Below are 57,671 nucleotides of genomic sequence, written 5' to 3' on the forward strand. Positions count from 1 at the left end.
TTTTCGCCACTCATTCGGCACGCCTCAATTCGATGGTGAAGGAAGTACCCCTCTCGTCGCTGGCATCGAGTCGCAACGAGCCGCCGAGCTCGCGGGCRATTTCCTCTGAAATAAGCAGGCCCAGGCCGAGCCCCTTTTCCTTGCTTGTGGTAAATGGCATGAAGAGGCTCTTGCGAATTTCAGGGGCGAGGCCGGCACCGTTGTCTCGAACCGAAATGGTGACTGTTTCCTTGTTCTGAGCAAGTGCTATCTCGATCCGCGGCTCCGGCAGGCCCTTCAGGGCATCGAGCGAATTCTGCAAGAGATTGACCAGGATTTGCTCCAGCCGAACGCAACTTGCCACCACCGTCGGAGACGGATCTGTCCGTTGCCGTTCGATCGTCACTCCAGATTCGCGGATTCGGCCCGAAAGCAACGAAAGCGCCCCGTCGATCGCGTCCTCCGCAGATATTGGCCCCACGGAACCGGTTGCGCGGCGAGAGAACGACCGCAGCGTTTCGGTGATCGCCCCGATACGTCCCGTTATAGCGATGATCGATTTCAAATTCCTGGCGGTTTCTTGCGGCCTGTCGCCCCGCAGAAGACGCGATGCATTTTCGGCATAGGTGCGAATTGCTGTGACCGGCTGGTTAATCTCGTGAGCAACTCCGGCTGCGATCTGTCCAAGAATTGACAGGCGATTTGCCTGAGAGAGTTCTTCACATAACCGGCGCACCCTTGCCTCGGCATTCTCGCGCTCGGCTATCTGAGCTGCGAGCGCTTCGTTCGAGCGGCGGAGCTCTGCCGTACGCAAGTTGACGCGATGTTCCAGTTCCGCGTTCATGTGCGCAAGCGCCTGCTGTCGTTGTCGGATCGCCCGGCGCCGTCGAACAATAACGGCAACCRCAAATGCCACGAGCACGAGGGCAAGCAGTGCTGTCGCGCGGGCTGTCATCATCGCTGCGGAAATCTCTGCATCGGCAGGAATGAGCAGTGACAGCCGCCAACCTGGGACCACTTTGCCGAGATCCTGCGAAACCGTGACAAAGCCGGCTTCCTTGTCGACGGTACTTGCGGTGACCAGGTTGCCGCCGCGGTGCGAAAGCGGAACTGGCTCGAACGCCGCGCCAGGCAGCTGCAGATGATCGCGCGCGATTTTTGCCTCTTTTTTGGAAAGCGGCGAGAGAGCGCCAAAACGCCATTGAGGCACGCTCGTTGAAAGGACGACGCCCCGCTCGTCGCTCGTGAAGACCACGAACCCGCTCTTGCGCCAGCTCGACTCCACACGGTCGAGCTCGACCTTCACGACGACGACGCCGAGTGGCCCCTCCGGTCCATCGATCCGGCTCGACAAGAAGAGGCCTGGGCGCTTGCTAACGGTACCAAGTGCGTATTGCGTGGCCATGCCGGTCGCCATGGCTTCAACGAAGTAATGACGGAAACGGTAATCGCGGCCGACAAAACTGGTGGGCTCGCCGGCATTGCTCGCAGCAACCGCCGTCCCCTCACTGTTGATGACGTAGATGACCGAAGAGGCGGCCTCGTGCGCGATGGCTCGAAGCTTTTCATCCAGGGCAGCTTCCCCACCAGTGCCCGGACTGCGAAGTATCTCCTGGACCGCACCGTCACGAGCCAAGACGCGCGGAATCAATCGCTGCTTCTCGACATCTCCTTTCAAAGTGTCGGCTGCAAGTGGGCGCGCGGCAAGAGCACGATCGCGTAGGTCTGACGCAGCTTTGGTGCCGGCAATACGGCCGGCTRCAAGAACAAAAAAGCCGAGCCCGGCACCAAKAAGTGCAAACAAAACCGCAAGCCAGAGAAATCTGCCGGTGCCCAGTCTGCCAGGGAAGTTGAACGGGGCCTTATGCAAGCCACCCTCGCTGATGCCGTCGTTTACTACCGCGTTCGCCACCTTAGTGCTGGATTTCGCCAAATGGAACCGCCCAGTGCGGAAATTCACACAAGTGGATGGGGCTCAACCTCCCTGAAAACATCCGAAATTGCGCGATCCGCTCGGCCTATCCGTTTGGCATATGTCTTGCGACGAACAGCGCAGCAGCGTTCGACCGGAGCGCAGCGGCCGGGAATAACCCGGGGAGGAGAGGCAGTGCCGAGATCCGGTCTGGGAGAGAGATTTATGTTGACCCCAAAAGGCCCCAACGCAAATGTCGCGCCTCGCAAGCCTTTCTATGCACGGCTTTATGTACAGGTGATTGCCGCCATCGGCCTGGGCGTCGTGCTCGGCCATTTCAACCCCGAAATCGGCGAAAACATGAAGCCGCTTGGTGACGCCTTCATCAAGCTCGTCAAGATGATCATCGCACCGGTGATCTTTCTGACCRTCGCGACCGGCATCGCGGAGATGCACAGCCTTCAAAAGGTCGGCCGGGTAGCCAGCAAGGCGATGGTCTATTTCCTCACCTTCTCGACGCTGGCACTGATCGTCGGCCTCATCGTGTCCAATGTCGTTCAACCAGGCGCCGGCCTCAACATTGATCCGGCCTCGCTCGATATCCAAGCCGTCAATCCCTATGCCGCAAAGGCCCACGAGCAGTCCGTGACGGGCTTTCTGATGAACATCATTCCGACCACGATTGTGGCGGCCTTTRCAGATGGCGACATCCTTCAGGTCCTTTTCTTCTCGGTCCTGTTTGGCATTGCGCTCGCGATGGTTGGAGAGATGGGCAAGCCGATCACTTCCTTGCTCCAGGCTCTCACCGTGCCGATCTTTGCACTCGTTGGGATCCTGATGAAGGCTGCCCCGATCGGCGCGTTCGGCGCCATGGCATTCACAATCGGCAAGTACGGCATCGGCTCCGTCGTCAATCTCGCGATGCTTGTCGGGACGTTCTACCTCACGGCCTTTCTCTTTGTGTTTGTCGTTCTCGGCGCAGTCTGCCGTTTCAATGGCTTCTCGATCGTTTCTCTCATCCGGTACATCAAGGAAGAGCTCCTATTGGTTCTTGGAACGTCCTCCTCGGAGGCCGCGCTGCCCACTCTCATGGAGAAGATGGAGAAGGCTGGCGCCAAGCGTTCAGTCGTGGGTCTGGTCATTCCGACGGGATATTCCTTCAATCTGGACGGCACCAACATCTATATGACGCTCGCGGCCCTGTTTATCGCCCAGGCGACGAATACGGATCTCTCGATCGGCGATCAGATCCTATTGCTGCTCGTTGCTATGCTTTCCTCTAAGGGGGCGGCGGGGGTTACCGGCGCCGGATTCGTCACACTGGCCGCTACTCTTTCTGCGGTGTCGTCCGTTCCGGTGGCTGGCATGGCATTGATCCTCGGCATCGACCGCTTCATGTCCGAGTGCCGGGCCCTTACGAACATCATCGGCAATGCCGTGGCAACGCTCGTAGTCGCCCGTTGGGAAGGCGAATTGGATCAGGCGCAGTTGGAAGCCGCGTTTGCAGGRCATCATCTTGCCGAGACATTGGCCGGCCAGCCACCCGTCCCGCAGCCGCCAAGTGAGGCCGCCTCGTTGCGACTCGTCTCGTCGCCGGATCGCTCACCACCACAGCACGGGCGAGCCGCAGACACCAAGCGAGGACTCACGGATTGATGAAAACAAACGCGCTGACGGCAGACCAATCGCGCTTGAGCAAACAACGTTCATCAATGTGCGCCGAGTTTTTTGCGTGGAACACCCTTCACCGGCACCGTGTCGATCATAGAGATTCAAACGAGTCGACCCCGGAAATCCAGTACGAGGATCGGGAGGTCCTGGCCGGCTATTGGCGCGAGCGGTAGAAATACTGTGGCGCCGCATTAGCCGTCGTTGAAAAGCAATCTGGCGCAGTTAAACGCCGGTTCGCAACCAGCCTCCAATTTGTCGATGAACAAATGGCGAGGCATGCGTAAGCGAAGCATGGCCTTAGAAACAGACGGTATCATCGTGCCACCTTTAAAACAATCGCGCGGATCAAGATGAAGTCGATGGCACAATTTTGCTAACAATAGAAGAAAAAGAATTTTTCTTATACGAGGTAATCGGGTTTTGAATTACCTCAGATAAAATGTGACATTTCAACTTATAAATTGGAGGTAGCGAAATTGGCGGGGAGCAAAACACTAGAAAGTTGAGGGCGGATGATTGAGCCCTCATGTCAACTGGAGAGGATATGTCGGGAACAAAACTAAAAAGCGTGCTTTCGTCGTTTTCGCAGGTGCCAGGGGAACTAAAGCCTTTGCCCTCCGATCGCCATTCATTGGACGATAGCTGCGTCCGGTTGCATACGACCGAGAATCCATTTCCGATGCCGGAAGTCGTAATGCAAAGTGCAATTGCCGCCCTCGAGCAGCAGTATCTATATCCAGAACACGACAACATCGGCTTGAGAGAAGCGGCGGCTGATGCCTACGACCTCACCAAGGATCAAGTGATTGCCGGAAACGGATCATCCGAACTGCTGGGACTCATCTACAGAGCCTTCCTCGCCCCTGGCGACAGCGTGGCGATGCTATCGCCAGGCTTTTCGTTCAACCGCAAACTCGCCATGTTGCAGGGGGYTCAAATTCTTGAATTCGGATGCGGTCAATCTGATGTCCTGCCGGTAGAAGAATTGCTCTCTGGTCCCGCAGAAGGCGCCAAGTTCATTCTTCTAGCTAACCCGAACAATCCAACTGGAACATTCGTTTCGGTGGCCGATATCGAACGCCTCGCGGCGCARTCGGATCGCCTGATTGTTCTGGATGAGGCCTATGTCGACTTCGCTCCGGATAATGGCCTGCGCCTTATCGATCATTATCCCAATATTCTGCTCCTGCGGACATTTTCAAAAAGCTACGCCGCCGCCGGTATCCGTATCGGCTTTGGATTTGGTCATCCCGAAATCATTGGACGGTTGCGCAACATCCAAAATGTTTTCAACATGAACGTGATCGGCCATGCGGTTGGCGTCAGCATCCTTGCGCATCGCGACGCCTATGAAGAGAACCACAGACACATCAAGCAGGAACGGGAGCGCGTATCCGTCGCGCTCTCGCAACTGGGATTTTCCGTAACGCCTTCGCATGCAAATTTCTTGCTGGCCCGCGTGCCGGCAGGACAAGACGGTARGTGGTGGCAAAAAGCGTTGAAGCGGCGGAAAGTACTAGTCGCCGCGTTTCCAGAGTCATTTTTGAAAAAACATATAAGAGTAAGCATAGGCACAAGAGAACAAATGGACATACTGTTGTCTGAGGCTTCCGAAATTCTGGGAAGACCGAAGCAGTAACGAGAATTCAGTCGCCTGTAAAAAACATTTTTATATCGCGCGGAAAGCGGTTGCTTCGCAGAAATATGTCGTTGCTCTGATCGCTTCGAGCCCGGTCCGAAGCAAGGACATTCTGCGTCAAAACGCCGGAGACAATAGAGTGAACAACGTCTTGCCTTGGAAGCCGACCTTCGGAATCTTCGATCACTTGGATGAGGACGGTCGCGACATCGGCCTACAATACGCCGATCGCCTCAAGCTGGCGGAGGCCTGCGATCACCTCGGCTTTTATGCATATCATCTTGCAGAGCACCACTRCACCGCCCATGGGAGAGGTGCGTCACCAAATCTCTTCTTATCGAGCGTCGCACAGCGCACCCGCCAACTGYGAGTGGGTCCGCTGGTGATGCTCCTTACCCTTTACCATCCGCTTCGGGCGTTCGAAGAGATCTGTATGCTCRACCAATTGAGTGGTGGCAGGGTGGAGCTCGGCATAGGGCGAGRCTCACTCGCGGCCGAATTAGGTTATTTTGGGATTGGCGCGGACGCAGTGCCGGGCCGTTATTTGGAAGCCAGCGAAATCGTAATCGCCGCCATGAAAGGCGGGAAGTTATCCTATCGAGGCCGTCACTTTGAGCTGAATAGCGTTCCCTTGACGCTGAGACCCCGTCAGCGCCCGCGTCCTCCGACATGGGTCGCCACCAATCGACCCGAGTCGGCAGGTTGGGCCGCCGCGAACGGCGCAAACCTCGCGTGCGTGGGACATAGCTCCTCCGTTCGCAAAGTTACCGACGCCTTCCGCGCCAAGCGGGAGGAAACCACTGACAAAGGTAATCCGTCGCCATTGCTAGGATTGGTGCRCATGATCGTGATTGGGCGTTCTGACACACATGCCTATTCGATCGCGGCACCTGCTTATGAAACATGGCTCAAGAGCGTCAAGTTTCTTTACGACCTCAATGGCATTCCGACTCCACCAAACCTGCCGCTGACCTTCGAAGCAGCGATTGAAAGTGAACTGTGCATAGCGGGAAYGGCAGCTTTTGTGCGGGACGCTCTTCTTGGTCAGTTGGAAGTTGCTGGGGCCAACTATCTTCTTTGCCAGCTCGCGTTTGGGGATTTGCCATTGGAAGCGTCTCTATACACTGCAGTGACGATTCATTCTGAAATCATGACCCGATTTGACTGACCATGAACCCGTGGCGTAGGGCGGCTCGAAGGAGTCGCCMGCGGCGTCTTACCAGCAACTAGCGCGCTGCCGACCATAGGCTTRCAGCGCGTGGCCGACGTGGRATTCTATCGCTATGTCTGCCTAGGTCGGACGCCGTTTCCGGACGATGATTAGAACTGGTTTCTGGGGACGCGATACTCCACGGGACCACATTGCCCCACGTTACAGCCCCTCGCTCAACATCGCTGTTCACACAGACCGTTTGCCACTGCCCGTCTTGCAGGCGGCAATCCACTGCATCGCCGAGGTTGGATCTTCCAATATGGCGGCCCGTTTCGCAAAGCCGTAAAAGGCAGCGCGGGCTGCGCTTAAGGGCTTGTTCCCATCGTAAGCGTCACAACATGCTTTAAGGGCAGTCTCGTGGATCAGGTCCCTGYGATCTTCGGGCCACTCATCGAGAAAATCGATGGCGTCCTCGAGGTTCGCAATCTCTTGCACGACATAGGCGGCACGCTTCACGAAAATAGGACTGCCGAAGACCTGCGCCTTCATTTCGTTTCCTCCCAACCCTGCTGAACGGCCACTTGCGAGGCGGACCTCATCGACAACCCGCCGACCATTGCAGAATGTGTTGTCAGCCCGATGACGCTTCAAGAGGAAAAGGCGGCAATTCATCCTCGGGAGGAACTGGATCGATCACCGGTCTATGCCGCAGAATTGGCCGCGTCGACAAATTTCGATCGTTCTGGCGGCCGCCGATGAACGGCGAACCCAGTCGCCCAAACCGGTCTTTCACCGCAACGAAGCAAAAGACAGCACGGCATCGCCTGGCAGCGCGCCGATATAGAAAGCCGCAAGCTCGGGGCTGGATTAATCCAGCCCAAGCCTTTTCTTCAGTTCCGCATTTTCCTTGCGCAGACGATCCGCAAGYAGACTCTTCAGCCGCTTGTTTTCTTCCTCGAGCGCGACAAGATCCTTCAGCTCGTCGCTGTCCCTTGCAGGCATCGCCGCTTTCTTCCAAAGATAATATGTCTGTTCCGAGATGCCGGCCTGCTTTACCGCGCTCTTGAGAGTGGTGCCGCCGCCGATCGACGTCCCGATCTGAGCGAGCTTCTGGCCGCGCTCCCTTACGGAGTAGACCTTGCGGCCTGTCCGTGCCGATGGCGGAGCTTCAGTGGTCGCGGAGGTCGGCTTGGCGCCGTTCTTGCGGCCAGGCGCGCTCGGCTCAGCGTTTGGCTTTCTCGACCGCGGTGTTCTTGCCCTCGATTTTGACGTCTCCGCTCCGGCTGCCGGTTCGGTAGGAATTACTGCTGTTTCGGTTTCCATGCGATTTGCCATGAAATTCTCCATTTGCGGTTTGTGCAAAGGTTCAGCATCAATGGCCACGACAGTAGAGTCAACAAGCTGACGATTTGACGGTTGAATCTTCTGGAGTCCCTCTGAAGTTTCGGCCATCGCCGCGGCGATGTCAAAATCACCCCAGATGGATCGGGTGGTTTTTTGATAACGGCGCTTCTGTTTGACTTCCACGGTGAATGGTCGCGTTTGCCGCCTCATAGTTCCTTCCTGATGAGAAACGAATAAAAGAATGAAGTCGCCGCTCGAGACTCCTGGCGCTTCCTGGTTCGCGCGGAGCTTTATCGTAAAAGTCCCTCGACGAGCAAGTGACACCGGTCGAGCCAGTGTTCGCAAGCGGGCCGAGCGCAGGCCTCGGCGCCAGAAGAATGGCTGCAAGCTACGGGAGTGGGTGCATTCGGCTCGGAAATGCTTGAGCGTCCGAAGCTGCAGGGCGGTGCAGTATCGGATCAAATGTCGCATCTTGCCGTCGGGGAACTCGGGAACTCTTCTTGAAATTGAAAAACGGCTGCATCTCGATCGAGTTCAGTGCGCATGAAGAACTCGCCAGCAGATGATTACGCTGGACCTCGCCAGCGGTTTAGCTTCTGCCCACAACTATCTGCCTGGGTTAGCAGCGCACTCACCGTGGCAGCTTGGCTTGAGCCGCGAGGCCGTGATTGAATGAGCTGCAGAGATCCAGCCTCGCGGCCGATTCCGAAGCTTTCCACAATGGCGAAGAGAACATCTCCACTCGTACCCTTTCAGCACAAGACATTCCGTTCTCTGTGGTCGGCAGCCCTTATTTMGAATCTTGGGACGCTAGTTGAAKGTGTGGCGGCTGYGTGGCTGATGACGGGTATTGCCAGCTCCCATGGAATGGTGGCGCTCGTACAGGCATCGACCACCTTGCCCTACATGATCTTCTCGCTTGCAGCCGGAGCACTCGCGGATAACTTTGACCGTCGCCGGATCATGCTAATGGCGCAACTGCTGATGGTTTGCGTATCAGCGTCCCTGGCGCTCTTGACCTACGCCGGGGAAATCACACCCTGCACCCTTCTGGGTCTCACGTTCCTGATCGGCTGTGGTTGGGCATTGCACGATCCGTCGTRGCAAGCCTCAATGGGAGATATCCTGCCTCGCGAAGACCTTCCAAGCGCAGTTGCACTCAACGGCATGAGCTACAACCTCATGCGCAGCATCGGGCCGGCTATTGGCGGCATAATCGTGGCGACCGCCGGGGCAGCCTTCGCGTTTCTCTTCAATGTATTTTGCTATGTCGCGCTGATCGCCGCCCTCTTAGGCTGGAAAACTATACCGGCGCGACGAGYGCTGCCGCGGGAGGCTTTCGGAAGCGCGATGGCGGCAGGATTCCGCTATGTGCTTATGTCGCCAAACCTTCTCAAWCTGATGTGCCGGAGTTTCATTTTCGGACTCACCGCAGTCGTCATTCTGGCTCTCCTGCCGTTGGTTGTTCGCGAACAGGTTAAGGGCACTGCGGTCACCTACGGAGTCATGCTTGGCTTTTTCGGTCTGGGAGCGATCTTTGGCGCGCTCCTCATCGGACGAGCCCGCGAAGTTCTCTCCAACGAATGGGTCGTTCGCGGTGCGTTCTTTACACTGGCGATCAGCTGCTTGCTTCTGTCGTGGAGCGAGCACGTTTGGCTGAGCTGCCTCCTCGTCATGCCAGCCGGTGCGGCATGGATCCAGTCATTCTCGCTGTTTAACGTCACCGTTCAGCTTTCGGCGCCTCGGTGGGTGGTGGGACGAGCCCTCTCTCTCTATCAGACGGCCGCATATGGCGGCATGGCAGCGGGAAGCTGGGTCTGGGGCCAGTTAGCGGATCTGCAAGGCGTTTCGGGAGCCTTGGTCGTCGCAAGCCTGGTTCTTGTATTTGGCGGACTGCTCGGCGTTATTTTGCGTCTCCCGGATCTTGAAACGCTCAAACTCGATCCGACCAACACCTTCTGCGAACCAACCCTGCAGCTTGACCTGCGACCACGAAGCGGTCCGATCATGATAATGGTCGATTATCGCATTCACCAGAAAGACGTTCCAGAATTTCTCAATGTGATGGCATCATGGCGAAAAGCCCGACTGCGAGATGGCGCCAGGCAATGGGCGCTGCTGCGTGACCTAGAAAAGCCCGAACTGTGGACCGAATGTTATCATGTGCCAACTTGGGTCGAGTATGTTCGCCACAACAACAGGCAGACCCAAGATGACGCCGAAATCGTTGCGCGCCTTGAAGCCCTGCACTGTGGCGACTGCCCGCCTAGAATTCACCACAAGATCGAACGGCAAACCGTGAGCGTACATGACGATATGCCGCTCCGGCCCCATTTCGACAGGACTTGAGCAAACCGCAAACCAATAACTTGCCTCAAGATAAGGCGGCGCCGGAAGCCCCGTTTGCTCAAAACGATGGAGCAGATCTTGGGCCAGCTATGCGCCAAGCGCGCAGCGTTTCTCGTCTTCGTCTATGAGGCTAACGCCACGTCAGATTTCGGCGATCTATGCTACACCAATGGATAAGCGATCCTCGTCGGGCTTCAGCAAGTCCATGACGCGTGCTTTTCTGAGACGCCGCGAGGCTTGGACAAAAGTCACGGGATCTATCGCGAGCCTTTTTCGTGAAAATCAAACGCCCGTCATGTGTGGTGGGCGATCTCGACATCGCACAGGCGCTCGATCTGCTTGTGCAAGGCCGGCAATGCGTCGGGTATCACCGTTCGRCAAAGCGCTTGCACCAATGCGCTGGCTCCTCAGAACTTCGCGCCTCAGATCTGTAGTCCGCTGCTTCGCAGGTGTCGAGTTGCTCATCGGGCGTGTCGTCGAACGAGACGTGGTTGAGCCTGTAGAGTTTGGAATAGAGACCCCCCATTTCGATCAACTGGTCGTGCTTTCCGGATTCGGCGACTTTGCCATTCTGAAGAACAATAAGGCGGTCAGCGCCTCGGACTGTGGCAAGGCGATGGGCGATGACGAGGCCAGTGCGGCCTTCGAGGAGCCTGACCATAGCCTCCTGAATCAGCATTTCCGTATAGCTATCGATATTGGCGGTTGCTTCGTCGAGTACCAGAATCTTGGTGTTTGCGACAAGCGCACGGGCAAAGCTGATAAGCTGGCGCTGGCCCAGCGAGAGATTGCCGCYGCCTTCACACAGATCGGCATCGTAGCCACCAGGAAGGCGCACAATGAAGCTGTGCGCACCGACCGCCATAGCGGCCTCGATAACCTCTTCCCGCGTGGCTTCAGCCTTGTGGTAGCGGATGTTCTCGAAAACCGTGCCGGTAAAAAGGAACGGCTCCYGGAGCACCATGGCGATCTGACCGCCAAGTGATTTCTGGGTGAGATCGCGCACATCATACCCGCCGACCAGCACCTGGCCCTCCTGAACATCATAAAAGCGGTGGACCAGGGCCATCGCACTGGATTTACCTGAACCGGTCGGCCCCACCAGGGCGACGGTTTCGCCGGGATTGACCCGAAACGACACGTTCTTCAATACCGGATGCTTGGGATCATATCCGAAAGTAACGTTCTTGAACTCGATCGAGCCGTCCATCTCGGGCGAAAGCACCGTGGCATTCGGTTTGTCCTGGACCTCAATCTTGACGTCAAGAACGTCGGTCAGTCGCTTTCCCGACGCCATCGCCCTTTGCATGATCGAATATTGCAAGGTGAGGGAGCGGATCGGATCGAAGAAGCGCTGGATGTAGAAGAGGAACGCGACCATCACACCCACATCGATGCGATCGCTCATCACCATTGAGCCGCCGATAACGATGACGACAGCCATGGCGACGCCCGTCAGGCTATCGACGATCGGCACCATGATCTGGCCGTATTTGGCGACGGCCAGGTTTGTCTTGAGATTGGCGCGGGCTTTGTCGTCATAGAGCGTTAGATTGACCTGCTGGCGGTCCAGGGACTGCACTGCCCTTACGCCATGAATGGCCTCGGCCAGCGCGCCGTTGGAAACCGAATTGGCCTCGTTGGCAGCCATGAAGGCGCCGCGGGCGCGCGGCAGCCAGAAGATGCGCACAATGAGGAGAACAGGCACCAGCGAAAACGTAAGGATCCCCAAGCGAACATCGAGCCACAGCATGACGAAGACGATGCCAAAGACAAGAATGATGTCGCCCAKGCAAAACACCGAGGTTTCGAGGAATTCCTGCATGGAATTGACGTCGCCCTGCAGACGCGACATCAGCCGTCCCACCTCCGTCTTGTCCATAAAGGAAAGCGCCACGTCTTGCAGATGGCCGAACGTGGCGCGCCGAATATCGAACAGAACTTTCTCCGCCATTTTGTAGACCATGATCTCTTGCGTGCAGCTGGCGCCGAAATTGACCGAAATGGTGAAAAGGAAGGCGCAGGCGGCTCCGAGCAGGGTCGAACGATCGCCGCTTCCCGGCTRCATGCCGTGGTCGATAGCAAAGCGGATGATCAGCGGGACGAGAAGCTGCGTGCCGGTGAGGATCAACATCGCGGCAACCGAGACTATCAAGTTGGTGCGGTAGGGCCGCACGAACGCCCAAATGCGTCGGACAATATTCTTGTCAAACGCCTGCCCGAACATCTCCTCTTCGATGCGATGGGAACCGACGGCCGCATGGGGCGGACGCCGGTCGTCGCGGGTATCGTCGCGCTCCGTCTCGACTTCGCTACCCTGGAGCATCAGCTCACCCCCTCTTGGTTGGGGAAAATGTCATCAGAAGCGCGCGCTTGGAGATCGTAGAGGGCCTTGTAGCGTCCGCCCTTCGCCAGAAGGTCCCCATGAGTGCCACGCTCGATAATTTCGCCGTTCTCGATAAACAGGATTGTGTCGGCGTGCATGACCGAACTCAGCCGGTGGCCGATGATGATGGTCACGCGGTCCTTGGCAAAGTGCCGCATCGCGGAGCGAATGCGCTTTTCTGTGGCGGCGTCGATCGCGGCAGTCGAGTCGTCGAATATGATGACCGACGGGCGCAGCATCATCGTGCGAGCGATCGCTAGGCGCTGACGCTGGCCGCCCGACAGGGATATGYCGCGCTCACGCACCACCGTTTTGTAACCGGCCGGCAACCGGAGAATATAATCGTGAAGCTGAGCCGACTCGCTCGCGCGCTCGATCCGCTGCGCGTTGGCCCAGGGATCACCATAGGCGATGTTGTTTTCGATCGTCGTGGTGAAAATGAATGCATCCTGCTGCACGACCGCGACGGCTCTGCGAAGCGTCGCCAGGGTGACCTCGCGGATATCCTGACCGTCAAGCGTGATGACGCCGCTGGCGACGTCGTAAAAACGAGGGATCAGATGAGCAATCGTCGACTTGCCCGCGCCGGGCGGGCCTACAATTGCAATGGTTTCGCTCTTGCGGGCTTCAAAACTGATATTCTTCAGAATTGGGCGGTTCTCTTCGTCCGGGTAGGCGAATGAAACATCGTCGAACCGCAAGGTGCCCTCGCTGATTTCGAGCGGTTTGGCGTCTGCTGCGTCCTTGAGCGGGATATCCAGGTCAAGTAACCCGAACAGGCGCGAACCACATGTCGAGGCTCGGGCAAAGCCATCGACAATCAAGCCTATCTGGCGAACCGGCATCTGGAGGATCGTCATAAAGGTAAGGAACGTGGCAAGTTTTCCGACGCTGATTTCGCCTGSGATGACTTTGTTGCCGCCGATCCACAGAACCAACCCCATGGCGAAAAAGAACGAGAAATTCATCGCGGAAATATTGCGCACGTAAATCTCGGCCCGTTCGTGCATGAGGCCAAGCGCACTCTTCGATGCGCGGTCGAACTTCAGCATCTCGTAGGCCTGCGCTGAAAACGCGCGGACAACCCGGACGCCGGTGAGATTTTCTTCCATTACACGGCTGAGGTCGCAAAGCCTCTCCTGCAGGTCAAGCCAGGTGGCGCGCAGCTTGATCTGTGTGATTGATGAGCGCCATCCGACGAAGGGCACAAAGCTCAGCGCGAGGAGACCAAGAACCAGGTTGATGGAGATCAGCATGTGGGCGCCGACCCCGATCAACATGACGAGCAGCACGGCGCGAACCAGAGCGGCAGAGAAGTACACACGCACGCCTTCCAGATCGAGCATGCCGATCGTGATCAGATCGGCTGAATGCGCCTGGTCGTGAAAAGAAAAGCTGAGCCGCTGGATCTTCTCATAAAAAGCGACCCGCAGTTCATACGCGACGTGATGTCCGACCGCCTCGGCAAAATAGTTTTGAGCCAGYGTGAAGAGGCCGCGCAGCACGCAAATGGCAAGCAGCAGCAGCGCCGAGGTCCGCAGCCCCTCTTGCGCTGCCGCTCCGCTGACACCCCCGCCGATGGCTGTCTGGGTCTGGTCTATGGCCTGGCCGAGGAGCTCGGGGATGAGCAATTGGAGCGATGCCGCAACGAGTGTCGAACCAATAGCCACGGTGACCTGCCAGGAGTGCCRCAAATTCATCCDGGTAATGCGGGCGATCGTRCTCAAGCCCTGGACCGGACCGGCCGCTTCTCCATTGGCGAGCGAATTCCCGGGCTTCGTCACGCCGCCGATAGCCTTACTGTTCGGGGGTGCATTCCAGTGATATTGGGCGGTTTGGAGGGCCTTGAGGCGCACGATTCCCACGTCAAATGCCCAGGACATGCAAAGCTGGTTGTCATCTGCTAGACGCCTGTCCCAACCAGTTGAGCCGCGGCTTCGGCTGCCGGCATGTCTATGACCATGATTGCGTTTGCTGCAAGGAAGCGGCGTTCGTTTTTGGTCAGCGTTGCCGACTCAATAGCCGCGAAGTGCGGGCCGCTTGAGCGCTTGATGACCTGTCTGGCGTAGGTGCGCAGCATTTGGTCGTCGAACCGGCAGCCGAAGAAGAAGAAGCCGCGCTTGGTGCRCCGCTCCTTCACGGCGCGCGGGATCGGAGTCTGGATATCGATTTCGGTTAGCGCTTCGACGTAATCCGAATCTGCGATAAGGAAGTTTGCCGCCGGCTTGATGCTGCCGTGCGGGGTATAGAGGACTGTCGTTGCCGCCGATTCTGGTTGGAGTTCCGTTCCAGACAAATCGTACGTTTTCGTCCAAACGTCGCCAACTGCGTGCGCCCGCGTGACGCCTTGAATTTCGACGACATCAGTGCGGCCGGTGTCTATGAAGGCCGCGCGCATGGCGCCATCGTACCAGCTATCGACGATCAGCGAGAGGGGAAGTGTCGCGAGCCAGGCATGGAAAACGGTCGGCGCCACTGGGCCTGCGAATATCTCAGCCATCCAGGCTTGGAGCGTCCGCCGATGCCGGCGCTGCTCGATGAATTGGGCGACCGACCACATATTGGTTCGAATCTTGGAAGGAGCGGGCGCCCGCGCGTTGAATGCTGCGGCAACGGCTTGCGGCGTGTGCGGTACCGGTGGTTCCTCGTACCTAAGCCGAAGCAGGTCGGGACCCAGATACGGGATGATCTCATCGGCGCAGAGAGCCTTCTTCAGCAGTTTAAGCTGCTTGGCGGCATGACTGTCCCGGTTGATCATGAGATGGCCCAAGGCGAGGATCTTATTCWTGCTCGGTTCCCGTTGACGCTCTCAGGTGCCGACCTGCGGCATCAATCCTCGTCGGAGATCTTTCTTGCCTCGACRGTGATCGGCAAAGGTGTATCTCGCGGAAGGTCGGGCAGAACGAGCCGCCAGCCGTTCCTGAGCGTTATAGACCCTCCCCATAGCTCTTCATTCTCGACGCCGATGATCGGCTCTTCGAGATCCTTCTTGGGCACATACGCCGATAGGCCGGCGTCGGTCTTGCGGATCATAACCTTCATCGGCCTGTTCCCTTTCTAGTGACCACAAGTGATTTCGGCACAAGGATCCCCGGATTTGTCGAGGCTGATCAGTTCGTAGGCGCGCATGCCAACGACGGTGCCGCGATCGAACCATTCGACCGCATAGATGTAGAACTGCTGGAGAAAGGTGCCGATGTCGCGCACATAGCCTTCATCGCCCTTCCGCACGAGGTTTGCGCCTATCTCCCTACCGGGATAGGTGCCGTCATTCCTTATGTGGCGTGTGGCACGGACCCGCTCGCCCGGCATAAATCGCGGAGGCTTGCGGATCTCGACCTCCTGTTCGCGTCCGAGGCCCATCCCCTTTCTTCCTTCCTTGCGGCTTCAGTTCGTTAATAAAGGAGGTCATGGCGTGGTCCGGAAGCGACCCCGACCGTTCCGCTAACCCGAGTGGGTTAGGCGGGAATGCAGGTCCCCGGCACCGGGCATACCGAGGCRCATTGCTGGGTGTCGAAGGCCTCCTTGCACTCGGTGCACTTCTTCGGATCGATCACATAGATCTCGCCCTTGAATTTGATCGCGCTCGATGGACATYCGAACTCGCAGGCACCGCATTGCGTGCATTGCGAGGCGATGATCTTGAAGGCCATTTCTCAACTCCTGATTCGGTTGGGACGAGACGCTCAAGCCGTCGCCGCCAGTGGTTCGCTCCCAAACTCGGCGGCGTAAAGCGCGCTGATAGCGGTCTCGATGTAGTCGTAGCCATAAACATCCATTGCCCGGATTCCAGCTTCCGCGAGCTGATCCTTGGGGCAATCTCCGATCTTGGCGCACAGCACGATATCGATGCCTTTGAGCGCAGCTATGACGCCTTCGAGGGTGGCGTCCGCGCCCCGGCCGCCGAGGCAATACTGCTCGACCTTGCGATGCCCGATGAAGCTGATCCCCCTGTGAGAGACCTCATAAACCTGGAATTCCTTCGAATGGCCGAAATGTTCGTTGATCCGGCCGCCGCCCTTGGTCGCCACAGCGATGTGGAGCGATTTGCCCGAACCCGTTGCCTTGACCGTCTCGACCGCTTGGCTTTTGGCTGCCACGTGATCGCCGCGCTCGCGCGCGACCACCTCCCGATAGGCGTTGCGTTTGCTGGCGTCGTAGGTGATGTCGTCCGAAATCTGGTCGATCGTGAACTCCTGGCCAYGATCCTCRCCAAGCAGRCCGACAGCGTCGGCCCGGCACTGCCGGCAATGGCGCATCAGCTTGACGCCACCTTCAAGGCGATCCTGAAGCGTCTTCAGTTCCAACGCAGTTGGGCCGCGCTGCCCGGTCAGGCCGAAATGCGTACCGTGCGCTGGGTCGGAAATCAGTGGCATGACATTGTGCAGGAACGCGCCGCGCTCCTTTACCCATTTATTGACCTCGATCAGGTGTTCGCCGTTGACGCCGGGGATCATCACCGAATTGATCTTGGTGAGGATGCCGCGCGCGGTCAGCATCTCCAGGCCCAACATCTGCYGCTCGTGCAGGATCCTGGCAGCGTCGATGCCGGTGTGGCGGCGATGGTTGTAAAAGATCCAAGGATAGATCTTTGCGCCGATTTCGGGGTCGACCATGTTGATGGTGATTGTCACATGATCGACATTCATGTCAGCAAGCTCCGCAACATGATCCGGCAACGCGAGACCGTTGGTGGAGATGCACAGCTTGATGTCGCGGACTTCCGTGGCGACGCGTTCGAAAGTTGCCTTTGTCTTCTTCCAGTCGTAACAGGCGTCGCCCGGCCCGGCGATCCCGAGCACCGAGAACTGGGGCACTTCGTTGGCCACCGCGATCACCTTGCGTCGCGCCTGGTCTGGAGTCAGCTTTTCCGAGACGACCCCGGGTCGGCTCTCATTGGCACAGTCATATTTGCGATTGCAGTAGTTGCACTGGATGTTGCAGGCTGGCGCGACCGCCACATGCATGCGCGCGAAATAATGGTGCGCCTCTTCGGAATAGCATGGATGGTCCTTGATCTTCTCCCAGACAGCGGAGTCCATCTCGTCCGGCTTTGCGGACGAGCCGCAGGATGAAGATGCGCAACCGGCGGATTTCGCGGTGGCCAGCAACTGGTCGAAGGATTTAGTGCTGACCAAACTCTCAAGCGAAATCGTCGGTAGAGACATGAACGGCTCCGTTCCTGAGTGGACGTCGCAGTTCAAACCGCAAAAGTTGTGCCAGCTCAAAAACGCGGTTTTCAGTTCAATATGTTGGCTTTCATGCACGATTCCGCCTGTTCGTTACGTCACATTTTTGTCGGGCTTGCGACTTGAACAGGCCGGCTCGCTCCACAGCGGCACCGGGTTCCAGCGATACTGGCCGAGCGCAGGCTTATGGTCGCCGAGATTGGGCGCGGTCTTCCAAAGCGGATAGTGCRCGGCCGATTGGACTGCCAGCATAAAAGCTGCATAAAACATGGTTGGCCATTGGAGGCCTTCTCTAAGGTCTAYCTAGAGGCGGATCGCCAGCGCGATGCCGATCGGGAGCTGCAGCGAGTTCTCCGGGACGATCGGCTGCCCTGAGCCTGCAGGATCGATCAACAACCTGGCCAAGGGGGATTTTTGTGACTGAACAAGAGCAGATGGGCCMGGGCGCTATCGACAGGGCTCAACTTACTCGGATTGAAGCTGTCCACGAGGGGTTCCTGTGCACCACCTGTATCACCGCCGCGCTGCTTCGAGCGAAGCGCCGACAAGCATATTGCCGAGGCGCTGACCATTGACAACGATGACGTTAATCCTCTGCGTCCATTTGATCTCCGGTGYGGAGTGCGAGTTTATCAGGAAGGCGGGGTTGGACCCTTCGTCGAACGCTAAACGAGCATCACTATCCGACAGTATTCAATCCCAAACGAACGTCTGACGGTGTGGCGCTGGCAGTACCAAGGCTTGACGGGGGCATAACGCCTACCAATCCATCACCACCTTGCCCGAGCTGCCGCTCCGCATCGCATCGAACCCTACCTGAAAATCGTCGATCCCAATGCGGTGCGTGATCAGCCCCGACACGTCCAGCGGCCCCTGAACGAGCGCGATCATCTTGTACCAGGTCTCGAACATCTCGCGGCCATAGATGCCTTTYAGATGCAGCATCTTGAAGATGACCTTGTTCCAGTCGATCTCGAAGCCGGTGGGCGCGATGCCCAAAATGGCGATCTTGCCGCCATTGTTCATGGTGTCGATCATGTCGCGGAAGGCGGGTGCGGCGCCCGACATCTCCAGCCCGACATCGAACCCTTCGCTCATGCCGATCGAAGGCATGACGTCGCGCAGCTTTTCCTTCGAGGCGTCGACGACATGCTGCACGCCGAGCTTGCGCGCCAGTTCCAGCCGGACCRGATTGATATCGGTGATGACGACTTTTCGCGCGCCGACGCACTGCGCCACCAGCGCGCCCATGATGCCGATCGGACCGGCGCCGGTGACCAGCACGTCTTCACCGACCAGGTCGAAGGACAGTGCGGTGTGCACCGCATTGCCCAGTGGATCGAAGATTGCCGCGATCTCGTCCGGCACGTCATCGGGGATCGGCACGACGTTGTGCTGCGGGATCGCCATGTATTCRCCGAAGGCGCCGGGCCGATTGACGCCGACGCCCAGCGTGTTGCGGCATAGATGCCCTCGTCCGGCGCGGCAGTTGCGGCAGTGACCGCAGACGATATGCCCTTCGCCCGAGACGCGCTGGCCGACCTTGTACTCGGTGACCGCCGCGCCGAAATCGGCGACGGTGCCGACGAATTCATGACCAGTCACCATCGGCACCGGCACCGTCTTCTGCGCCCACTGGTCCCAGTTATAAATGTGGACGTCGGTGCCGCAGATCGCGGTCTTCCTGACCTTGATCAGCACGTCGTTGGGGCCGATCTCCGGCACCGGCACCTCTTCCATCCAGATGCCCGGCTCAGCCTTGGCCTTCACCAGCGCCTTCATCATGTTTGACATTCTTTTCTTCCTTGGATCCGCCGACATCTGAGTGCGGATGCCCCTGGGCAGCCCCGGGAAAGAGAAACCGATGACGTAGCTCCCGCGCTTCAACATGCGTCGCGTCGAGTGGCGTCTCAAAGGCACCACTCGCACACGGCGCGAGGAGGCCTGACCGTTCGACGTCGCAGGCTTCTAGAACTTCTTCACCTCGATACCATGCCGACGCAGGGCATAGCCGACTTGCCGTGGCGTGAGGCCGAGGATACGCCCAGCCTTGGCCTGAACCCAGCCGGCCTTCTGCATCGCGTCGATCAGCCGGTCGTAATCGGTCACACGCATGCCTGGTGCACCTGAGGCAGGATCGTTCGGACCGCGGCCGTTGACGGGCACCGCTGCGCCCTCGGGGGCGCCGAAGCGCCTATCTCCCAGCGGCATTTCAACCGGCATCCTGTTGCGGCCGAATTCATCGCTGGYATAGCCGTTGTTTGCACGGTCGGCTCCTTTCCAGAGGAGGGAAGACAGGCATTGGCTATTCTGGCAGGCAAAATCTGAAGTGGYGATCGTACTTGAACGCGCAAGAGTGGCCGTCCTTCGAACGCAGTTTTCCAGCTCACGGACGTTGCCAGGGAAGTAGCATTGCGAGATCAGGTCAAGCGCCGGCGGCGCGAAGGCGAGCTCGCAATGGTTCTCGCTATTGAATCGATCGAGGAAGGCCTTCGCAAGGCGTGGAATATCGCCAGGTCGCTCTCTGAGCGGTGGCAGCATGATTGGCACCACATTGATGCGATAGTAAAGATCGGCCCTGAACTCTCCGTTCACGACAGCCGTCTCGAGGTCCTTGTTGGTGGCGCATATGAGCCGGACGTCGACTGTTAGCGTCCTGGTGCCGCCGACGCGCTCCAACTCGCCTTCCTGCAAGACGCGCAACAGCTTTGCCTGGAAGGCAGGCGAAATCTCGCCGATTTCGTCGAGCAACAGGGTTCCGCCATTCGCTAATTCGAAACGGCCGGCGCGCTGCGCGACAGCCCCGGTGAAGGCGCCCTTTTCATGCCCGAACAACTCCGATTCCAGAACGCTTTCAGGCAGTGCGGCGCAGTTCAATTTGACGAAAGCCTTCTTGCTGCGAGGCGAAAGCTTATGGATGGCCTGCGCAAAAAATTCCTTGCCGGTGCCGCTTTCACCCCGCAACAGCACGGTAGAATTGGTCCTTGCCACGACCGCGACGGTTTCAAGCACCTGCTTGAGTGCGGGACTTTCCCCGATGATCCCGTCGATTTTGACATGCGAATGCCGGGCAGGGCGGGTCTCTTTCTCGTCGACCGATTTCTCCGGTCTCCGTTGCTCCTCGACAAGCCGCTGACCATCTGTGCTCAGGCTGCGATGGAGGCGGATGGTGCGGCCGACAAGGTTGGCGACCATCGTCAGGAAGCGTACGTCTTCGTCGCAACGCACGCTGGCGGCGCCGTCCCGGACACGGTCGATCGACAGTGTACCGAGGATTTCATCCTCGGCCTCTATTGGCACTCCGATAAAGGTAACCGCCATGGTGGCGCGACTCGAAGCCGTTGGAAGATCAGCCTGAAACAGTTCGGACTTGCTGACATCGTGTACGACGAGCGGCGTCCCCGTAGCGACGATCCGGTCTACCACGGCCTGCGGTATGACGCTGCGCCACTCTGATTGACGTTCGTGGTTGTTGCCGGCGGTTGCGGCAATCTCCAGCTCTCCTTCCGCGTCCAGGACGACCATTGCTCCATGACGCATTTGYACAAACGAGGAGAGTGCGTTGACGACATTGRCAAGCGTGATCTCCAGCTGCGTGGGAGCGGTCAGGATCTCGGATATCTCGTAGATTCCCCTGATCGGGATGTTCGGCTCGTGCATGGCTTTGATAGGTGCCCGTGCGTCGCGAAGCCCTACCTTGTGCTCCCGATCCCGCATTACTTGACCCATGGAAACACCTCAGGGGTTGTAAGGTGYCCCTCCCAAAGCGCCTTTCTTTCGACTCGCGATATCCTAGTATTCACGAGCCCCTGTTCAATTGCAAATTGTCATGTTGCTGTCGCGTCCAGGTATCGGCTCTGGCAATGGCGCCGGCGTGCATGGGTCATCCGAACTTGAAAAGGACACCGAAGCCGCCCCGCGGATAATTCCACTCGATCTCACCACTGGCCTCGCACAGTATCCGACAGGTGCCGCACTCCATGCAACCGTCGGCGGTGATCTCCACTTGGCCCTCGTCGGTCAATTCATAGCATTGGGCCGGGCAGACGCGGGTCAACGCGAGCAGGTTGGCGCTGGGCTTCTGGTGTCGTCGCACTTTGATATGCGGACGCCCCGAATCGACCAAGTAGCGATTCTGGTAGAGCTTCTCCTCGATGCGTGACGCTGCGATTGTCATCTCGTCTCTCCTAGCGCCAGGCAAATGTCAGGCGGACCATATCGCTCAGCAGCCCCCAGCGCGAACGCGCCTTGATGAAGGCAGTAGTGGTCGCTTTTTCCTTGTCGAGTTTCGGGGTGCCGTCGACCCGCATGAAGTTCTGGGCCGCCTGCGACATCAGCTGCGGGTAGGTGGTAAAGAAATTTCGTGAATTTGTGTGGAGCAGGTCCGGCATGTCTTTGTATTTCTTCAGGTCTTTGATCACGAAAGACTTGTTTAACATGGTCTTGTAGAGAGCAAGGTTCTGTTTGGTCATGGGACGCTTGCGGCTCTTGACCTGCACGATTGCCTCAGCCGCGATGCGGCCAGAGGTCATGGCGAGGTTCGAACCCTCGCGATGGACGGCGTTATTCAATTGCGCGGCATCGCCGACCACCACCCAACCGTCGCCAAAAAGCTGCGGAATCGCCTTGTAGCCACCTTCGGGAATGAGATGCGCGGCATATTCTTTCACCTCTGAGCCCGCGATTAGCGGCCGGATCGAAGGATGATTTTTTAACGTGTCGAGTACGACGTATGGGCTCTCCATGCTCGCAGCGAAATCGGAAACAAGGCAGCCGATGCCCAGTGAGATCGACTCTCTGTTGGTGTAAAGGAAGCCGAGCCCGGCCATGCTGCGGGAGATCGTACCCACGGCCTCGATCACGCACCCTTCACCGGCCTTGAGGCCGAACCGCTGCTCGATGACCTCTTCAGGCAGGAAATGCATTTCCTTGACGGCGAGCGCCACGGATTTCGGCCTCGGCATCTCGCGAAGCCCGGCGCGCGTGCCGAGCAGTCCGCAGACACCTTCTGCGAGAACGACAACGTCCGCGAAAATCTCTCCGCCGATCCGGTCGGTGCGGACGCCGACCACCTTGTCCTTGGCATCGCGCACGAGTTCCGTCACGGTCGTCTCGCACAGAACCGTCGCACCGGCCTCGCGCACCTTACRCGAAAACCATTTGTCGAACTGGGCCCGAATGATCGTATAGCGGTTGGGCTTGGCCTCATTGAAGTCGTCCGACCGATAGTGAATCCCGGTGTGGGATGTATCGTCCATCACCCAAAGCCGCTGTTCGACCAAATGCCGCTCGAGAGGCGCATCATCCCGGAAATCCGGGATGATCTCCTCCAGCATGTTCGCGTACATGATTGCACCCTGAACATTCTTGGAGCCCGGATATTCACCTCGCTCCAACTGCAACACGTTCAGGCCGTGGCTTGCCATGGTGTAAGCAGCAGYGTTTCCGGACATGYCGGCCCCAACAACGATGGCGTCGAATTTTTCCTTGATCATGTCCAGCTCCCTAGTTCGCAAGCTTATCGCGACTGTGGGGCGACAGCCGCCGCGTGAAGGCCTCCGTCAGTGYGGGAAGGAAGCGGATCGCGTCGGTGATGATCCCAAGGTGGGCGAAATCGAAAATCGGMGCGTTCGGGTCGGTGTTGATAGCCACGATGAGATCCGCCCCTTCGACGCCAACCCGGTGCTGGATGGCGCCGGAAATTCCAGCCGCTATGTAAAGCTTCGGCCGGATGGTCTTGCCTGTTTGGCCGATCTGCCGATCAGCCGACAGCCAGCCCTTTTGGACCAACGGGCGCGAACAGCCATGCTCGGCGCCGATTGCTCGCGCGAGATCCTTCACAAGCTGCAAGTTCTCCGCCGCGCCTAGACCGAGGCCTCCTGCAACCACAACGTCGGCATAGGCAAGATTGGCCTWTCCAGACTGGCTATCCGGCAGGAAACCGAGGATTTTGGTGACGATGTCATCCTCGGCTACCGATAGCTTGTGCCGGATGACACGGCCGACCGGCTTATCCATCCGCTGCGGCATGGGCATGACCCTCGGTCGCACTGTTGCCATCTGCGGCCGGTAATTGAGCGTGTAGATCGTGCACAATAAGGAACCGCCGAACGTTGGACGGGTCGCAGCGAGCGAACCGTCCGTATCGACGTCGAGTTCGGTGCAGTCGGCCGTGAGCCCTGTCTTCAAGGTTGTTGCGACCGAACCAGCAAGGTCCCTGCCGAGTGTGGTCGCCCCGAGAAGCAGGATCTCGGGTTTATGGGCATCGACCAGATCCGTCATCGCCTTGGTGAAAGGCTCGTTGCGATAGTCGGCAAGCAGCGGCGCCTCGACGTTGTAGACAAGATCGGCGCCATAAGCGAAGGCCTCGGCTACCGCAGACTGGGTGGTCTCTCCTGGCGGTCCGAGCACGATCCCCGCAAGCTCGACGCCAAGCTTGTCGGCGAGCTTGCGGCCTTCACCGAGCAGTTCGAACGATACCGGGTGGACCTGACCGCGCTCGAGCTCGATAAAGACCCAAACGTGGCGATAGTCTTTGAAATGGTCGGGCAGCTCCTTCTTTGTGCCGGCACGGCCGGAGGCAGGGCGAGGGGCTTCTCGATTCGCGCTCGACATCGTCTCTCCTTGCCGTCATTCACCGCCGTTGAAGGCGAGTTCCTGTTCCAGCGCTGGCCCGCGGGTTAAGATTGCGGCGATAAGTTCGTCAGCAAGATCACGCAAATTCCTCTCGGGGGTTTCGATAAGTGCCGCCTTTTCCGCCCGCGCTGTAGGGGCGAAAACGCGCTTGACGACCGTCGGAGAGCCGCGCAGGCCGCATCTGGTGAGGTCATCAATGCCGGCGTCGGCCGCACTCCATCTCAGGACTTGGCTGCGCGCGGCGTACAGGGCGTCCTCGAGCGAGCCCCGACGGATCTCGTTTGTGCCTTCCAGCATCGTGATGAGACAAGGCAGCCTGCTCTTTAGCATCTGCGCGCCGCCTTCACAGCGGCGCTCGACCTTGATCTCGCGGGCATCAAGGTCAACGGAGGGGATCTTCGCGACGTAGGTGAGTTGAATGAGATCGAGGCGCTTGGCGATGCCGGGTCCGACCTGGGCGGTGTCTCCATCGATCGTCTGCTTGCCGGTGAAAACGATGTCTGGAGTGCCGAACGTCTCGCCAACCTTCGCGATTGCCTGGGAAAGAGCGTACGAGGTCRCCAGCGTGTCGGAGCCGGCAAAGTAGCGGTCGGTCAACAGCACTGCCCGGTCGGCGCCGTAACCGAGGGCCTTACGCAAGGCGTCCTCTGCCATGGGCGGACCCATAGTGAGGACGGAGACCTCGCCGCCGTAGTTGTCGCGCAGTCTGAGCGCTTCTTCGAGGGCGAACAGGTCGTAAGGATTGATGATGGTAGGCACACCCTGGCGCATGATCGTATTCGTGACGGGATGGACGCGTATTTGCGCCGAGTCCGGCACTTGCTTGATGCAGACTACGATGTGCATTGGCGGTCCTTTGGGCTTTTAACCGGGTGCGGGTCTGATCTGGTTGGCAGCACTATTCGTGCCAAATCGTTTTGCGTCCTCCTATTGCTGGAGGCTCCGTGGATTCCTCCCAGGGGCGTGTTCACGACGACCGGATGTGTCGGGTTCTCGACATTGTCGCGTCGCAACCATGTCACTCTCATTCTTTTGGGAACCGCTTCAGTACGGACTCGAACGGGACGAAGGTGCGTCCCGGCCTGGCGGGCTTGTTCGGATCGCGGTCTTTGAGCACCTTGAAGACCCGGTGCGTGAGTGGAGAGGAATTCGCGAAGTCCTCATAGGCGCGTTGCAACGTGGCGCGTACCCGCGCCGCGACTACCTGGTCGGGCAGATCGGATAGATCTTCTTCGGCAAGATATTGGCCCACGCGCTTCATGATATGAAGCCGTGAGACATTCAGCACCTTTGGATCATAAGAGATCCCGAGGAGCGCGAAGAACTCCTCCGCGGCCGACAGGCCCTTCAGTCGCGCGAGGATGTCGGTAACATCGATGGGGTGGCCGTCAGCGGAACAATTCATCGCGCTCTCCCCGGTCGGACAACTGTGGTGCGTTGTGTACGTCGCCCGCCTGGCCTGGAACTGCGATATGCGCGAGGCGTGCCTCGCTGCACATTCCATCGTAGAGCTCGACCAGTTGAGTTGCTGTCACGATCGATTTGGTCTCGGCCGCCTTGCGGCGGACGCGAGCCACGATTGCGGCTGCCAAATCCGGGTCGAGATCGCGACCGCTTTCGCTCAGCACGCGGGCAATCGCGGTGGCACCGGAATGCTTGCCGATGACGATACGCCGGCAGCGGCCCACGAGTGCCGGGTCGAGCCCCTGATAGGCGCGCGCGTCATTCAGCAGCCCTGCGACGTGAGTGCCGGACTCGTGGGTGAAAACATCGGCGCCGACGACCGGCTTAATAGCCGCCGTCTGCCGGCGGGCGGCGCAAGCCACCTGGGCGGCGAGGTCGGGCAATGCGGTCAGCTCGATGCCGGTATCGGCGCCGTCGATGACAGCCATCGCGGCTGCTACTTCTTCCAGCGCGGCATTACCCGCACGCTCGCCGAGCCCGAGGACGGTGACGGACGCATGGCGCGCACCTGCGCGGATCGCGGCCARCGTGTTGGCGGCCGCAAGGCCGAGATCGTTGTGCGCATGAAATTCGAGGTCGATTTCAGACTTTGCCATGAGCCGGGCGACGAGTTCGAAAGTCGAGAACGGGTCGAGAATGCCGACCGTGTCGGCAAGCCTGACACGGCTTGCGCCGGCGCGCGCAGCCGTTTCGATGACGCGGGCAAGATAACCGCTATCAGCCCGCGAGGCATCCTCGCAGCCCACAGCGACGAAGAAGCCACTGGCGGCTGCGCGCCTCACCATATCCTCGATGAGCTGGAGCGCTCCCGCCCGATCGAGGCCGAGCTTGGCGGCAAGTTGAATGTCCGATGCAGGCAGTGACAGATTGACGGCGCCGACGCCGCTCTCGATCGCTGCATCGAGATCCCGCGCCTTCATCCGGCACCAGGCCATCAGCCGAACCGGGAGACGCCGCGCGACCGCGGCGCGAATTGCTTCGATCTCGTCGGCGCCCATGATAGGCGTGCCGATCTCGATCTCCGGGACGCCGGCTGCCACAAGAGACTCGGCGAGCTCCAGCTTTTCCGCCGTCGTAAAGGCGACACCGGGCGCCTGCTCGCCGTCGCGCAAGGTCGTGTCGTTGAGGAAGACATCACGGCTCATGAATGGCAGCCTGTTCTGCTGCCGGTCAGGTACATACAGGATCGAACGTCTTCGGGACTTCGCCCACGCGACCCAGAACCAGGAGAGTCACGCAGCTTCTCCACGATTGCCGGCATGACCTCAAGCACCCGCTCGACGTCTTCTTCGCCGTTGTCGCGCGCAAACGAGAAGCGGACTGCCGCGTGTGGTATCTGCATCGCRCTCAGGACATGGCTGGGTTCCATTGAGCCGGAGGTGCAGGCGGAGCCGGAGGAACAGGCGATGCCCACGCGGCTCAGCAGATGTGGGATTCCATCGCTTGCGGCATGTTCAAAGGTGATGTTTGCGGTATTTGGCAACCGTTCCATCAGATCGCCAGTGACATAGCTGCTTGGGATGCGCTGGAGGATCTCATCCTCCAGGCGGTCGCGCAGCGACTTTACCCGTGTGGTCGCGTCGTCCATGAATTTCAAAGCGAGTTCGGCTGCCATGCCGAGCCCGATTATACCGGGTGTGTTCTCGGTACCGGCACGCCGGCCGTGCTGTTGGTTTCCGCCCTTGATCAGCGAGCGGAAGTGCACGCCACGCTTTATCCAAAGTGCAYCGATCCCTTTGGGGCCATGAAGCTTGTGGCCGGAGAGCGACAGCATGTCGATAGCGGTCGATTTCAGGTCCATCGGAAGCTTGCCGACCGCCTGCACTGCATCGGTATGGAAAAGGGCGCCAGTTTCCTTGGCCAACTCAGCGAGCTCGGCCACGGGAAAGATCGTGCCGGTCTCGTTGTTCGCCCACATGACCGAGACGATTGCCACACGGGGYGAGAGGGCTGCCTTGTAGGCGTCGAGGTCAAGCCGGCCACGACGATCCACGGGGACCGTGTGGACCTTGACACAGCGAGTCTGTTCAAGATGCGCGCACAGCGTCAATACGGCGGGATGCTCGACCGCGGACGTCACGATCTCGGTTCGGTCGGGCGTGACCTCGAGCGCCGAAAGGATCGCTGCATTGTCGCTTTCTGTTCCACCCGAGGTGAAGGTGATCTCATCGTCGAACTGCGCGCCGATCAGYGCCTGCAACTGCCGCCGCGCCTTTTTTATGGCCGCACCGACTGAGGAGCCAAACGCGTGCGTCGACGAAGGATTGCCGAATTGATCCGTGAAGTACGGCAACATCGCTTGCACAACGTCAGGATCGACCCGTGTCGTTGCGTTGTTGTCGAGGTAGACAGGCTTCATACCGAACAGTCCCCAGTTAACTGAAGGACTTGCCACAGCCGCACTTGTCCCGCGCGTTGGGGTTGTCGAAGACAAAGCCGGAAGAGTCGAGCCCGGTGACGAAGTCGACGGTCATACCGGCGACATAGGGTTGGGAGTCTGCGTCCACAAACAGCTTGATCCCATCTGTCTCCGTGATCACATCGCCCTGGCGCGAGACGCTCTCCAGGCCCATTATGTATTTGAACCCGGCGCAGCCGCCGGTCTGGACCATAATGCGAAAGCCCTCCGCTTGCTCGCTGGCGCGGGAAAGAGCGGTCTTGACGGCGGCAACAGCATTGTCGGTGAGCGTGATCATAGCAAGATATCTCCTCAATCCGTGACGTCTTTGCGGATCACGCTGCAGGGACCGTGCCAAAGAGGAAAAATCCGTTTCAACACGCCGCGATCCCTCTAGAGGCGCTATCAATCTTGTTGGCTGAAAAGAGGTCGGACAACCGACACGCACTGTCGGGTTTGTCGAGTACGTCACACAAAGTGTCCGGCCTCGGTTCCCACTGAACTCTCACATAAATCATTGATGAGCTGCGGAACTTTTTTGCGCTTGTTCAGGCGAATTGGCACGACTTTTGAGGCGCTTATTGGCGGTTGCGGCAAAAACCGCCGAGACAAAAATCATGCTGCGAGTGCCCTCGCGATCGATCGAACGGAGCAAGCCAAATGTCAGGGCTGGGGCAACATGTCAGGGCTGGGTCAGAACCGCTCTGCGCGGGTGGAACCGTTCCCCGCCGCTTTAGACGACACGCCCGGTTTCGATGGCGATCACGCTCTCTCGCCAGCAGCGCCCTGCGGACGAGCAGGAGGTCGGCATCAAGCACCACGCTGCGCTCAGTCGACCGGACCACCGGCGGGGCAGCYGATCCTCAACAAGCAGATGAAGGTCGTTAACACATGGACCAGCGTGAGAGACTATCGCCGCACGAAATCCGGCGGGCGCAGCAAGACAATCCTAAGATCCGTGAGCACGATCTCGCCGCCCGACTGGGTATATCGGAAGCGGAACTGGTCGCCGCGCATTGCGGTCAGGGCGCAATTCGTGTCGAGCCGCGTGTCAATGATCTGCTGACCGGCCTCGGGGCGGTCGGCGAGGTGGTGGYGCATACCCGCAATGAAAGTGCCGTGCACGAAAAGATCGGCGTCTACGACAAGGTGGTCACCGGCAACAAGCATGCTCTGGTCCTTGGCGACGACATCGACTTGCGCATCTTCCCGAAAGTGTGGGCGCATGGCTTTGCTGTCGAGAAGCGCAATGGCAAGGACGTTAGCCRTAGCCTGCAATTCTTTGATGCCGCCGGCAAGGCGATGCACAAGGTGCAACTCGGACCCRCCTCAAATCTCGATGCTTATCAGAAGCTGGTGGCTGAGCTGGAATCCTCGAACCAGGAGCCGATCATAGTATTCAAGGCGAGCGGAGCCAACGATGACGCAGAGGTCCCTGACCAAGCCACCACGGTGCAGGATCTACGCGAGTGCTGGAGCCAGCTGACGGACGTGCATCAGTTCTTCGACATGTTGAAGCGACTGAAGCTCAGCCGCCGCGAGGCGGTGCGTATGGTCGGCGAGGTTTACGCTTGGGCGCTCGAAAAGGACGCCATCGGCGCCATGTTTCAACAGGCGGCCGAAGATGAAATGCCGATCATGTGCTTTGTAGGCAATCGTGGCTGCATCCAGATCCATTCCGGTCCAATCAAGTGGGTCAAAACAATCGGGCCGTGGATCAATGTGCTCGACGAGACCTTCCACCTGCATCTCGGGACCCATCACGTCCGCGAGATCTGGGCCGTTCGCAAGCCGACCAAGGACGGTCACGTCACCTCGCTCGAAGCCTACGACGCCGATGGCAAGATGATCGTCCAGTTCTTTGRCAAGCGCCGCGAAGGCGAAGGCGAGCGCGAGGACTGGCGGTTTCTGGCCGAGACCCTGCCACGCATTCCCGGTCCGACCGCTGCATGAGKCAAGACCCATTGCATGTTGTTTTCCGTTTTCGCTCGGCGCTCGCGCCGGAGCTCGGCATTCTGCTGGCCATCGCTTTGCCTGCGGAGCGAGTGAGCGCGTAGCTATTGCTTCCCGTGCTGTCACAGATCGTTCGATCGTCGCAATCGTCTGCGCGCTTGGCGGGGAAAGACATCTCGCCGCTCGAAATTCGACGAGGTACTACCCGAATTCCGCTGAAGGTTGACCGATGTCGGCCACGTGCGTCAGCTGTCGGCGAAGGTTGTTTTGTCGGTCAGTCTGTCCAACATTGCGGCCGTGCTCCAAAACGAGGTCCATGCATCGTTCAAGTAGCCGTCCTCAAAGCACCAAGGTCCTTGGTTAGGCCATTGCTTGCTTGTGATCTGATGCGCAGGCGGGAACAACTCTTAAATCTGGCGACAGCAGCCGGTGGGCAGATGGAGTGATCTCTGCCGCGGATCGAAATGCCCTGGCCGCTTGCCGCGCACTGTGGAGTGCCGCRCCGGATCGCTTTGCTCGGCCATTCCACCACGTTGCGTCAAACCGCTGCAAGGACCAACGATCATTCTGCCCCTGCTTCCACCGCGGAAGGCGCCGGCTTCGATAAGGTCCTGCTCAATGACCACATTWCCTGGAAAACAATTTTCCAATCACGTTTCACCGATACCAAGGCGGAGGCCTCCACTAGCGAGCGGGAGAGCAGGACGCCCTCGGGCCGCGGATGTTTTCCGGCATCCACTGGCACCCGCCTCGCGTCATTGCGCGCGCGACCTGGTGCATGGCGCACCCGAGGATGACACATCCATCGGGTAAATATGTAGGATCGGAACAATCAATTTTGCCCATAACCTGAATAGAGATATGAAAAGGTTCAGGTGGCGTGGGGACGCATGATTAAGGAGTGTCTCTGATGGCTATCCATGGTAGTCCGCGCGACAATGCCCTCTTCGGCACCAATGGTGACGATGTGATCACAGATCCCGACGGCAATGACTGGATTGACGCTCTTGGGGGTAACGATTCCATTTCGGCGGGGCCTGGCAATGACMGAGTCTTCGGTGGCACGGGCAATGATCATGTGTTTGGCGAGGAGGGCAATGACTACCTCTACGGCGACAACGGGCGAGACGGACCGCACATCACTGCTGAGGATAATGACAAGCTCTACGGGGGTCCGGGTAACGACACCCTCTTTGTTGGTGACGGCAGGGATTTTCTGACCGGGGGCACAGGCAGCGACACGTTCGTGTTCCAATTCCACAACCCGATCCCTGGATATGACCCGCGTTTCGGGCCGGACCCCGACAATACCTCGATCTTGGATTTCAATCCGGCGGACGACACTTTGGCCTTCGATGCGGTCGGCCTGGGTAGCGACGGTTTTGGCGCAAACTTCGTCAACCACGCCAGCTCACGGCCTGGCCATCCAGTTGAYACCTTCTACAGCGGCGACGCTGCGGGCGCGAACGGCGAGCATGTCCTCGTGCTCACCAACTCGTTCAGCAACGGCTCCCAAGCTGCGGATGCGATCTCCAATGAGCATACCGGCGACATTATCGTTTACTATAATCCGTTAACCAATTCAGGGAATCTGGCCTACGTCACCTCCGATAACCATGCCGACGATTTTGCTCATCTTAGTAATGTCCAAAGCGTCGCGAATCTGGCCGGGCTTGGGTTGAGCGCATGGGACTTTAACTTCGTCTGATCCGCGGGAACCGTTTAGGACGCGATGCGCTACCGCGTAGATAAATAGATAAACCGCCTCTTTGCTTCGCGCGGATCGCCTCTGTGGCTAGTTGACGGCGCGGCTATCGCGCTTGCCCTTGAAAAGGCCGGAAGATCAGCGTGCCACTGCCTGCAGACTGATGTGCCGAAAGGGCTTAAGTGGCAAGGTTTACTATCTTGCCCTTGCATGGCCCATCGTTCTGCTCAAGCAGCAGYGGCGCCGACGAGGCGCATGATGGCCTCATTGGGGAAGATGCCGACGACCTCGGTGCTCCATTCAATTTCGCCGTTGAGCGGCTCGACCGATATCTCGATGCGGTGCTCTTTGACGAAGCTCATGCCGGCAAGCACGTCATGTTCAGTCTCGTTCCTCGATGATGACGAGCTTGAGGATTTTTGGCCGGATCTGGACGGCAACGATCGGTCTCCTGGGCTGGTGGCGATGAAGGCCGAGACCATGCGACGGCCGCTCTTGCCGATGCGCCAGTAAGTCTTTCATGAAATGTACCCGCCGCCCGCCAGCGCTACCAAGTAGCTGGAGCACCTTCGAGACCGCCGGCAGACGCTCCCAGGGACGTCGAGGACGACAAGCTTGACGTCTTGGAAGCCGCGGCTCGTCAGTTTGCGCAGGAGCTCGGTCCAGGTCGGCTTGGCCACTGGTGCCGACCTCATGCCAAGCACCTGGCGGTCGGTGGCGACGCCRACGGCGATAATCACCGCAACCGAGACGATGCGKCCGCCGCGGCGCACCTTCAGACAGATCGCATATATCCACACCTACGGCCAATCGTCCTCGATCGGCCACTCAATCAAGCCTCCGGCCTCCCGTCGTTTGCGAGGTGAGAAAGCCGAATGGCTGCGGTACTCGGCGACGACCGCAATGCTGGCGCGTCGGCGACCAAAGAGTCTCAACATTATGACAAATCGGCAGAAGAGCCCCAGAAAGAGTGTGCTGCAGTCCCCGTGTCGGGTATTCGACAAAGCTGACAGCAGGTGTCGGTTGTCGGACGTTTTGCCGGGAGACATATGGTCATCCTATGAGCGGCGGTTCCAGTGGTGGCTGAGCCATAGACCGGTGCAGYACCATCGATACGGCCGAGCCGGCACGCAACTTGCTTAGATGATTTCGGGGCGCAAACAGCAATGCGTCACGGAGCTCAGCGACGATTGACCAGTCTCTCAACTTCAAGGGGATAACCAGTGGGTTACGCTTTAGAACCGCGGCACCAAGCAGGAGCCTTTGCTGCTTGAATGCGCAACCGATCTCTTGCGCTGGTGCGCAGTTTGGTTGCATCGCGCAACGACACGCTAGAGCTGGGACTTACCGGGTGCTGGCCAATCGACCTTGAGATCGGGCTGCAATCTCAATCTAGCGCATGAACGCCCAGCGTTCAGGAGAAGAGGCCAAATGGAAAATCCGGTTCCAGATCATGTCCCGCCCGAAATGGTGAGGGACTTTAGCCTGTTCACTTCGCCGGGCATGTCACCGACTCCCAACGGGGATCCCCACGCGGCAGTCGCTTGCGTCCATTCCGGYCCGCCTATCTTTTATTCACCCCTCAACACGCGCGACGGCAGGGGCACCTGGGTGATCACCCGCGCCAGCGACCAGCGCCGGGTGCTGCAGGACACCGAAACTTTTTCCAGCCATCGCAGCATCTTTGCCTCCGCCCTGGGTGAAAACTGGCCGATGATCCCGCTTGAACTCGATCCCCCGGCCCATGGCGCCTTTCGCTCATTGCTCAATCCGCTGTTTTCGCCAAAGCGGGTGGCGGCATTGGAGCCGGCTGTCCGTGAGCGGGCAATCAGGCTCATCGAGGGGATCGCCGCATCGGGCACAAGCTGCGATGTCATGAAGGATTTCGCATTTCCGTTCACGGTAAACATCTTCCTTCATCTCCTAGGGCTCCCGGATGACCGAATCGACACATTTGTCGGATGGGGGAGAGATCTGCTCCACGGCGACGATGTGAAACGGCCGGCCGCGGCCCGGACGATCGTATCCTTCATTGATGAACTTGCAGCCGCCCGCCGCAATGACCTGCTTGACGATTTCATGACGTTCGTCGTGCAGGCACAGGTTGAGGGCCGCCGCCTGACGAAACAGGAAGTACGCGGCGTCGGCGTGCTTGTCTTTGTTGCCGGGCTCGACACTGTTGCAGCAGCCATAGGCTTTGACCTGGCCTATCTTGCGCGCAACCTCAAGGATCAGGAATTGCTGCGCAGCGAACCAGGCCGGATCGTGGCCGCGGCTGAAGAATTGCTGCGCGCCTATCCGACCGTTCAGTTGATCCGCGTGGCAACGAAAGATATCGACTTCGAAGGCGCGCCGATCCGCAAGGGAGATTATGTTTCCTGCGCCACGATGATCGCCAACCGCGACCCGGCGGAATTCGAATGCCCCAACACGGTCGATCTGGCACGAGAGGACAACCGCCATGCCACCTTTGGCTATGGTCCCCACCGTTGCCTTGGCTCACATCTTGCCCGACGCGAGATCGTCGTTGGGCTGGAGGAGTGGCTGGCGCGCATCCCCGCCTTCCGGATCAAGAACGGTACGGCGCCCATCACCTCTGGCGGCCATGTGTTCGGAATCGAAAATCTGATTCTAGACTGGTCCTGACCAAGCCCCGCCCCGAGCCGAGGTACAAAGACAATGGAGGCAGCGCCATGCVCATCATCGTCCAAAATGCCAAATGCCAGGGTCACGCGCGATGCGCGGCGCACGCGCCACACATCTTCAAGCTCGATGACGCGGGTTACATCCTGCCCGGTAACATCGAAGTTGCGGAAGGGGAGGAACTGACTGCATCGCGGGGCGCGCGATCCTGTCCCGAACGTGCACTTAAACTCGACCGGGAACCCTGCAGCACGAGTTGAACCTGACTCATTCCACCAAGAGTACGGCGGGCATGAAAGGGATCGCCCAAGCGGCCCAAACGGGACCCGAGCCAGGCGCCTTCCGTTCTACCACCGTCCTCGTCCAACTGCGCAGGGGCATCTGCGGCATCGAGATGCCCCGCAGAATGCGCAAACGCCAAGGTGCGGTTCGCAAAACACCTCTTCCGATCACAGAATCCGTGGCAGAGCCGATGGAACAGACGAAAATTGCCCAACTAATCGACCGTGAGGCGATCCGCGACTGCCTCTATCGATACTGCCGCGGGATCGACCGCGCCGATGAAGCGGCGCTACGCAGCGCGTACTGGCCCGATGCGCATGACAATCACGGGGCCTATTGCGGTCCTGCAGAGGGGTTCATCGAGTTTGCACTCGGCGTCTTCAAGGCCGGACCCCGCAACATCCACCAGATCACCAACATCCTGATCGAATTCATCAGTTCGTCAGAGGCTGCGGTCGAGAGCTATTTCACCGCGCTACAACGCGCACCAGATCAAGACGGAGACGTGCGCCAGACGCTCCTGTGCGGCCGTTACTGCGATCTGTTTCACAAGAGGGAAGCTGAGTGGCGGATTGCCGAACGGACGGTGGTCTACGATTGGATAGAGGAGCAGCTCCCACCAGCGGGCGTTGAGGCAGAACGGTTCGGCCCGCGCCGGCCGATTGGAGCACCGCATCCGGACGATCCGGTCTACAGGTTCGGAAAGCGTCGCATTCCTTCTCGCCATGACCCTTCGGAGGCGTCGAACGATACAGCCGCATCCGCCGAGGAGACTGAAGGCCCTGACAACTTTGCGATGCTACAGCGATCCCGGCGAAAGACGGCCCGGTGAAGGGGCGCCAAATTGCATTGCYTTTCTGCCCGCGACGCCGTGAGCGATCGGATCTCTCCCACGAGCCCGCCGACGACACGGTGTCCACAAATTTGCGGGACCTGGCAGCGCCGACCATCGAGGCAAGCTCCTGTCCTTGGCCGGTCCCGCAGCAGCCTCGGCGACCTAATCGGAAGTTGGACCGCTGCCGCATCGCTGCGTCGTCTTTCCGGTTCCGCAACTGGCCTTCGCCAGGACGCGCTGCGACGCATCTTTGCCGCTCAAAAATTGATTGGCTGAAATCRCTCAAGGGAGCGCGGGAGAAGTCCTCAACATGCAGACAGGACGTATTGTCATCATTACGGGCGCCGCGGGTGGGATCGGGCGTGCCCTGGTCGAAATTTTTGCCAGGGATGGAGACACTGTCGTTGCGGTAGACCTTCCTGGCAGCGGTGTCGTTGAACTGGCCCTCCGTCTCGGCCACCCGCATCTCGGCCTCGAGTGCGACGTCTCGCGGGAGGAGGATGTGCTCGCGCTTTACGGTCGGATCGAAGCACAGTTCGCCCAGATCAGCGTCCTCATCAACAACGCCGCGATGGGACCCACGATGGCTGCGAGCGTCGAGACTGGTGTCGACGCCTTCCGCCTCGCCCTGGCGGTAAACTTGATTGGACCGTTCGTCATGGCCCGCGAAGCGGCGAGGCGCATGAGGCGGGGCGGCGCCATCGTCAACGTCGCTTCGATGGCGGGTGTCGTAGGCAATCCCAAGCGCAATGCCTACGCGGCCTCGAAGGCGGGCCTGATCTCGTTGACGAAGTCGCTTGCATGTGAGTGGGCTTCTCGCGGCATTCGCGTGACGGCGGTAGCGCCCGGCTACGTGCGCACGCCGATGGTGGCGGAGCTGGAACGCGCGGGCAACGTGGACCTAGCGGCCGTGCGCCGCCGCGTGCCGCTGGGGCGTTTGGCGCGCCCGGACGAGATCGCCCTCGCCGTGCGTTTTCTGACCAGCTCGCAGGCACGCTACATCACCGGTTCAGTGCTGGCGGTCGACGGAGGCTGGATGTCGTTCAACCAGCCGGGGGATGCGCACCCGCAGGTGAATGGGATACCCCAAGCCGAACTCTGCTGTCCGGCCGAACGCACCGACGCGCGAATCGTGCTCGTCACCGGCGGCGCGAACGGCATAGGCGCGGCCGTCGTCCGCCGCTTTGCAGCAAACGGCGATACCGTTGTGATTGCTGACAGAGATGGCGCTGCAGCGGCAGAACTCGCTGCATGGCTCCGCGGCAACAACCCGGCCAAAGGCGTGGATGTGGCCGTCGAGAGCGAGGTGGTAGCGCTATTCGAGGAGCTGCGGGCGCGCTTCGGGCGCATCGATGTGCTCGTCAACGGTGCTGCTGCCGCCGACACTTTGGTGTTGGGAATCGAACAAATACCGGAACACATCCAACACGTCTTGGATGTCAATCTTACCGGGGCCTTCACCTGTGCTCGCGAAGCGATCAAGGCGATGCGCGCTGGCGGCGTGATCCTCAACATCGGATCGATCAACAGCTTTCTGCCTTTCGCGCCGCGCCATGCCTACGGTGCCTCCCAGGCGGGGCTGGACATTCTGACCCGATGCCTGGCGGCCGAACTCGGGCCGGTCGGCATACGGACGGCCACAGTCGCTCCTGGCTTCATTTGCACGCCGGGCATTGCTCAGTTGGCGAAGGTCGGCCGCATCGACATGAAAACGATCGCACGACGCATCCCGATGGGCAGGCTGGGACAGCCGAAAGACGTCGCTGACGCAGCGTTCTTCCTGGCTTCGTCCGCCGCCTCATACGTCAACGGCTCCATCCTTTACGTGGACGGCGGCTGGACCTCGTTCGGTGATGCAGGAAACGCCTGCGAACTCGATAACGAGTATTTTGCGGAGGCCGCATGTTGAGTCTCGACTATTCGCCAGGCGACCGGCCGCGGCTCATCGAAGCCGAGTTCGACCAAGGCTTCTGGGTCCGCTTGGGYGCCGCGCTCGCGCCGCTGTGACCGAAGATGTCGTCCTCGGCGAGACGAAACGTCGGTCCTCATCGCTGTCGAAGCAGTTCCAACCGCTCGGTGCGCCTGCAACCGCCGAAAGCCTTGCCGCATGACCACGCCGCCGCCAAGGGCAAGATCGAGGCCGCGGCCAAGCCTTGGGTGGGTACTTAGCGCAACTMCCGACCGTGCCCACTCCCTCCACAGACAAGGAAACACCATGGAATTCGCATCCTTCATCCTGGCGGCCCAGCGTGGTTATCATCAGTCTTGCGAGAGCGTGATCCGCAACTCCATCGAACAGGTGGTCGTTTCGGAACAGGCCGGCTTCGATACGGCGTGGTTCGCGGAGCACCACTTCAACAATTATAGCCTTGTTCCCTCGCCCTTGATGATGGTGGCGCACTGCGCCGGCGTGACGAGTACCATTCGCCTTGGCACTGCCGTGTGCGTGCTGCCGCTCTATCAACCGCAGCGCCTGCTTTCCGAGATCGGGTTCGCCGACATTGTTGCGAACGGCCGCCTCGAGCTTGGCATCGGCTCGGGATACCAGCAATTCGAGTTCGAGCGCTTCGGCGTCAATATCGATGAGGCGCCGGCGGTCTTTTCGGAATATTTGGACATCCTTCTGAAGGGCCTCAACCAGAACATCTTCGAGCACGACGGCCAGTATGAGAACATTCCCCCGACGGCGATTTCGCTGCGCACTGTCCAGAAGCCGACCCCGCCGATCTGGATCGCCTGTGGGACGGCCCGCATGGGCCGATCCTATCGTGAGGGACACAATCTTTTTGTGACGGCATTCCACAACGGCTTGGAGGCTTTGAGCACGCTGCGCGAAGCCATCGAGAAGGCGGCGGCTGTCGAAGGCAAGAATGTCACGGACGCCAAGATATCTTTGCTACGTTGCTGCTATGCCAGCGAGGAYGAGGCAGAGATCAATAGCTATCTCGACAACGCCCGCTTCCAGCGCCGGCTGTCTGAAGCATTGCATCAGCGCCGCCAGCAGAGCCTGGATGGCTATCTGCTAAAAGAAACGCCAACGCAGCAAGATATGTCATTCGCCACGATGCGCCGAAACCTGCCGATCGGCAGCGTGAATCGCGTGATCGATCGCCTACTGGAAGAGATCGATATCTTAAAACCCAACCAGATCGCAATTCAGACCCAGTTGGGGGATTTCGACCAAAAGACGATGCTGCGCCAGATCGAGCTCTGGGGRGACAAGATCATCCCGGCAGTCAACAAGTCGCTCGCTCATAAGGGAGGTTGATGGGACAAAACCAGGAGAATGAAACCCATGCTCGCCCACCACTGTGRCCGCCTTTGCGCTCGCCAATCGCCGCGGTTGAAGCTGGAGTTTGATCAGCATGTGCTTGCCTGCGTGCTTTCGTGTGCGCTCGAGGAAGTCGAGGCCGGCGAGGCGACGGCGACGGAGGCAACCGGTCTTTCGCGCGCCGAGCTGCGCGATGTCCTGGCCCGCAGCTTCCCCACTTTCCCCTTCAAGGCTTTCGCCCTGGAAGAGGTGGGCGAGCCCGAGYCGGACCCGGAGGAAGAACTTTTGCGCGAGCTGCTCCTGGCCCATGCCTTGCCGGGCGACCCGGCAAGCGTCCGGTTTGCCAAGATCATCGCCCGGCGCGCCATGCGCAATGACCATCTCTGGCAGGACCTTGGACTTTTCAATCGCGCCGAGCTCAGTCGCCTGCTTGCCACGCATTTTCCGACCCTGGCGGCCGGTAACACCCAAAACATGAAATGGAAGAAGTACTTTTACCGCAAGCTTTGTGAGGCCGAAGGGTTTTCGCTATGCACCGCGCCCAGTTGCCGGGAATGCAATGATTTCGCAAGCTGCTTCGGTCCGGAGGAAGGCGAAAATCGCCTCGCACGAATCAAAAATGAAATCGCATTGGATTAAGAGCCGCTTTCGTCAGTGGGAGAACGCGGCCAATCTTGATCGCCATCGAGCCGTAGACGCTTTTCCCGACGACGTACACGGGAGGAGGGATGTTCATCGTCTGATCGAGGTGCGCGGGGGTCGACTTGGCTCGAGTGGAGACCTCTTGTTTCGGAGGTCGGGTCGATTATATGTTTGGTAAACCCAGCGAGCGGGCATTGGGCTTGTCCCTGGCACCAATTCGGGTCACGTGTAGTCTCTTAGAGAGATTAGGCAACCCCACAGAAAACACGCTGAAAACGTAGAACCCAAGAACTGCCTGCCCTCCACAAGGTAGGCCGTTTCGCATTGGGTTAACGGGCTGTTAACCCCCGGCCTTTGACACTTGGAACAAAACGTGTTCGACCAGCCGGTCAAAAACTGGCACCCTGTTCGTGCTTTGTTCCGATGCAAGCTGGAGCAAGGAAACTGTTGAAAACAAGTGCGATGGACAGGCAAATCAGCCGCGCTAGCTCAACTTGGGTTCAAAATCAAACAGCCTAGCTGAGGAGGTCAACTAATGAAGGTTCGGGTCAGGCACATAGGGCCAGCGACGCACCCTAGCGAGGTAGTGGTTTCTGTGGACACCACTACCGGCRCCGAACATTTGGTTGTGAATCAACGCTMACTTAAGGACAATAAACTAGAGATTGGCTACCCAATAAATAGTCTCGATTCGAACCTGCTTGTTGAGCTTCCTCGCGAAACCATCAATGGATCGTGGAGAGTTTGGGTGCCACAGGCCTCAGTAGAATAGCCATGGAGGGGCGGGATGATACTAACCGACAGGGAAATTCAAATCGCCTTGCAAAACGAGGCGATCATAGTGGATCCCGCCCCTGACATCTCCTTCTACAGCTCGACCAGCCTCGATCTCACTCTTGATCGACGCCTGACCCTTTTCAAAGACCAGAAGACAGGCATTAACCTTTCCATTGATCCTTCGCAGAAGGGATACAATCACGAAGAGGTAATGGCGGAAATCACTACGCCCGTCGATATCGATGAAGAGCACGGGTTTGAATTCCTGCCCCACCGTTTCGAACTGTTCGTTGGCAGCCCATCGGCTCAGAGTGAACTGCTCGAACCGGCGCGCAAGCTGGACGTCGCCGCTGATGGCCTCCCGCGCCTCGTTGACACCGAAGCAGACCAGCGAGACCTGCAGGCGGTTGCTGAGGAAGCGTAGCGTGTTCAGAACGATGCGCTGCTCGCGATAGGTTCAGGCGAGGATGTTGCGCACCTCGTCGATGACCAGCACCTGTACGCCAATGGCCTCCATGATCCGCAAAGCGGCCTGTTCCATTTKGGCGACGTCGGCGCGTGGGCGCTGTGGCGCRCCGAGAAGGGTGAGGAGTTCAGCGTAGAACCGGCGCTCACCGGGTCGGCTGGTCATTTCCATCGCGAGGACCGGAGTCCTCAGCGTGCCGGTTATGGGGCTAAAGCTCGGCGGGTGCTCGTCCCGGAAGCGCTTCATGATCGTGTCTTGCCCATGCCGCTGTCCCCATAGATTGCGACGGAAGGCATGCGCGTGCCCCCCTCTGACCAGCCTTCTGTTCAATCTTCCTAACGGCCGTCGATCTCGCCATGCGGCGCCTCCCCGATCCCCATTCGCCTTAGGCGTGATCTGTAGAGCAGACGATTGCGTCCATTCCCACGTATTCGACGAATGTTTTACAGTTCAGCCGCGTGCGGTCGCAGACGCGGTTGTTCGAAAGCCGACGCTCAGGCTGCGAGTATTTCCGCCGGTGGGGGCCACGCCTGCCCATGTTTTCCTGTCTTTCAAGCAAGGTCCGCAAAAAACCTGTGTTGGCATACCGGTTGCAAACCGAAAAGGACCCGCACGGTCCTCGCGGTCCCTACGCCAGAGTTCAAATGAAACTTCCAAGCTGAGTGCAACTCCGTCGCGCTTGACTTCCCAGGAAACACCAAAGGAGTCCTGAAGAAATGAACGTGCCAAGTTATTCCGCGGCCTCGCCAGATCAGCGGGCCGTGCGCGGGATATTTTCTCACCTAGCGGATCGCATCGATCGCCGCCTGCGAATACGCCCGCTTGGGATTATTAGCGATTTTGTCGCCGACCAACTCCCGCACCGTATCGCGGAGATCAAAAATAGTGAACAGCGAGCTGAAGCTGTCAAGGCGCTTGGGCGTARCATCAACGCCATGCTAGCGGCAGGGGACCATGAGGCGCACCTGCTGAATCTGACACAGTCGGAGTTTGGGGTAGCCAAGACAGATATCCAATATCTCCTCAATATTGTTTACCAGATGTCTGCATTTGCGGGACTTAACCATTACGATGCCGAGTTAACGGTGGGAGAGCGGCTGAGGCGCATTGCCGCCTTAAGTTGCGAGCGGGAGCCTAGCATAGATGTTCTTTCCTATGAAGATATGATCCTTACCAATCCGGTGGAGAGCGATCCGCGCGTATATTGCCTCGACTCAGCTGGCGTCGAGGAGCGAGATTTTTGCCTGGGTCATCAACTCATTGAGAGAGATTTGCAATTCGCAGTGGACACCCTGCTTGAGTTGCGTGACCAGGTCGGGGCGGATGCGCGCTGGTGTCTTACACTGTGCCTAGAGCGCCTGGAGTCGGCGAATTACATTCTGACGCGCTTTCATGATCATATGTCGCCCGATCTATTTGGCGAATTTCGCGAGTTCTACGGAAAAAACCCTTACAAGAATAGGCTGGCGCCAAGTGGCCGATTCTCGGCCCGCGTTGTCGCGGTTTCTGTACTACTCATCGGTGAAGAAATCTTCCGCAAAAAACCGCAATTCTATAGGGATGTTTATCGGCTGTCGGAATACTACCCGCGAGGATGTATTGGTGCGGTCTTTGACTGGTTGTCTCCAGATAAGAGCAGCACGGGCGCCCAGCCAGGCTGGCTTAGAGGGAAAGCGGCCTTTCCTAAAATAGCAACCGTCTCGCCCGTGATAGAGCGGAAAAGCACTCAAATCCGAGAGCTGTACGCGTCCTGTGTCGATGCGCTGGACCGGTTCACCCGGATGCACCGAAAGTCGGCTTTGAAATATACGATTGAACCCGGTCGCCCCATCGCCGGAGTTGAGGCGTGGGAAAGCATGGACGCTGTGCTTTCACAGCGGCTGTTAACGGCGGCGGATCAAAGCTAACAGGCACAATCGTCTGGGTGAGCRCRATRCCAGCCTCGCAGGCGTCCAATAGGTGAGGTCGATGTTTCAAGACGACGTGATCTTTCGTAGGTTTGAACGTGAGGATGTCGATAATGTATGGCACCTGCATAGGAGTGCATCTGAGGCTGTTGGTGTGTATGGTYCGGAAGGGACGTGGGAGGATGATTTACGCAATATCGGAGAAGCATATATCGAATCTGGCGGAGACTTCGTAGTTGCGCATATTGGTCCCCAGTTCGCAGCTATGGGCGGATTGCAACCTGTCGGYGATGAAATCGCAGAACTCAAGCGTATACGGGTCGATCCCGCCTTTCAACGACGGGGGCTTGGAAGAAGGATTGTTAGCGAGTTGGAATCGCGAGCCGTTGCTCTCGGATTCAAATGCATAGTGYTCGAGACGACAACGATCCAAGTAGGCGCTCAAAGACTCTATGAGACGGCCGGCTATATTCGTCGCGGGGAGGGGAAGTTGCACGGATACGCCGTGATCTTCTACGAAAAGCGTCTCTCCGGCCAGGATGCTCTTGGTTTCTGCTGAGAAATGCCCCACCATCCGCTGCATGTATGTTTCGAGATTCAGGTTGTAAGTGGGCGCGTCTCTATGCGGACAGACAGACCTTCGGTTCCGAGTTCACCGACCGCGTAACTGCCTCGGTCCGATGAGCCGCAGTGTCCGTTCTGAGGATGGGGTGTGACCTGAGACCCTGAACTTCCTCCAGATTTGGGTAGAGTCCGTCGATCACGGAGACGGACGATGCGACCATCACGGTTCACGGAAGAGTAGATCATCGGGATGCTGAAGGAGCAGGAGGCGGGCGCGAAGACGGCTGATGTCTGCCGCAAGCATGGCATCTCGGCAGCGACCTTCTACAAGTTCAAGGCGGCGGGATGGAGGTGTCCGACGCCCGTCGCCTGAAGGCTCTGGAAGATGAGAACGCCCGGCTGAAGAAGCTCCTGGCCGAGGAGATGCTCGACAACGCGATCCTGAAGGATGTTGCCGCAAAAAAATGGTGACGCCCGATGCGAACCGGAAGGCGGTGGCTCATGCCTGCAAGGCGTATGGGGTGAGCCAGCGTCGGGCGTGCCGCCCTGAGGATCGATCGTTCGACCGTGCGCTACACCGCCATCCGTCCGGACGACGCTACGTTGCGCGAGGCGATGAAGGCTGTGGCGGCAGAGCGCCGGCGGTTCGGTTACCGCAGGGGATCCACGTCATGCTGGACCGGCAGGGCATCGTGATGACCCAGAAGAAGCTGCGGCGGCTTTACCGGGAGGAGAAGCTCCAGGTCCGCAAGCGTGGCGGCCGCAAGGGAGCGCTGGGCACACGMAGACCGATGCTCGTTCCGGATTGCGCCAACTCCCGCTGGAGCCTGGACTTCGTCTCCGACACCTTCACCGACGGCCGTCGCTTCCGGGTGCTCGCCGTGGTCGACGACTATACGCGGGAGTGTCTGGCGCTGATCRCCGACACCTCGCTGTCGGGCCTGCGCGTTGTGCGCGAGCTCGACACCATCATGCGCTGGCGCGGGCGGCCCGCCATGATCATTTCGGACAACGGCACAGAGCTGACCCCCATGGCGGTCCTGCGCTGGTGCCAGCAGACCGGCGTCGAATGGCACTATATCGCGCCGGGTAAGCCCATGCAGAATGCCTTCGTCGAGAGCTTCAACGGGCGCCTCAGGCTTCGTGGTAACCTGAAGTCACGTCGGCGCGGCCGGCCGGCGAGAGTGGCGGGAGGAGTTGACGGGGACTTGCCATTGCAGAGCGCAGTCGATCCGCCGGCGTCTCAGGAAAAGGCTCCGACCACGGCCGGGCGCCGGATCAGGGAATTAGAGCAGAAAGTCGGGCAACAGCAGCTCGATCTCGATTTCTTTTCGCGAAGCCTTGCGGCATTTCGAGGAAGATCAGCGCCGGAGCAGCGCTCCTGGCGAGACGGGATCTTCAAAGTCATCGAAAAGATGACGGCCGGCCTGTCGCAAGGCGAATTCAACATCGATCGAATGTGCTGGCTCGCTGGCGTCAGCCGCGCGAGTTATTACCGTCACTGGCTAGATTCGGCCCCTCAATCTCACGTGATGTTATGTCCGACGCTCTCTTCTCATCTTTCCTCATGTTTGACCGGCCGCCTGCGCCGATCGCCGGACGGCGCACGTCGGGCGGCGCTAGGGCGCAGGAGCGCCCCAGCCGCTCCGTCTCCGACGATCGCGAGCTTCTTGTCGGGGCGATCCGTCGCGCGCTTCAAGAGACAGCGCCGGCCGTGGCGGCGCCAGCAACTGCGACCTCGACAGGATTCGTGGATCTCGCTGCCGCGGCCGCTGACATCGGCATTCCGTCGTGCTTCAACTCAAGCCCGACTTAGACGAAGGACGCCGAAGCGCGGTGCGCTCCTTCCTTGAAATAGTTGTCCGCGTGAGTGCCACGCTTGACGAAACACGCCTCGAGTCGACGATCGGCAAGCTCGCGGAGGTCCTCCTGCCCGATGAACTCGCCGACGCGCGTGGAGCACTGGCCTTGGACAACCTCGAGCTGCGTGATCGATTCGTCTCGGAGGTCCCCCAGCTCACGAGCGCCGAGATCGGAGCACAGGCGGGCCTGAAGACCAAGAACCCCTATGCGACCGCAGCGCGCTGGAAAAAGGCCGGCAACATCTTCTCGGTCCAGCACCGCGGCAAGGAGTATTTCCCGGCTTTCCAGTTCCGCGAGGGGCGGCCGCACCCCACGATCAAGAAGGCGCTCGGGGCACTTCCTCCCCGGCTGTCTGCGTGGCAACGTGCCTTCTGGTTCATGTCGACGAACGGCTGGCTGGCCGACAAGGCACCCGCCGATATGCTCGACGATCCGCAGTCCATCATCGCAGCCGCTGAACGAGAGGGCGAAGAGGTGGTTGGGTGAGCGTGTCAAGYGTGCGCCCGCCGCCCTTTCCCTTTCCGAGCATCAACACCCAAAAGGTCACGAAAGGTAGCGTCCTACATCGGACGCGCGGCTCCAGTTTCCGGCCGGCACAGTTCAACCCATGCATTGGCCAGCCGACGCGGTTTGCTCCTTTTCAAGATTCCGCAGGCACATGCGTCCCGACGCTCTACGCGGCGACATCGCGGGAGGCAGCGGCTTTCGAGTCGATTTTTCACGACATCAAGACCACGCCGTCTTCAAGAAAGCCCGCCTCGACGTCATCGAATCGCGCAGAGTAAGCCGCATAGCACCGAAGCGCGATCTGCTCGTTGCCGGCCTGTTCGCGCCGGATCTCAAGGCGTGGGGCATAAGCCGCGGCGATCATCGAAACGCCGAAATCAACCTACGGTCAGACTGTTCTTTGGGCTCAAGYGATTCACGGCGCCAGAGAGGACGTTGACGGCCTGCTTTGGACATCTCGACAGTGCGACCCAGATCGATGCGTAACACTGTTCGAGGGCGAAGGAGATTTCGAGGTTCACGACAGCATCGAGGTCGGCTTCGACGCGGACCTGTTGCTCGAGATCCGAGCTTTCGGCCTGCGCGCCGGCAATACCATCATTTCGTGAGCATACGTTAATGTTGAAAACACATGCTCCGCGGCCGGTTGGCCCCCCTCACGAGACCTATGTTTTCTCACCCGAAGTCCATAGACGAGCTAGGGGGGCGCGGACATCCCGAAAAATGCCTACGCTCGATCAGGGCGAGATCAGACCTCCAACAGGGGTTGACCGGGTGACGGAGGACTGTAGCAATGATGCGGTCGGGCGAAGAGYGGCACTCCCAATAACCGAGCGGAACGCGTCTCAACCGCGGCGGATCGGTCCCGGAATAGAAGCGACGTGGCGACGCATTCGCGACGATATTGCAAAGAAGGATATCCAGTGGTTAGAAAGCCAGGCCTAAAGCAAGTGAGAGCGTTCTGCAGAGCCTGGATGAGAGGACCGCGCCCTGCTGCCCGGCTGACAATTCTGGCTTGTCGCTAATCAAAGATGGATGGCCCTTTTGAAGAGCTGACACGTACCGAAGACTCAAAGACCGCCCATCTTGCCAACCTTTTTGGTGGCCAGCACCATTTGTTTCCCCTGAGATGACATGAGCAGATATAAGGATTACCGCAAGCCCCGTCGGCGTCGAGATGACGACGGCCCGTTTCCTTTTCCAGAAGAGGAAGCCGTCCCAAGCTTCTTTCATCAAATGTCACCTGCGACGACCAAGCCGGTAGACGCAGAGGTCAAGTGGTTCAATGCAAGCAAAGGTTTTGGCTTCGTCAGAATCTCGGACGGAAGGGACGCCTACCTCCATATTCGGGCATTGGAAGCGGTTGGAAGAAGCAGTGTCCCAGAGGGAGCGCGGCTTAAGGTCACCTTGGAAGAGACGCGAAAAGGCCATCAGGTCGCGCAAGTCCTGGAGATCGCACAGGAGACGGCCAACACTTCGACATCCGCGTCGGAAAGCGCCGGCACCGTCAAATGGTATAACGCCGAGAAAGGCTTTGGCTTCATYGCCCCTGAAGCTGGCGGAAAGGACGTATTCGTCCACGCCTCAACATTGGCCCGCTGTGGCGTCAGCGATCTCGTGGACGGACAAAAGGTTTTTGTCGAGTGCGCGCAGGGCAAGAAAGGTCTGGAGGTCCAAAGCATTCGTGTAGCTGCTTGAGACGGCCCAACCCTTTTTGTTGAACGCACGGCGGTGAGCCATTCACTGCGCATAAGCATATGAGAAAGGCGCGTTTGTCGCGGTGCTCGATCCTCTCTTTTAACGAGGGCCGATATGGTTCACATCGTGCTCACCATCCTTGGCATGGTCGTTCAAATTGAGGCTGCGGTTCATCATGGAACGCGGGCGCAACGGAATCGAACAACGTAACAGCACCTATAAGGTGGCAAACAGCGGCTTGACAGAGATTATCATGGCACTGCTTGCCGACGGCCTCGGCCCAGCAGGAATTGCCAAACTGGTCGGCTGCTRCACAATGCAGGTTTATCGGTTCATTTAAGTATCCTATGACTCTTCTGCTGCGATAGCGAGAATGGTCGACTAACGCCGATATAAGCAAATCATGCTGGCCTTCCTCGACAAAGCCGGTAAAAGAGTTCCCGTGTTGTCACGCAATAGGAGTAATTGAATGCCCGAGGGCACCGCAAATAGCCAAGGCCTGTTGATTGAACTTACGGCAGATATTGTATCTGCCTATGTCAGCAAAAACGCAGTTCCCCCCGCGTCACTGCCAGAGCTTATCGCAAGCGTGAATTCGTCATTGTCGAATCTTGGGCAAGCGGTCGAGCCAGAGAAGCCAGCCCAAGCGCCTGCGGTTAATCCGAAGCGGTCGGTGTTTCCCGACTACATCATCTGCCTGGAGGACGGCAAGAAATTCAAATCGCTTAAGCGGCATCTCAACGTCCACTACGGCCTGACGCCCAACGAATATCGCGAGAAATGGGGATTGAAGCCCGACTACCCCATGGTGGCGCCGAACTATGCGGCACAACGGTCGGCGCTGGCGAAGTCGAGCGGTCTCGGCCACAAGGCTGCCAGCAATTCCGAAAGGAAGTCGGCGAGGGCGGCACGCAAATCCAGGTAGTGGGTGCAAAGGTCGATGCGCCATAGGGTGGAATTGACCGGCCAAACCTGTAAGGCCTTCAAATCCGACATAGCTCTGCGCACAGCCGAAGCTAACTCGGAGGCGACAAGGACGCCGGCAATCCTTTCGTAGCAAGTCCTGCTACGGCTAAAGTGATCGCCGGCTGGTCCTGTGCAATCGCGGCCGATCGCGTCACAGCGGCTGCCTGGCTGCTTGAGCTGCGCGACCAGATCGCTAGGCTCGACTGAGCGCGAACTCTATCGCAGGGGTTTCTTGGAAGGTCTGCGCGGTCTCGAAGACCGCTTCGATTTCGCAGGCGAAGTCCAGATAAAATTGCCCGGGAGGGCTTTGAAGACGAAGCCGAGGCGGTATTGCGGCAGCGCTCCCGTCCTCCGCTGCAATCGACAACTCCGCAGCCCCAGCCAGCAGACTTGGCGTTCGACGTGGCTGATGAATAGACACCCGCGCCCGCCGTGATCAGGAGCGCCGGTGGCCGCACAAACTCCCGACTTTTCCGCTATCGATTCTGTCAGATTGGCGACAACTGTAGCTCGACCGAGACAGGCTCTTCGAGCGTAACCGCTGCAAATTTGAGAAAAATCTCGGTTGGCCTGAAATGGCATGATCCTTGTTGTCTTCCATTCGATGTGATCACCGCAGGCAAGAAACGCGACCGCTCGCAAAACCCAAATGGAGGAAAAGGATGATACGACCGGAAAGAGACTCAATCTTTGGTCAGCCCCGGCCGGGCCACCCCTCAGCACTTCGTTCGCCAAAACCATTGCGCACCGCGCCATGCACACAGACTGTCTCCGGCAAGACCTCGGCCTTTTCGATCGTCACGAGATCAGCCGCTTGCTMGCAACCCATCTTCCGGCGCACGCCTGTCAAGACTTTAGGGACTTCGATGCTTACTTCCGCCCGGAAGAGGGTGATATCCACTCCGCGCGTGTTGTGAACGGCTGGGATGATAGCAGTCTCGTTAGAGCCAGGCCGCGCTTGCTAAATCGCTCGACGTCTTGGGCATTCATGTAATTCAGGAATGACTTCCAATAGTTGCGAAGACGCGGTCCGGGCGCTGCGGTAGTTCGTTTGAATTCCTAGAAAGTTTCATCAAAGCAATAGTGGACACTTACRTCGATGGGCTTCGTGAAGACATTTATTGTCTCCTTCTTCCGCTTGGCAGCGGGATCGGCCTTTCCATTTGCTGCACTCACAGGCTGCCTGCTTGCCTCCACAGCCATGGGGCAGGAGAACCTGCTGGACGTTGCGAGATCGCTGTTTAGCCCTATTCCCAAGCGTACTGCATACCTGGACGGCAATCCGGCGACCTTAGAGAAGCTCGAGTTGGGCAAGATGCTCTATTTCGAACCGCGGCTCTCGCAAGCTCACAACATCAGCTGCAACACCTGTCATCAAATCGGCCGTGCTGGCGGCGATGGCCGCTCCACCTCTATTGGCCATAACTGGCAGCGCGGCGGCCGCAATGCGCCAACTGTATTCAACGCGGTGTTCAACATCGCTCAGTTTTGGGACGGACGGGCAGCGGATCTGATGGAGCAGGCCGGCGRCCCGATCTCCAATCCGACGGAGATRGGGACCACTCMCGGGCACGCCGTCGAAGAGCTCAAGGGCATTCCCGGGTACGTTGAGGCGTTCGGCAAAGCCTTCCCTGATGAAATCGACCCCCTCAGATATGACAACATCGCGAGAGCCATCGCCGTGTTCGAGGCGACGCTGATCACGCCCAACGCACCCTTCGACAAGTATCTCGAGGGTAACGAAAACGCACTCACCACTGAACAGAAGGAGGGGCTCAGRCTTTTCGTCGACAAAGGATGCTCGTCTTGCCACAACGGCATCAACATCGGTGGGAGCATGTACGCTCCTTTTGGGGTGGTCGAAAAGCCCGGCTGGGAGTTCCTGCCGCCTGACGACAAGGGACGCGTTGAGGTGACACGGAAGGTCGATGATGACTATGTCTTCAAGGTCCCTACTTTAAGGAACGTCGCACTCACCGCCCCCTACTTTCACAGCGGCCATGCATGGGATCTAGAGCAAGCCGTGGCGGTGATGGGGACGACCCAGCTTGGTACGCAGCTGAGCCCTGAGGAAGTCGACAAGATCACCGTTTTCCTACAGGCGCTCACCGGGGACCAGCCGAACGTAACCTATCCAACCTTGCCGCCGAGCGTCGCGACGACACCCCGGCCGGCGCCGTGACCGCATAATCCGAGAGGGCGGCTAATAGACGCCAGGAAGAGGCCAGACRCCTGCTTCAATCTTGATCGCCAATGAGCCATAGCCGCTTTTCCCGGCGCCGTCCCACGGAGGAGGGGATGTTCATCGCCTCGCGATATTTTGTGACGGTGCGGCGCGCTACATTGATGCCGGTTTCCTTCAGCCGGACGGCGATGTCGTCGTCGGAAAGCACGTCACCGGGCGATTCTTGAGCAATTATCGCTTTGATCCGATGCCGGACAGCTTCGGCGGAGTGCGCGTCACCGCCCTGGCAGGAGGCAATCGCGACGGTGAAAAAATACTTCAGTTCGAACACCCCGCGTGGGGTAAGCATATACTTGTTCGAGGTCACCCGGCTCACCGTCGATTCATGCACGTTGATCGCCTCAGCGACAGTCCTGAGATTGAGAGGCCGCAGATGAGCCACGCCATGTTGGAAAAAGGCATCCTGTTGGCGCACGATTTCAGTCGCAACTTTTAGAATCGTCTTGGCACGCTGATCCAGGCTGCGGATTAACCAATTCGCGTTTTGCAGGCATTCGTTCAGAAACGCTTGATCTTTCGGATTCTGGACGGCGTGTCGCGAGATTTCGGCGAAATAGGTTTGGTTGATCAAAACCTTGGGCAATGCGTCCGGATCAAGTTCGATCTGCCATCCACCTCCGGGCGAGGGCGTGACCCAGACGTCGGGTATGATGGATTCCGGCGCTCCGGATTGGAATCGGTTGCCAGGCTTGGGATCGAGCGCACGGATTTCATGCAACATCTCGAGAAGGTCTTCTTCATCAACGCAGCAATGCTGCTTCAACGCCTGGAAATCGCGTCTGGCAACCATCTCAAGGTTGGCAACCAAGGCGGCCATTGCCGGGTCGAACCGGTCTCGCTGACGCAACTGGATCTCGAGACATTCGCTGAGAGTGCGAGCAAAAATTCCCGGTGGATCAAACTGCTGCAAGGTTGCGAGAACCCGTTCCACATCCGTCTCGCGGGCGTTCAGTTTGCCGGCCAGTTCCACAAGGTCCACCCGAAGATAGCCCGTATCTTCCAGATGGGCTGCGAGCTCGCTGGCAATCAGCCGCTCCTGTGGTGTGAATGCAGTGAGCGCGATCTGACCAGCGACACGGTCGTGCAATGTTTCGGTGCAGGCGGCGAACTCGTCCAGGGCAGGGCGATTATCCGCAGGGGTGTTCGTCGTGTTGCGCAGCGATTTCCATTCCCCCAGTCGCTCTGTGGCCGCCGCGCTCGTCGACCTATCCATGTCTTTTTCGCGTGCGCCGGTGGGTTGGTCTGCTGAAACCGGCACGTCGCCAAGAGCCTCACCGTCGTTTGAAGCTGGCTCCAAAAGCGGATTTTTCTCGAGTTCCTGCTCCACGAATTGATGCAGTTCGGCGCGCGCCAGTTGCAACAGGCGAATCGACTCAATGAGCTGAGGCGATGCCACCATAGATTGCTTCTGGCGTTGAAGCAGCCTTGCCGAGGACAGCATGTTGAGCGCGAAACTCCGATCGAGGAGGCTCTTGGCCGTGCGTTAATGGATTGTCAGACGCTCACTTGATCATGCGGCGGCCTGCAGTGTTTCAAGAACGTTCTGTGGCGATGAGACGGCATAGGGATCGCTCTCGCAGTTGTCGGAGAATCCTTCTTCCTCGAACCACTGCTCCACCGCTCCGTCGTCGATCAGGGCGGCGTAGCGCCAGGAGCGCATTCCGAAGCCGAGATTGTCCTTGGCAACCAGCATACCCATTTTGCGCGTGAACTCGCCTGAGCCGTCCGGGATAAGCTCGACCTTCTGCAGCCCCAAGGACTTGCCCCACGCATTCATGACGAAGGCATCGTTGACGGAGATGCAGTAGATTGCGTCAATTCCTTCCTTCTTGAACTCATCATAGAGCTTTTCAAAATTGGGCAGTTGGTAGGTCGAGCAGGTCGGGGTGAAGGCGCCAGGCAGCGAGAACAGGATGACGCGCTTGCCATCGAAATAGTCGTCGGATGTCTTGTCTTGCCAGCGGTATGGATTCGGCCCCTCGATGGATTCGTCGCGAACACGCGTGCGAAAGGTAACGAAGGGAACCTTCTTCGTGATGGTCATCAAGTTGCTCCTTTTAGAAGAAAACTGGCATGGCTTCTCGGTTTGGGCCGACGCAACGTCGACTCGGCAGGCATGCCGGACATGAGATGAAGGCCTTCGCGGCTTCCAAATCGCTCTTCCATCCGGTGGTACGGGAAGGCCTTGGCCCACCCTCTTCGTCATCCGAATGGCTGGATCGATATCGGCGATTTGCGCAGATCGAGCAACCCCTTTAGGGCAAATGGCGCCGCAAGGGATTTCGATGACTGGCGGCTTGTCGTCGAAAAGAAAGTGGTGGCGATCGACAGTGTCAATCTCGAAATAGCCGTGTGGCGCCRCAACGTTGAGGTCGCRCAAGAGTCTSGCTTCACGAAAGTGGTTCTGCGCATTGTAGATGGTTGCCAGTGGCGCGCCGAGGTCGGTTGGGGTGACCCTTCGATGCGGTGCTTCGGCATTCGCATGCTGATGAGGACCGGCAAGCAGCAATTGGGAGCACGCCGCGCTGTTGGATGTCGGCCTCCGACCAGACCTGCGCAGAAAAGCTAGCGAGCACTGACGTCTGGAGGGGGTAACCTCCCGATGTTTATCCGCAATAGTCACCGTCGCCTCAAGCGCTTGTACGGAGTCACCAATGGTTCGCTCGCTCGTCGCTTTGTTTGTGGTTCGATGGTTCTAATGAGCTGTCGCAAATGCCGTGCCATCTGACTTGCAGCAGGGATGGAAGCGATCTTTACCTTGAGTAGAAGGACCATGCTTTCGGGGTCGCCATGGAGGAAAGCCTTATAAGACGGCGATCTCATCGGGCTGAACTTGTGACATCTCAGGCAGCTAATGCTCGGGAAACATACAAGGCGTTTCCAAGTGACGACTCGACGAACCTTCTTGTGTCAGAAGGTGGACGAAAATGTCGGAAGCTCTACCAAGGGCAGGGGCTGTACCGCGAGAAGGGAGAGGTGGTGGAACGGAGACGATACTTATGCTGAACCGAAGCGCAGCTTCGTCCGCGCGTAGCCGAATGGGAAAGGCCCGGACTAAGTTCGTTTATGTCAACGAACTCTGCGCTCTTTTCGGCATGTCGGTAAGAACTCGCGGCGTCAGCCGGAGCACCTGCAAGCGCGCCTGCGGAGCGCGTAGCAGCCGAGAAGGCCGCAATGCGGGCAGACGGGCTCGCCATTCGTCTTTGGYCAGCTGAAATGRCAGAATGYTGCTCGTTCGGTATTTCACTACCCCGCGTTTCGTTCTCGGATCGCGATGGCTATCTTCCAACCACTCCGGACGCTCCAGAATCCTGAGGGTCACGGCACCATGCTTGCCCAAGAGGCAGCCTTGGGAGAAAAGGCCCGCTGCCGGGAGGAGGTGGCAACGGGCCCGATTCGAAAACGGCGCTAGAGGGGGTGCRCCGCATTCAAGATCGGCATCGCATCTAGAGAGTTGATGGCCGACACCCTCATAGTAGCTTCCGCGTCAGATATTGCAACGCACAATATCATCCCGCAATGCAAGACAAACATCGGCCTGCCACAAAAGAGCCCGCAATCGGGCCGGCCATGACGTTATCCCACAAGACACAGAGATATGAAGATCGAGACGCGGCAGCCGACCCGTGCCGACAGGTGACGCTCAACCAGTCGCGTCGCCATCACGGTGCATTCAATGGACGATATCTGGGCGCACCTTGACTAAAGGTTCACTTCCGCCAGATCGACGACAGCAACCGTGGCGTTCTCGACTATTGCCAGAAGACACGTGCGTCATCCAGCATTGAAGTTCTGGCGGCGCAATTTGGCCGGGGAGGCGTGCCACTCACGAGGGTGGACGACAGCGTTTGTGTCTTTCGGCCCCGGCGTGAGGTATGGCTGTCATCTTTAACGCTGTCCGACATGTTTCGTTGGTCTTGTCAGGTTGGCGACACAGTCTTGGTTAGCCATTCGCTTATTTTGCTCAGGTCAAATAACTGAAAAGGAAGAACAAAAAACTTTCTTCGATCGGTCAATAAAATTGGCATGAGTTTTGAGCCTTGCGTTACGAGGCGGCGAAAGCTGCCGACCGGCATTCATATCGCGGGCAGCCGCGATGAATGGAACGAAGGAAGGAAAGCTACATGTCAGGTCTGCGTCAGATCGCCYTTTACGGCAAGGGCGGCATCGGCAAGTCCACCACCTCCCAAAATACGCTCGCCGCCCTTGTCGATCTTGGGCAGAGGATACTCATCGTCGGCTGCGATCCCAAGGCCGACTCCACCCGCCTGATCCTGAACTCGAAGGCGCAGGATACCGTGCTGCACCTTGCTGCAAAGGAAGGTTCGGTGGAAGATCTCGAACTCGAGGACGTGCTCAAGATCGGCTACAAAGGCATCAAGTGCGTGGAGTCGGGCGGCCCCGAGCCGGGTGTAGGCTGCGCCGGCCGCGGCGTCATCACCTCAATCAACTTCCTCGAGGAGAACGGCGCCTACGATGATGTCGACTATGTTTCCTACGACGTCCTCGGGGACGTGGTGTGCGGCGGTTTTGCAATGCCGATCCGCGAGAACAAGGCCCAGGAAATCTACATCGTCATGTCCGGCGAAATGATGGCGCTCTATGCCGCCAACAACATCGCCAAGGGCATTTTGAAATACRCCCATTCAGGCGGCGTGCGGCTCGGCGGCCTGATCTGCAACGAGCGCCAAACCGACCGCGAGCTCGATCTCGCCGAAGCACTGGCTTCCAAGCTCAATTCCAAGCTCATCCATTTCGTGCCACGCGACAATATCGTCCAGCACGCCGAGCTCAGGAAGATGTCGGTGATCCAGTATGCGCCGGACTCGAAGCAGGCCGGAGAATACCGTGCGCTGGCAGAGAAGATCCATGCCAATTCGCGCCAGGGCACCATCCCGACCCCGATCACCATGGAGGAGCTCGAGGACATGCTGCTCGACTTCGGCATCATGAAGACAGACGAGCAGATGCTTGCCGAACTCCAAGCCAAGGAAACGCCGAAGGCGGCCGCACTGTAACGAGCGTTGTCGACTTGAGGTGCGGCCTTGACCAAGCGCGCCTTTGGAATAACGGCGCCTCGCCGATGAGGCGTCACACGAACCTTGAAAGGGGTCCCATGAGCCTGGAATACGAAAATGACGGTGCTCTCCATGCGAAGCTTATCGAGGAGGTGTTGTCGCAATATCCCGACAAGACGGCGAAGCGCCGCAAGAAGCACCTCAATGTCGCAAAGAGCGGGGACGAGGCCGGCGAGGAAGGGGAGGTCCTTTCCGAATGTGACGTCAAATCGAATATCAAGTCCATTCCCGGCGTGATGACCATTCGCGGCTGCGCCTATGCCGGCTCAAAAGGCGTGGTGTGGGGCCCGGTCAAGGACATGGTCCATATCTCGCACGGCCCCGTCGGCTGCGGGCAATACTCCTGGTCGCAGCGCCGCAACTACTACGTCGGCACAACCGGCATCGACACGTTCGGGACAATGCAGTTCACCTCCGATTTCCAGGAGAAAGACATTGTTTTCGGCGGCGACAAAAAGCTGGAACAGATCATCGACGAGATTGAAGAACTTTTTCCGTTGAACAAGGGCATCACAGTGCAGTCCGAGTGCCCGATCGGCCTCATAGGCGACGACACCGACGCTGTCTCGCGCAAGAAGGCCAAGGAGATCGAAAAGACGATCGTGCCGGTGCGCTGCGAGGGCTTCCGCGGCGTCTCGCAATCGCTCGGCCACCACATCGCCAATGATGCGATCCGCGACTGGGTGTTCGAGAAGAGGGCGATCGAGTTCGAGGGTGGCCCGTACGACGTCAACGTGGTCGGCGACTACAATATCGGCGGCGACGCCTGGGCTTCGCGAATCCTGCTCGAGGAGATCGGCCTGCGCGTGGTCGGCAACTGGTCGGGCGACACCACGCTCGCCGAGATAGAGCGCGCGCCGAAGGCCAAGCTCAATCTCATCCATTGCTACAGGTCTATGAACTACATCTGTCGGCACATGGAGGAAAAGTATGGCATCGCTTGGATGGAGTACAATTTCTTCGGTCCCTCCCAGATCGAAGCCTCCCTGCGCAAGATTGCCAAGCATTTTGGGCCGGAAATCGAGGAGAAGACCGAAAAGGTGATCGCCAAGTACCGCCCCTTGGTCGACGAGGTAATCGCCAAATACCGACCGCGCCTCGAAGGCAATACGGTGATGCTGTATGTCGGCGGCCTGCGCCCCCGCCACGTCATCACAGCATACGAGGACCTCGGCATGGTGATCGTCGGAACAGGTTACGAGTTCGGCCACAACGACGATTATCAACGCACCGCCCACTACGTGAAGAACGGCACGCTGATCTATGACGACGTGACCGGTTATGAGTTGGAGAAGTTCATCGAGGGGGTTCGCCCTAATCTCGTAGGCTCGGGGATCAAGGAAAAATACCCGGTGCAAAAGATGGGCATACCGTTCCGTCAGATGCACTCCTGGGATTATTCGGGGCCCTATCATGGCTATGACGGCTTTGCCGTTTTCGCCCGTGATGTGGATCTTGCCATCAACAACCCGGTCTGGGGCCTATTCGAGGCGCCTTGGAAAAGACGTCCGAGCCGTGGGCGGGCGATGGCTGCCGAATAAATGAAGGGCCCCTAGGCTGGTCTCCCCAGGAGACAATAAACCCCGCGACCCCGTGATCCGCGGAAGACCAGAAACGTTTGATGTTCCTGTCCCGCCGTATGGCGCGGTCAGATAGAAAAAAGAGGTAACCACCATGCCGCAGTCGGCCGAAAAAATTCTCGACCATGCGCCCCTCTTCCGCGAGCCGGAATACAGGCAGATGCTGGCCGAGAAGAAGCTGAATTTCGAATGTCCGCACCAGGATCAGGTCGTTACCGATCAACGCGAGTTCACCGAGACCTGGGAATACCGGGAAAAAAACTTCGCTCGCGAAGCGCTTGTCATCAACCCCGCCAAGGCCTGCCAGCCGCTCGGCGCGGTGTTCGCGGCCACGGGCTTCGAGCGAACCATGCCCTTCGTGCACGGTAGTCAGGGTTGCGTGGCCTACTACCGCTCGCACCTGTCGCGCCATTTCAAGGAACCTGCTTCGGCGGTTTCTTCCTCAATGACCGAGGACGCGGCAGTGTTCGGCGGCTTGAAGAACATGGTCGACGGGCTCGCCAACACGTATAAACTCTATGACCCGAAAATGATCGCCGTATCGACGACTTGTATGGCCGAGGTCATTG

Annotated in this window: 47 protein-coding genes and 3 pseudogenes (1 of these 50 running past the window's edge); 23 read left to right on the forward strand and 27 right to left on the reverse strand. The window is 58.8% G+C overall.

Annotated elements, in window-relative coordinates:
• Positions 1–10: 10 nt before the first annotated feature.
• Complete coding sequence (locus tag LCM4576_RS25020; RefSeq protein ID WP_244510918.1) at positions 11–1,864, reverse strand: ATP-binding protein; 1,854 nt, start codon at positions 1,862–1,864, stop codon at positions 11–13.
• Positions 1,865–2,116: 252 nt separating this feature from the next.
• Here LCM4576_RS25020 and LCM4576_RS25025 point away from each other — a divergent pair, with 252 nt between their 5' ends.
• From LCM4576_RS25025 to LCM4576_RS25035, 3 genes are all read left to right on the forward strand, one after another.
• Entirely contained in the window at positions 2,117–3,547 is a 1,431-nt protein-coding gene (locus LCM4576_RS25025) for a dicarboxylate/amino acid:cation symporter (protein WP_071035209.1), read from the forward strand.
• Between the two features lie 559 nt (positions 3,548–4,106).
• On the forward strand, positions 4,107–5,201 hold the full coding sequence (gene hisC / locus LCM4576_RS25030) for a histidinol-phosphate transaminase (protein WP_071035239.1): 1,095 nt from the start codon (positions 4,107–4,109) through the stop codon (positions 5,199–5,201).
• A 139-nt stretch (positions 5,202–5,340) separates the two neighbouring features.
• Positions 5,341–6,369: an LLM class flavin-dependent oxidoreductase gene (locus tag LCM4576_RS25035; RefSeq protein ID WP_071035211.1), complete on the forward strand. Its 1,029-nt coding sequence runs from the start codon at positions 5,341–5,343 to the stop codon at positions 6,367–6,369.
• A gap of 231 nt (positions 6,370–6,600) precedes the next feature.
• Here LCM4576_RS25035 and LCM4576_RS25040 read toward each other — a convergent pair whose 3' ends face one another.
• Both LCM4576_RS25040 and LCM4576_RS25045 read right to left on the reverse strand, forming a co-directional pair.
• Entirely contained in the window at positions 6,601–6,903 is a 303-nt protein-coding gene (locus LCM4576_RS25040) for a DUF982 domain-containing protein (protein ID WP_071035213.1), read from the reverse strand.
• A gap of 318 nt (positions 6,904–7,221) precedes the next feature.
• The gene (locus LCM4576_RS25045; RefSeq protein ID WP_244510914.1) at positions 7,222–7,908 is read right to left on the reverse strand and encodes a transposase; all 687 of its coding nucleotides are present in this window, start codon (positions 7,906–7,908) and stop codon (positions 7,222–7,224) included.
• Positions 7,909–8,418: 510 nt separating this feature from the next.
• Between LCM4576_RS25045 and LCM4576_RS25050 the strand changes: the two genes are divergently transcribed.
• On the forward strand, positions 8,419–10,047 hold the full coding sequence (locus LCM4576_RS25050) for an MFS transporter (protein WP_071035214.1): 1,629 nt from the start codon (positions 8,419–8,421) through the stop codon (positions 10,045–10,047).
• Positions 10,048–10,414: 367 nt separating this feature from the next.
• Here LCM4576_RS25050 and LCM4576_RS25055 read toward each other — a convergent pair whose 3' ends face one another.
• From LCM4576_RS25055 to LCM4576_RS25135, 18 genes are all read right to left on the reverse strand, one after another.
• The gene (locus tag LCM4576_RS25055) at positions 10,415–12,373 is read right to left on the reverse strand and encodes an ABC transporter ATP-binding protein (RefSeq protein ID WP_083361515.1); all 1,959 of its coding nucleotides are present in this window, start codon (positions 12,371–12,373) and stop codon (positions 10,415–10,417) included.
• Positions 12,373–14,316, reverse strand: a complete 1,944-nt coding sequence (locus LCM4576_RS25060) for an ABC transporter ATP-binding protein (protein ID WP_083361516.1) — start codon at positions 14,314–14,316, stop codon at positions 12,373–12,375. Before LCM4576_RS25060 ends, LCM4576_RS25055 begins: the two co-directional genes overlap by 1 nt.
• 20 nt (positions 14,317–14,336) lie before the next feature.
• The gene (locus LCM4576_RS25065) at positions 14,337–15,191 is read right to left on the reverse strand and encodes an SIR2 family protein (protein ID WP_071035215.1); all 855 of its coding nucleotides are present in this window, start codon (positions 15,189–15,191) and stop codon (positions 14,337–14,339) included.
• 71 nt (positions 15,192–15,262) lie between these two features.
• Positions 15,263–15,475 carry a putative nitrogen fixation protein NifT gene (gene nifT / locus LCM4576_RS25070; RefSeq protein WP_040971429.1) on the reverse strand — a complete coding sequence of 71 codons (213 nt, stop codon included), beginning with the start codon at positions 15,473–15,475 and terminating at the stop codon, positions 15,263–15,265.
• A 15-nt stretch (positions 15,476–15,490) separates the two neighbouring features.
• Positions 15,491–15,796: a nitrogen fixation protein NifZ gene (locus LCM4576_RS25075; protein WP_071035216.1), complete on the reverse strand. Its 306-nt coding sequence runs from the start codon at positions 15,794–15,796 to the stop codon at positions 15,491–15,493.
• 95 nt (positions 15,797–15,891) lie between these two features.
• Complete coding sequence (locus LCM4576_RS25080) at positions 15,892–16,086, reverse strand: 4Fe-4S dicluster domain-containing protein (RefSeq protein WP_071035217.1); 195 nt, start codon at positions 16,084–16,086, stop codon at positions 15,892–15,894.
• Positions 16,087–16,119: 33 nt separating this feature from the next.
• The gene (gene nifB, locus LCM4576_RS25085) at positions 16,120–17,601 is read right to left on the reverse strand and encodes a nitrogenase cofactor biosynthesis protein NifB (RefSeq protein ID WP_071035218.1); all 1,482 of its coding nucleotides are present in this window, start codon (positions 17,599–17,601) and stop codon (positions 16,120–16,122) included.
• A gap of 114 nt (positions 17,602–17,715) precedes the next feature.
• A complete protein-coding gene (locus tag LCM4576_RS36600; RefSeq protein WP_157901236.1) occupies positions 17,716–17,874 on the reverse strand; it encodes a hypothetical protein in 159 nt (52 codons plus the stop codon).
• A 507-nt stretch (positions 17,875–18,381) separates the two neighbouring features.
• Positions 18,382–19,416: an L-threonine 3-dehydrogenase gene (gene tdh, locus LCM4576_RS25090; protein ID WP_071035242.1), complete on the reverse strand. Its 1,035-nt coding sequence runs from the start codon at positions 19,414–19,416 to the stop codon at positions 18,382–18,384.
• Between the two features lie 174 nt (positions 19,417–19,590).
• The gene (gene nifA, locus LCM4576_RS25095; protein ID WP_244510919.1) at positions 19,591–21,282 is read right to left on the reverse strand and encodes a nif-specific transcriptional activator NifA; all 1,692 of its coding nucleotides are present in this window, start codon (positions 21,280–21,282) and stop codon (positions 19,591–19,593) included.
• Between the two features lie 223 nt (positions 21,283–21,505).
• Positions 21,506–21,799, reverse strand: a complete 294-nt coding sequence (locus LCM4576_RS25100) for a ferredoxin family protein (protein WP_040971434.1) — start codon at positions 21,797–21,799, stop codon at positions 21,506–21,508.
• A gap of 10 nt (positions 21,800–21,809) precedes the next feature.
• Positions 21,810–23,117 carry a nitrogen fixation protein FixC gene (locus tag LCM4576_RS25105; protein WP_071035220.1) on the reverse strand — a complete coding sequence of 436 codons (1,308 nt, stop codon included), beginning with the start codon at positions 23,115–23,117 and terminating at the stop codon, positions 21,810–21,812.
• A gap of 10 nt (positions 23,118–23,127) precedes the next feature.
• A complete protein-coding gene (locus LCM4576_RS25110) occupies positions 23,128–24,237 on the reverse strand; it encodes an electron transfer flavoprotein subunit alpha/FixB family protein (protein WP_071035221.1) in 1,110 nt (369 codons plus the stop codon).
• A gap of 15 nt (positions 24,238–24,252) precedes the next feature.
• Complete coding sequence (locus tag LCM4576_RS25115) at positions 24,253–25,104, reverse strand: electron transfer flavoprotein subunit beta/FixA family protein (RefSeq protein WP_071035222.1); 852 nt, start codon at positions 25,102–25,104, stop codon at positions 24,253–24,255.
• Positions 25,105–25,282: 178 nt separating this feature from the next.
• Entirely contained in the window at positions 25,283–25,663 is a 381-nt protein-coding gene (nifW, locus tag LCM4576_RS25120) for a nitrogenase stabilizing/protective protein NifW (RefSeq protein ID WP_071035223.1), read from the reverse strand.
• Positions 25,647–26,867: a homocitrate synthase gene (nifV, locus tag LCM4576_RS25125; protein ID WP_083361517.1), complete on the reverse strand. Its 1,221-nt coding sequence runs from the start codon at positions 26,865–26,867 to the stop codon at positions 25,647–25,649. Before nifV ends, nifW begins: the two co-directional genes overlap by 17 nt.
• Positions 26,864–28,081 carry a cysteine desulfurase NifS gene (gene nifS / locus LCM4576_RS25130; RefSeq protein ID WP_071035224.1) on the reverse strand — a complete coding sequence of 406 codons (1,218 nt, stop codon included), beginning with the start codon at positions 28,079–28,081 and terminating at the stop codon, positions 26,864–26,866. Before nifS ends, nifV begins: the two co-directional genes overlap by 4 nt.
• Before the next feature lie 16 nt (positions 28,082–28,097).
• Positions 28,098–28,418: an iron-sulfur cluster assembly accessory protein gene (locus tag LCM4576_RS25135; protein WP_071035225.1), complete on the reverse strand. Its 321-nt coding sequence runs from the start codon at positions 28,416–28,418 to the stop codon at positions 28,098–28,100.
• Positions 28,419–29,011: 593 nt separating this feature from the next.
• Here LCM4576_RS25135 and LCM4576_RS25140 point away from each other — a divergent pair.
• Together LCM4576_RS25140 and LCM4576_RS25145 are read left to right on the forward strand one after the other, a co-directional pair.
• Entirely contained in the window at positions 29,012–30,073 is a 1,062-nt protein-coding gene (locus LCM4576_RS25140; RefSeq protein WP_071035226.1) for a hemin-degrading factor, read from the forward strand.
• Positions 30,074–30,983: 910 nt separating this feature from the next.
• Positions 30,984–31,781, forward strand: coding sequence for a calcium-binding protein (locus tag LCM4576_RS25145; protein WP_071035227.1), 798 nt, complete (start codon positions 30,984–30,986; stop codon positions 31,779–31,781).
• 224 nt (positions 31,782–32,005) lie between these two features.
• On the opposite strand, the gene LCM4576_RS37340 is transcribed toward LCM4576_RS25145, so the two are convergent.
• Together LCM4576_RS37340 and LCM4576_RS37805 are read right to left on the reverse strand one after the other, a co-directional pair.
• The gene (locus LCM4576_RS37340; RefSeq protein ID WP_244510915.1) at positions 32,006–32,140 is read right to left on the reverse strand and encodes a transposase; all 135 of its coding nucleotides are present in this window, start codon (positions 32,138–32,140) and stop codon (positions 32,006–32,008) included.
• A 156-nt stretch (positions 32,141–32,296) separates the two neighbouring features.
• A complete protein-coding gene (locus tag LCM4576_RS37805; protein WP_052459196.1) occupies positions 32,297–32,578 on the reverse strand; it encodes a transposase in 282 nt (93 codons plus the stop codon).
• A 667-nt stretch (positions 32,579–33,245) separates the two neighbouring features.
• On the opposite strand from LCM4576_RS37805, the gene LCM4576_RS25155 reads away from it, so the two are divergent.
• The 6 genes from LCM4576_RS25155 (at position 33,246) to LCM4576_RS25175 (ending at position 39,448) form a co-directional block, all read left to right on the forward strand.
• The gene (locus LCM4576_RS25155) at positions 33,246–34,424 is read left to right on the forward strand and encodes a cytochrome P450 (RefSeq protein ID WP_198540311.1); all 1,179 of its coding nucleotides are present in this window, start codon (positions 33,246–33,248) and stop codon (positions 34,422–34,424) included.
• Positions 34,425–34,471: 47 nt separating this feature from the next.
• The gene (locus LCM4576_RS35220; protein WP_083361518.1) at positions 34,472–34,681 is read left to right on the forward strand and encodes a ferredoxin; all 210 of its coding nucleotides are present in this window, start codon (positions 34,472–34,474) and stop codon (positions 34,679–34,681) included.
• A gap of 212 nt (positions 34,682–34,893) precedes the next feature.
• Complete coding sequence (locus LCM4576_RS25160) at positions 34,894–35,535, forward strand: nuclear transport factor 2 family protein (protein ID WP_040971493.1); 642 nt, start codon at positions 34,894–34,896, stop codon at positions 35,533–35,535.
• A 313-nt stretch (positions 35,536–35,848) separates the two neighbouring features.
• The gene (locus tag LCM4576_RS25165; RefSeq protein ID WP_071035229.1) at positions 35,849–37,447 is read left to right on the forward strand and encodes an SDR family oxidoreductase; all 1,599 of its coding nucleotides are present in this window, start codon (positions 35,849–35,851) and stop codon (positions 37,445–37,447) included.
• 306 nt (positions 37,448–37,753) lie between these two features.
• A complete protein-coding gene (locus LCM4576_RS25170) occupies positions 37,754–38,806 on the forward strand; it encodes an LLM class flavin-dependent oxidoreductase (RefSeq protein ID WP_071035230.1) in 1,053 nt (350 codons plus the stop codon).
• 27 nt (positions 38,807–38,833) lie between these two features.
• Positions 38,834–39,448 (forward strand): nitrogen fixation protein NifQ, encoded by a 615-nt coding sequence (locus LCM4576_RS25175; protein WP_071035231.1) that lies wholly within the window; start codon positions 38,834–38,836, stop codon positions 39,446–39,448.
• Between the two features lie 796 nt (positions 39,449–40,244).
• Here LCM4576_RS25175 and LCM4576_RS37345 read toward each other — a convergent pair.
• Positions 40,245–40,940 (reverse strand): annotated as a pseudogene (locus tag LCM4576_RS37345) (TniB family NTP-binding protein).
• 470 nt (positions 40,941–41,410) lie between these two features.
• Here LCM4576_RS37345 and LCM4576_RS25190 point away from each other — a divergent pair.
• From LCM4576_RS25190 to LCM4576_RS36015, 4 genes and pseudogenes are all read left to right on the forward strand, one after another.
• A complete protein-coding gene (locus tag LCM4576_RS25190; protein WP_244510916.1) occupies positions 41,411–42,601 on the forward strand; it encodes a hypothetical protein in 1,191 nt (396 codons plus the stop codon).
• A gap of 265 nt (positions 42,602–42,866) precedes the next feature.
• A complete protein-coding gene (locus tag LCM4576_RS37810; RefSeq protein ID WP_407067402.1) occupies positions 42,867–43,160 on the forward strand; it encodes a GNAT family N-acetyltransferase in 294 nt (97 codons plus the stop codon).
• A gap of 255 nt (positions 43,161–43,415) precedes the next feature.
• Positions 43,416–44,304: pseudogene (locus LCM4576_RS37350) on the forward strand (IS3 family transposase); the annotation flags it as partial.
• A 727-nt stretch (positions 44,305–45,031) separates the two neighbouring features.
• Positions 45,032–45,514 carry a hypothetical protein gene (locus LCM4576_RS36015; protein ID WP_108703021.1) on the forward strand — a complete coding sequence of 161 codons (483 nt, stop codon included), beginning with the start codon at positions 45,032–45,034 and terminating at the stop codon, positions 45,512–45,514.
• 232 nt (positions 45,515–45,746) lie between these two features.
• On the opposite strand, the gene LCM4576_RS37355 is transcribed toward LCM4576_RS36015, so the two are convergent.
• A complete protein-coding gene (locus LCM4576_RS37355; RefSeq protein WP_244510917.1) occupies positions 45,747–45,899 on the reverse strand; it encodes a hypothetical protein in 153 nt (50 codons plus the stop codon).
• Between the two features lie 770 nt (positions 45,900–46,669).
• Between LCM4576_RS37355 and LCM4576_RS37570 the strand changes: the two genes are divergently transcribed.
• From LCM4576_RS37570 to LCM4576_RS25235, 4 genes and pseudogenes are all read left to right on the forward strand, one after another.
• Entirely contained in the window at positions 46,670–47,233 is a 564-nt protein-coding gene (locus LCM4576_RS37570) for a cold-shock protein (protein WP_082044344.1), read from the forward strand.
• 469 nt (positions 47,234–47,702) lie between these two features.
• Positions 47,703–48,158 (forward strand): MucR family transcriptional regulator, encoded by a 456-nt coding sequence (locus tag LCM4576_RS25225; RefSeq protein WP_040971450.1) that lies wholly within the window; start codon positions 47,703–47,705, stop codon positions 48,156–48,158.
• Positions 48,159–48,845: 687 nt separating this feature from the next.
• Positions 48,846–49,193: pseudogene (locus LCM4576_RS25230) on the forward strand (nitrogen fixation protein NifQ); the annotation flags it as partial.
• Positions 49,194–49,298: 105 nt separating this feature from the next.
• A complete protein-coding gene (locus tag LCM4576_RS25235) occupies positions 49,299–50,381 on the forward strand; it encodes a cytochrome-c peroxidase (protein WP_083361520.1) in 1,083 nt (360 codons plus the stop codon).
• A gap of 55 nt (positions 50,382–50,436) precedes the next feature.
• Here LCM4576_RS25235 and rpoN read toward each other — a convergent pair whose 3' ends face one another.
• Both rpoN and LCM4576_RS25245 read right to left on the reverse strand, forming a co-directional pair.
• Positions 50,437–51,885, reverse strand: coding sequence for an RNA polymerase factor sigma-54 (gene rpoN, locus LCM4576_RS25240; RefSeq protein ID WP_071035235.1), 1,449 nt, complete (start codon positions 51,883–51,885; stop codon positions 50,437–50,439).
• 69 nt (positions 51,886–51,954) lie between these two features.
• A complete protein-coding gene (locus tag LCM4576_RS25245) occupies positions 51,955–52,488 on the reverse strand; it encodes a peroxiredoxin (RefSeq protein WP_071034764.1) in 534 nt (177 codons plus the stop codon).
• 2,080 nt (positions 52,489–54,568) lie between these two features.
• On the opposite strand from LCM4576_RS25245, the gene nifH reads away from it, so the two are divergent.
• The 3 genes from nifH to nifK form a co-directional block, all read left to right on the forward strand.
• Positions 54,569–55,462, forward strand: coding sequence for a nitrogenase iron protein (gene nifH / locus LCM4576_RS25250; RefSeq protein WP_071035245.1), 894 nt, complete (start codon positions 54,569–54,571; stop codon positions 55,460–55,462).
• Between the two features lie 98 nt (positions 55,463–55,560).
• On the forward strand, positions 55,561–57,063 hold the full coding sequence (gene nifD / locus LCM4576_RS25255; RefSeq protein ID WP_071035236.1) for a nitrogenase molybdenum-iron protein alpha chain: 1,503 nt from the start codon (positions 55,561–55,563) through the stop codon (positions 57,061–57,063).
• A 133-nt stretch (positions 57,064–57,196) separates the two neighbouring features.
• The coding region annotated (gene nifK, locus LCM4576_RS25260; protein ID WP_071035237.1) for a nitrogenase molybdenum-iron protein subunit beta crosses the window boundary (this coding region is incomplete at its 3' end): on the forward strand, positions 57,197–57,671 show 475 of its 1,417 nt. 942 nt of the annotated region lie beyond the right edge of the window.

It is taken from the genome of Mesorhizobium sp. LCM 4576 (genome assembly GCF_001854815.1).
GTDB classification, from domain to species: Bacteria; Pseudomonadota; Alphaproteobacteria; order Rhizobiales; family Rhizobiaceae; genus Mesorhizobium; species Mesorhizobium plurifarium.

Bases quoted from the DNA above. Each gene is read 5' to 3' on its own strand.
- LCM4576_RS25160 (WP_040971493.1), top strand. From the start codon at position 34,894: ATGGAACAGACGAAAATTGCCCAACTAATCGACCGTGAGGCGATCCGC.
- LCM4576_RS25225 (WP_040971450.1), top strand. From the start codon at position 47,703: ATGCCCGAGGGCACCGCAAATAGCCAAGGCCTGTTGATTGAACTTACG.
- LCM4576_RS25245 (WP_071034764.1), bottom strand. From the start codon at position 52,488: ATGACCATCACGAAGAAGGTTCCCTTCGTTACCTTTCGCACGCGTGTT.
- rpoN (WP_071035235.1), bottom strand. From the start codon at position 51,885: ATGCTGTCCTCGGCAAGGCTGCTTCAACGCCAGAAGCAATCTATGGTG.
- nifW (WP_071035223.1), bottom strand. From the start codon at position 25,663: ATGAATTGTTCCGCTGACGGCCACCCCATCGATGTTACCGACATCCTC.
- LCM4576_RS37355 (WP_244510917.1), bottom strand. From the start codon at position 45,899: ATGATCGCCGCGGCTTATGCCCCACGCCTTGAGATCCGGCGCGAACAG.
- nifD (WP_071035236.1), top strand. From the start codon at position 55,561: ATGAGCCTGGAATACGAAAATGACGGTGCTCTCCATGCGAAGCTTATC.
- LCM4576_RS25135 (WP_071035225.1), bottom strand. From the start codon at position 28,418: ATGATCACGCTCACCGACAATGCTGTTGCCGCCGTCAAGACCGCTCTT.
- LCM4576_RS25075 (WP_071035216.1), bottom strand. From the start codon at position 15,796: ATGGGCCTCGGACGCGAACAGGAGGTCGAGATCCGCAAGCCTCCGCGA.
- LCM4576_RS25165 (WP_071035229.1), top strand. From the start codon at position 35,849: ATGCAGACAGGACGTATTGTCATCATTACGGGCGCCGCGGGTGGGATC.
- LCM4576_RS25100 (WP_040971434.1), bottom strand. From the start codon at position 21,799: ATGACAATCGCAGCGTCACGCATCGAGGAGAAGCTCTACCAGAATCGC.